The sequence below is a fragment of the Lapidilactobacillus gannanensis genome (assembly GCF_003946675.1).
GTDB lineage: Bacteria > Bacillota > Bacilli > Lactobacillales > Lactobacillaceae > Lapidilactobacillus > Lapidilactobacillus gannanensis.
Map to the genome: position 1 here is coordinate 1 of NZ_RHOT01000007.1, position 57,671 is coordinate 57,671.

The 57,671-nt window shown below is 40.8% G+C and carries 51 protein-coding genes, 3 pseudogenes and 1 other annotated feature; of the genes and pseudogenes, 38 read left to right on the forward strand and 16 right to left on the reverse strand.

The features are described from left to right. Positions 1 to 154 precede the first annotated feature (154 nt). Positions 155 to 200 (forward strand) — a sequence feature (sodium ion sensor (DUF1646 type); this cis-regulatory element may regulate processes involved in with the transportation of sodium ions). Between the two features lie 53 nt (positions 201 to 253). After that, positions 254 to 3,043, forward strand: a complete 2,790-nt coding sequence (locus tag EKM81_RS03110; RefSeq protein ID WP_379880054.1) for a cation-translocating P-type ATPase — start codon at positions 254 to 256, stop codon at positions 3,041 to 3,043. A 217-nt stretch (positions 3,044 to 3,260) separates the two neighbouring features. Here EKM81_RS03110 and EKM81_RS03115 read toward each other — a convergent pair whose 3' ends face one another. Both EKM81_RS03115 and hflX read right to left on the reverse strand, forming a co-directional pair. Next, positions 3,261 to 3,932, reverse strand: coding sequence for an EAL domain-containing protein (locus EKM81_RS03115; RefSeq protein WP_125648308.1), 672 nt, complete (start codon positions 3,930 to 3,932; stop codon positions 3,261 to 3,263). Positions 3,933 to 4,241: 309 nt separating this feature from the next. After that, the gene (gene hflX / locus EKM81_RS03120) at positions 4,242 to 5,543 is read right to left on the reverse strand and encodes a GTPase HflX (protein ID WP_125648311.1); all 1,302 of its coding nucleotides are present in this window, start codon (positions 5,541 to 5,543) and stop codon (positions 4,242 to 4,244) included. Between the two features lie 1,355 nt (positions 5,544 to 6,898). On the opposite strand from hflX, the gene EKM81_RS03125 reads away from it, so the two are divergent. Together EKM81_RS03125 and EKM81_RS03130 are read left to right on the forward strand one after the other, a co-directional pair. Further along, the gene (locus EKM81_RS03125; protein ID WP_125648313.1) at positions 6,899 to 7,654 is read left to right on the forward strand and encodes an ABC transporter ATP-binding protein; all 756 of its coding nucleotides are present in this window, start codon (positions 6,899 to 6,901) and stop codon (positions 7,652 to 7,654) included. Between the two features lie 11 nt (positions 7,655 to 7,665). After that, positions 7,666 to 9,507, forward strand: coding sequence for an FtsX-like permease family protein (locus EKM81_RS03130; protein ID WP_125648316.1), 1,842 nt, complete (start codon positions 7,666 to 7,668; stop codon positions 9,505 to 9,507). A gap of 234 nt (positions 9,508 to 9,741) precedes the next feature. On the opposite strand, the gene EKM81_RS03135 is transcribed toward EKM81_RS03130, so the two are convergent. The 5 genes from EKM81_RS03135 to EKM81_RS03155 form a co-directional block, all read right to left on the reverse strand. Beyond that, the gene (locus tag EKM81_RS03135) at positions 9,742 to 10,869 is read right to left on the reverse strand and encodes a low temperature requirement protein A (protein ID WP_125648318.1); all 1,128 of its coding nucleotides are present in this window, start codon (positions 10,867 to 10,869) and stop codon (positions 9,742 to 9,744) included. 21 nt (positions 10,870 to 10,890) lie between these two features. Beyond that, entirely contained in the window at positions 10,891 to 11,607 is a 717-nt protein-coding gene (locus EKM81_RS03140) for a TMEM175 family protein (RefSeq protein WP_125648320.1), read from the reverse strand. Positions 11,608 to 12,114: 507 nt separating this feature from the next. Then, positions 12,115 to 12,777, reverse strand: a complete 663-nt coding sequence (locus EKM81_RS03145; protein WP_125648322.1) for a histidine phosphatase family protein — start codon at positions 12,775 to 12,777, stop codon at positions 12,115 to 12,117. A gap of 11 nt (positions 12,778 to 12,788) precedes the next feature. Next, positions 12,789 to 13,694: a proline-specific peptidase family protein gene (locus EKM81_RS03150; RefSeq protein WP_125648324.1), complete on the reverse strand. Its 906-nt coding sequence runs from the start codon at positions 13,692 to 13,694 to the stop codon at positions 12,789 to 12,791. A gap of 352 nt (positions 13,695 to 14,046) precedes the next feature. Continuing rightward, positions 14,047 to 15,036 (reverse strand): aldo/keto reductase, encoded by a 990-nt coding sequence (locus tag EKM81_RS03155; protein WP_125648326.1) that lies wholly within the window; start codon positions 15,034 to 15,036, stop codon positions 14,047 to 14,049. Between the two features lie 499 nt (positions 15,037 to 15,535). Here EKM81_RS03155 and EKM81_RS03160 point away from each other — a divergent pair, with 499 nt between their 5' ends. The 7 genes from EKM81_RS03160 (at position 15,536) to EKM81_RS03185 (ending at position 22,356) form a co-directional block, all read left to right on the forward strand. Beyond that, the gene (locus EKM81_RS03160; RefSeq protein WP_125648328.1) at positions 15,536 to 15,913 is read left to right on the forward strand and encodes a fluoride efflux transporter FluC; all 378 of its coding nucleotides are present in this window, start codon (positions 15,536 to 15,538) and stop codon (positions 15,911 to 15,913) included. Beyond that, a complete protein-coding gene (locus tag EKM81_RS03165; protein ID WP_225420158.1) occupies positions 15,910 to 16,275 on the forward strand; it encodes a fluoride efflux transporter FluC in 366 nt (121 codons plus the stop codon). The genes EKM81_RS03160 and EKM81_RS03165 overlap by 4 nt, the downstream gene beginning before the upstream one ends. A gap of 51 nt (positions 16,276 to 16,326) precedes the next feature. Then, positions 16,327 to 16,500, forward strand: a complete 174-nt coding sequence (locus tag EKM81_RS11120; protein ID WP_164509189.1) for a hypothetical protein — start codon at positions 16,327 to 16,329, stop codon at positions 16,498 to 16,500. Positions 16,501 to 16,938: 438 nt separating this feature from the next. Beyond that, positions 16,939 to 17,310 carry an alpha/beta hydrolase gene (locus EKM81_RS03170; protein ID WP_191987258.1) on the forward strand — a complete coding sequence of 124 codons (372 nt, stop codon included), beginning with the start codon at positions 16,939 to 16,941 and terminating at the stop codon, positions 17,308 to 17,310. Positions 17,311 to 17,622: 312 nt separating this feature from the next. Beyond that, positions 17,623 to 19,932, forward strand: a complete 2,310-nt coding sequence (helD, locus tag EKM81_RS03175; protein WP_125648331.1) for an RNA polymerase recycling motor HelD — start codon at positions 17,623 to 17,625, stop codon at positions 19,930 to 19,932. Between the two features lie 844 nt (positions 19,933 to 20,776). Then, positions 20,777 to 21,703 (forward strand): type I pantothenate kinase, encoded by a 927-nt coding sequence (gene coaA / locus EKM81_RS03180; protein ID WP_125648335.1) that lies wholly within the window; start codon positions 20,777 to 20,779, stop codon positions 21,701 to 21,703. A gap of 206 nt (positions 21,704 to 21,909) precedes the next feature. After that, the gene (locus tag EKM81_RS03185) at positions 21,910 to 22,356 is read left to right on the forward strand and encodes a DUF4131 domain-containing protein (RefSeq protein WP_125648338.1); all 447 of its coding nucleotides are present in this window, start codon (positions 21,910 to 21,912) and stop codon (positions 22,354 to 22,356) included. Between the two features lie 43 nt (positions 22,357 to 22,399). On the opposite strand, the gene EKM81_RS03190 is transcribed toward EKM81_RS03185, so the two are convergent. Next, on the reverse strand, positions 22,400 to 23,533 hold the full coding sequence (locus EKM81_RS03190) for a YcjF family protein (protein ID WP_125648340.1): 1,134 nt from the start codon (positions 23,531 to 23,533) through the stop codon (positions 22,400 to 22,402). Between the two features lie 621 nt (positions 23,534 to 24,154). On the opposite strand from EKM81_RS03190, the gene guaA reads away from it, so the two are divergent. From guaA to EKM81_RS03245, 11 genes and pseudogenes are all read left to right on the forward strand, one after another. Next, on the forward strand, positions 24,155 to 25,708 hold the full coding sequence (gene guaA / locus EKM81_RS03195; RefSeq protein ID WP_125648343.1) for a glutamine-hydrolyzing GMP synthase: 1,554 nt from the start codon (positions 24,155 to 24,157) through the stop codon (positions 25,706 to 25,708). Between the two features lie 207 nt (positions 25,709 to 25,915). Further along, positions 25,916 to 29,506 carry a type IIG restriction enzyme/methyltransferase gene (locus EKM81_RS03200; protein WP_125648346.1) on the forward strand — a complete coding sequence of 1,197 codons (3,591 nt, stop codon included), beginning with the start codon at positions 25,916 to 25,918 and terminating at the stop codon, positions 29,504 to 29,506. A gap of 194 nt (positions 29,507 to 29,700) precedes the next feature. Further along, positions 29,701 to 30,877: pseudogene (locus EKM81_RS03205) on the forward strand (IS256 family transposase). Positions 30,878 to 30,996: 119 nt separating this feature from the next. Beyond that, positions 30,997 to 31,884, forward strand: a complete 888-nt coding sequence (locus EKM81_RS03210; RefSeq protein WP_125648349.1) for a GIY-YIG nuclease family protein — start codon at positions 30,997 to 30,999, stop codon at positions 31,882 to 31,884. A 165-nt stretch (positions 31,885 to 32,049) separates the two neighbouring features. Beyond that, positions 32,050 to 32,355, forward strand: a pseudogene (locus EKM81_RS03215) (transposase); the annotation flags it as partial. 151 nt (positions 32,356 to 32,506) lie between these two features. Further along, a complete protein-coding gene (gene amaP, locus EKM81_RS03220; protein ID WP_125648352.1) occupies positions 32,507 to 33,067 on the forward strand; it encodes an alkaline shock response membrane anchor protein AmaP in 561 nt (186 codons plus the stop codon). 11 nt (positions 33,068 to 33,078) lie between these two features. Continuing rightward, complete coding sequence (locus EKM81_RS03225; RefSeq protein ID WP_003596522.1) at positions 33,079 to 33,264, forward strand: DUF2273 domain-containing protein; 186 nt, start codon at positions 33,079 to 33,081, stop codon at positions 33,262 to 33,264. Between the two features lie 27 nt (positions 33,265 to 33,291). After that, the gene (locus EKM81_RS03230) at positions 33,292 to 33,834 is read left to right on the forward strand and encodes an Asp23/Gls24 family envelope stress response protein (protein WP_125648355.1); all 543 of its coding nucleotides are present in this window, start codon (positions 33,292 to 33,294) and stop codon (positions 33,832 to 33,834) included. Positions 33,835 to 33,848: 14 nt separating this feature from the next. Further along, positions 33,849 to 34,100, forward strand: coding sequence for a GlsB/YeaQ/YmgE family stress response membrane protein (locus EKM81_RS03235; protein WP_003680323.1), 252 nt, complete (start codon positions 33,849 to 33,851; stop codon positions 34,098 to 34,100). A 12-nt stretch (positions 34,101 to 34,112) separates the two neighbouring features. After that, positions 34,113 to 34,253, forward strand: a complete 141-nt coding sequence (locus EKM81_RS03240; RefSeq protein WP_081539454.1) for a hypothetical protein — start codon at positions 34,113 to 34,115, stop codon at positions 34,251 to 34,253. 187 nt (positions 34,254 to 34,440) lie between these two features. Then, positions 34,441 to 34,908 carry a Dps family protein gene (locus EKM81_RS03245; RefSeq protein WP_003587210.1) on the forward strand — a complete coding sequence of 156 codons (468 nt, stop codon included), beginning with the start codon at positions 34,441 to 34,443 and terminating at the stop codon, positions 34,906 to 34,908. A 41-nt stretch (positions 34,909 to 34,949) separates the two neighbouring features. Here the strand turns inward: EKM81_RS03245 and EKM81_RS03250 are convergent. After that, positions 34,950 to 35,039: pseudogene (locus EKM81_RS03250) on the reverse strand (IS30 family transposase); the annotation flags it as partial. A 117-nt stretch (positions 35,040 to 35,156) separates the two neighbouring features. Further along, positions 35,157 to 36,053, reverse strand: coding sequence for a diacylglycerol/lipid kinase family protein (locus EKM81_RS03255; protein ID WP_125648358.1), 897 nt, complete (start codon positions 36,051 to 36,053; stop codon positions 35,157 to 35,159). A gap of 245 nt (positions 36,054 to 36,298) precedes the next feature. Between EKM81_RS03255 and EKM81_RS03260 the strand changes: the two genes are divergently transcribed. Continuing rightward, positions 36,299 to 36,859 (forward strand): hypothetical protein, encoded by a 561-nt coding sequence (locus EKM81_RS03260; protein WP_057904514.1) that lies wholly within the window; start codon positions 36,299 to 36,301, stop codon positions 36,857 to 36,859. A 128-nt stretch (positions 36,860 to 36,987) separates the two neighbouring features. On the opposite strand, the gene EKM81_RS03265 is transcribed toward EKM81_RS03260, so the two are convergent. From EKM81_RS03265 to EKM81_RS03280, 4 genes are all read right to left on the reverse strand, one after another. Then, a complete protein-coding gene (locus EKM81_RS03265; protein ID WP_191987259.1) occupies positions 36,988 to 37,377 on the reverse strand; it encodes an SGNH/GDSL hydrolase family protein in 390 nt (129 codons plus the stop codon). A 190-nt stretch (positions 37,378 to 37,567) separates the two neighbouring features. Then, complete coding sequence (locus EKM81_RS03270; protein ID WP_318531226.1) at positions 37,568 to 38,386, reverse strand: IS3 family transposase; 819 nt, start codon at positions 38,384 to 38,386, stop codon at positions 37,568 to 37,570. Between the two features lie 5 nt (positions 38,387 to 38,391). Continuing rightward, positions 38,392 to 38,676 carry a transposase gene (locus tag EKM81_RS11445; RefSeq protein WP_379880482.1) on the reverse strand — a complete coding sequence of 95 codons (285 nt, stop codon included), beginning with the start codon at positions 38,674 to 38,676 and terminating at the stop codon, positions 38,392 to 38,394. A 110-nt stretch (positions 38,677 to 38,786) separates the two neighbouring features. Next, entirely contained in the window at positions 38,787 to 39,251 is a 465-nt protein-coding gene (locus EKM81_RS03280) for a hypothetical protein (RefSeq protein ID WP_225420159.1), read from the reverse strand. Positions 39,252 to 39,487: 236 nt separating this feature from the next. Between EKM81_RS03280 and EKM81_RS11125 the strand changes: the two genes are divergently transcribed. The 4 genes from EKM81_RS11125 to EKM81_RS03295 all read left to right on the forward strand — a co-directional run bounded on the left by EKM81_RS11125 (position 39,488) and on the right by EKM81_RS03295 (position 43,422). Then, a complete protein-coding gene (locus EKM81_RS11125) occupies positions 39,488 to 39,631 on the forward strand; it encodes a hypothetical protein (protein WP_164509190.1) in 144 nt (47 codons plus the stop codon). A gap of 85 nt (positions 39,632 to 39,716) precedes the next feature. Then, a complete protein-coding gene (locus EKM81_RS03285) occupies positions 39,717 to 40,676 on the forward strand; it encodes an alcohol dehydrogenase catalytic domain-containing protein (RefSeq protein WP_125648367.1) in 960 nt (319 codons plus the stop codon). Between the two features lie 290 nt (positions 40,677 to 40,966). Then, on the forward strand, positions 40,967 to 42,367 hold the full coding sequence (locus EKM81_RS03290; protein WP_125648370.1) for a DHA2 family efflux MFS transporter permease subunit: 1,401 nt from the start codon (positions 40,967 to 40,969) through the stop codon (positions 42,365 to 42,367). A 71-nt stretch (positions 42,368 to 42,438) separates the two neighbouring features. After that, the gene (locus EKM81_RS03295) at positions 42,439 to 43,422 is read left to right on the forward strand and encodes an aldo/keto reductase (RefSeq protein WP_125648373.1); all 984 of its coding nucleotides are present in this window, start codon (positions 42,439 to 42,441) and stop codon (positions 43,420 to 43,422) included. A 164-nt stretch (positions 43,423 to 43,586) separates the two neighbouring features. Here the strand turns inward: EKM81_RS03295 and EKM81_RS03300 are convergent, their stop codons facing one another. Continuing rightward, entirely contained in the window at positions 43,587 to 44,339 is a 753-nt protein-coding gene (locus EKM81_RS03300) for an NADPH-dependent oxidoreductase (RefSeq protein WP_125648376.1), read from the reverse strand. A 1,192-nt stretch (positions 44,340 to 45,531) separates the two neighbouring features. On the opposite strand from EKM81_RS03300, the gene EKM81_RS03305 reads away from it, so the two are divergent. The 12 genes from EKM81_RS03305 to EKM81_RS03355 all read left to right on the forward strand — a co-directional run bounded on the left by EKM81_RS03305 (position 45,532) and on the right by EKM81_RS03355 (position 56,804). After that, positions 45,532 to 48,087: a M1 family metallopeptidase gene (locus EKM81_RS03305; RefSeq protein ID WP_125648379.1), complete on the forward strand. Its 2,556-nt coding sequence runs from the start codon at positions 45,532 to 45,534 to the stop codon at positions 48,085 to 48,087. Positions 48,088 to 48,816: 729 nt separating this feature from the next. Next, the gene (locus tag EKM81_RS03310) at positions 48,817 to 49,683 is read left to right on the forward strand and encodes an NAD(P)H-binding protein (RefSeq protein WP_125648381.1); all 867 of its coding nucleotides are present in this window, start codon (positions 48,817 to 48,819) and stop codon (positions 49,681 to 49,683) included. 461 nt (positions 49,684 to 50,144) lie between these two features. Further along, on the forward strand, positions 50,145 to 50,729 hold the full coding sequence (locus EKM81_RS03315; RefSeq protein ID WP_125648384.1) for a DJ-1/PfpI family protein: 585 nt from the start codon (positions 50,145 to 50,147) through the stop codon (positions 50,727 to 50,729). Positions 50,730 to 50,752: 23 nt separating this feature from the next. Further along, positions 50,753 to 51,469, forward strand: coding sequence for a hypothetical protein (locus tag EKM81_RS03320; protein ID WP_125648387.1), 717 nt, complete (start codon positions 50,753 to 50,755; stop codon positions 51,467 to 51,469). 118 nt (positions 51,470 to 51,587) lie between these two features. After that, positions 51,588 to 51,917 (forward strand): hypothetical protein, encoded by a 330-nt coding sequence (locus EKM81_RS03325; RefSeq protein WP_125648390.1) that lies wholly within the window; start codon positions 51,588 to 51,590, stop codon positions 51,915 to 51,917. An 87-nt stretch (positions 51,918 to 52,004) separates the two neighbouring features. Further along, positions 52,005 to 52,328: a hypothetical protein gene (locus tag EKM81_RS03330; RefSeq protein WP_125648393.1), complete on the forward strand. Its 324-nt coding sequence runs from the start codon at positions 52,005 to 52,007 to the stop codon at positions 52,326 to 52,328. Positions 52,329 to 52,489: 161 nt separating this feature from the next. Next, on the forward strand, positions 52,490 to 53,104 hold the full coding sequence (locus EKM81_RS03335) for a CPBP family glutamic-type intramembrane protease (RefSeq protein ID WP_125648396.1): 615 nt from the start codon (positions 52,490 to 52,492) through the stop codon (positions 53,102 to 53,104). A 292-nt stretch (positions 53,105 to 53,396) separates the two neighbouring features. After that, entirely contained in the window at positions 53,397 to 54,137 is a 741-nt protein-coding gene (locus tag EKM81_RS03340; RefSeq protein ID WP_125648399.1) for a metal ABC transporter ATP-binding protein, read from the forward strand. Then, positions 54,137 to 54,997: a metal ABC transporter permease gene (locus EKM81_RS03345; protein ID WP_125648403.1), complete on the forward strand. Its 861-nt coding sequence runs from the start codon at positions 54,137 to 54,139 to the stop codon at positions 54,995 to 54,997. The genes EKM81_RS03340 and EKM81_RS03345 overlap by 1 nt, the downstream gene beginning before the upstream one ends. Beyond that, positions 54,997 to 55,950 (forward strand): metal ABC transporter solute-binding protein, Zn/Mn family, encoded by a 954-nt coding sequence (locus EKM81_RS03350; RefSeq protein WP_125648406.1) that lies wholly within the window; start codon positions 54,997 to 54,999, stop codon positions 55,948 to 55,950. The genes EKM81_RS03345 and EKM81_RS03350 overlap by 1 nt, the downstream gene beginning before the upstream one ends. A gap of 146 nt (positions 55,951 to 56,096) precedes the next feature. After that, positions 56,097 to 56,258, forward strand: coding sequence for a hypothetical protein (locus EKM81_RS11130; protein ID WP_164509191.1), 162 nt, complete (start codon positions 56,097 to 56,099; stop codon positions 56,256 to 56,258). Positions 56,259 to 56,288: 30 nt separating this feature from the next. Continuing rightward, positions 56,289 to 56,804 carry a GNAT family N-acetyltransferase gene (locus EKM81_RS03355; RefSeq protein WP_125648409.1) on the forward strand — a complete coding sequence of 172 codons (516 nt, stop codon included), beginning with the start codon at positions 56,289 to 56,291 and terminating at the stop codon, positions 56,802 to 56,804. Positions 56,805 to 57,026: 222 nt separating this feature from the next. Here the strand turns inward: EKM81_RS03355 and EKM81_RS03360 are convergent, their stop codons facing one another. Then, positions 57,027 to 57,587 (reverse strand): GNAT family N-acetyltransferase, encoded by a 561-nt coding sequence (locus EKM81_RS03360; protein ID WP_125648412.1) that lies wholly within the window; start codon positions 57,585 to 57,587, stop codon positions 57,027 to 57,029. Positions 57,588 to 57,671: the final 84 nt, after the last annotated feature.

The following is a 57,671-nucleotide window of genomic DNA, read 5'->3' on the forward strand; positions in this document are numbered from 1 at the left end:
GCTATGGCTAATTTAAATAATCACTCGATCTGCTGGCGCAGCTCAAGCAATTATTTGAAATTATCCTACGCCAAAAGTCCGGCACCCCTCACACTCTATTCTTGACAAGTTGTTTTCTTCTGTGGAATAATAAAGATAATTTAATGCATGAAACGGTTGGAGCTTTGCTTTCAAGGGTTACCTTTCTGGGGTGAGAAAGGGACTTTTGAGCAGGGCTCTTTTTTAATGGTCTAATATAATTGAGGAGTGAATTATGTTTTATAATGAACATCGAGAAGATATTTTAAAGAAGTTACAGACTTCGCGGCATCAAGGTTTAAGTAGTGCCGAAGCAGAGCAACGTTTAATTGACCAAGGACCCAATGAATTGGCTCAGGAAAAAGCTGATCCCGGTTGGCGGATTTTTCTGCGGACTTTTAAAGAGCCAATTGTGGTGGTACTTTGGATTGCAGTTGCGTTAGCTTTAGTGAGTGCTGGTTATGATTTCTTCGTCAATCATGATGCCAATCACGGCAAAGCTTCAATCTATGAAGCAATTGTTATTTTCATTTTGATTATGGTCAACGCTATTTTAGCTTATGTTCAGGAAACAAAGGCGCAAAAGTCGTTGGCAGCATTGAAACAAATGGCCAATCATCATGCTGCGGTTCTGCGTGATGGTGATTGGCAACAGATTCCGGCATCAGAATTAGTCACTGGGGATATTGTCAGTGTAAAAATGGGTGATTTTCTTGATGCGGATTTACGCTGGGTGACAGCAAATGAACTTCAAGTTAATGAGTCGCATTTAACCGGTGAAGTTGAGCCAGTGCAAAAAACACAGTTTGCGTTAACTGGCGATGTTCCTTTAGCCGAACGGACCAACATGGGCTATTCTGGTTCAACGGTTGTTCAGGGTAGTGGCCTTGGAGTGGTTGTGGCAACAGGAATGGCTACTGAATTAGGTCACATTGCGCAGCTTTTAAATGAAACTGAAAATCAGAAAACACCAATTGAAAAAACAGTTGCGCAATTAACGAAAAAGTTAATGTATGTTGCTGCTGGTATTGTTGTGTTGGTTTTAGGTTTTGGGATGGGCAAGGAATTAGTCAATACTGGCCAACTGACTTTTACAGGTATTGCCGAGAACTTGTCAACTGCAATTGCTTTAGCAGTCGCTGCCATTCCTGATGCGTTACCAGTGGTGCTGTCGATTGTTTTAACTATCGGCGCAACTAGCTTAGCGCGAAATAAAGGGTTGGTGAAATCCTTAAATAGTGTGGAAACATTGGGCGCAACGACATTCATTGCCTCCGATAAAACTGGTACTTTAACCAAAAACGAAATGACCGTGACTCATTTTTGGAGTAATGGCGTACAGTTTCAGGTGGATCAAAATGGTTACGAACCGTGCGGTGAAATTGAAACTATGGACAATAAAGTCGCTGATCCGGAAATTTATCAGCGGTTCATGTTAGCCGCAGTTTTGAATAATGAAGCCAGTATTAGTCAGGATAGTACTGGCCAGTATCGACCTTTTGGCAATCCAACTGACGTTTCTTTGATTGTTTTAGGGCGTAAGGCTGATTACCAGCGCGAGCAATTATTAAACCAAACTGGGGCTAATAATATTGAAATTGTCCGCGTTTTTCCATTTGATAGTACGCGTAAGATGATGAGTGTGATTATTAAGTGTGGGGCAGATTACAAGATCTTGACTAAGGGTGCACCTGATGTCATCCTGACAAAAACGGATCAAGTTTGGCAACAGCAGCAGATGGTGCCAGTGGCTGAAGTTAAGGAACAACTGCAACAACAAATTAATGCCTATGCGCAACAAGCACTACGGACGTTAGCGGTTTGCGAACGTACGATTACAGCTGACCAAGCTAAAAATGCGCCGCAAGCTGAATTGGAACAACAGCTCCAATTACTGGGGATTGCGGGCATTATTGATCCACCACGACCAGAAGTTAGACGTTCTATTGCGACCCTGCATCAAGCAGGAGTCAATGTGGTCATGATTACTGGTGATTACGCTGCGACTGCAAGCGCGATTGCACTCAAGCTGGGTATTATTACTGATGCTGACGCAAAAGTAATGACTGGTCCTGAGATTGACCAGTTAGATGATGCTGAGTTAGCTGCATTAGTACCTGATATTCGGGTTTATGCCCGGGTATCACCAGAGCATAAACAGCGAATTGTCCGGCTATTGCAAGATCATCGTGAAATTGTAGCGATGACTGGTGATGGGGTCAATGATGCGCCAGCACTGCGGGCAGCAGATATTGGCATTGCCATGGGCATTAATGGTACGGAAGTGACTAAAGATTCTGCAGATTTGATTTTGTTAGATGATAAGTTTACGACGATTGAACATTCAGTCGCTGCAGGTCGACGTATCTTTGCGAATATTAAGAATTTCATTCGGCATGAATTAACCACCAATGTGGCCGAAGTATTGTCATTGTTATTAGGCGTCTTCTTTATGACTGCGTCAATTGGCCGTGTTTCAGAATTGACACCAGTTTTATCAGCATTGATGGTTCTGTGGGTCAACATGGTTAGTGATGCCTTGCCGTCATTTGCGTTAGGCTATGATGAGGCAGAACGGGATATTATGAAAGAACGCCCGCGTGATACGCAGCAGTCGATTTTTGCGGAAGGCTTGTTGTCACGAGTGTTAGTTCGAGGAATTGTGATGGGAGCGGTTGTGTTTGTGGCCTTTATTTGGGCCGCCAATGCTGGTTTTGCCCCAGAAAAATGTCAGACAATCGCATTCCTGACTTTAGTATTCGGTCAATTGTGGCATGTTTTTGACGCTCGCAGTACAACGACACTTTTCCATCGTAATCCGTTCAGTAATGGGCGGTTAGTATTGGCAGTATCGTTTGCTGGTGTGGCTTCATTATTGCTCACTGTCATTCCATTTTTCAATGAAGTTTTCGGGACAACCGCATTAACCGCACCACTTTACTTGGCGGTGATTATTGTTCCTGTACTACCAACACTGTTGTTATCAGGAGCTAAAGAAATCTGGCCAGCAATTAAATGGTGGTAAGTAGCAATTACCATCAACAGTTCACAAAAAGCGTCTGGGATATAAGTCTATCTCTAAAAAAATAATAGGAGCTTTCGTTGCTGCAACGTGTTCTCAAAAGGCAACCGGTTCCGCTTAACGCAAAAATGCCGAGTAATTCTAACGAATTGCTCGGCATTTTACGTTAATGCTCAGCGGCTGACCGCCTTTTATCACACTCTTTTTTATCTAGTCGATATTATTTTTTGGAGCAGGGTGTTCGTTCAACTAACGATGGCTTTCCATAAAAGTAGCCTTGATGAATATTGATGCCATAGAGTTCAGCTAAAGCTTGGTCGGACTTATCTTCAATCCCTTCAAGAACGACACTTAAATGATATTCCTGTGCTTGTTTAGACCAAAAAGCTAAATAGTCGGGAATTTCAGTACTATGACCTGCTTCACGTAAATTTTGCATCGCTAATTTAATTTCATCCACATAAGGAAGCAAGAGTTCAACATTCTCGAAAGTATTCGAACCTGTACCAACATCATCAATGCCCAAACTGATTTGGTATTGATGTAGAAATAAACTAAATTCTTTTACTTCGGCTAAGGTTGGGGCCTCTGTCAGCTCGACCATCAATCCTGCTGGATCAATGCGCTTTTTTAGTTTAATGATTGCCCCCAGCGTAATTGGATTACGAAATTGTTCAAGATTCAAATTAAAGGCAACAATTTTATTTTTGACGCGTGTTTCCAAAGTGTCAATTAAGTCTTCAACTAATTTTGTTTGTTCATTAATGTTAACTTCATTAAAACTTTTCGGGAGGTGCCAGGTATTATCGCTTTTTTGGCGTAGGAGAACCTCATATCCATAAATTGAGTTACCTTTATAATCGACCTGTGGCTGGGCAAAAAAACGATACATCGTCCACACTCCTTACTCAGAATAATGCTGATTTCAATTCAACCAGTGAAATTAAATGTTAGTTTTTTTCTAAAAATTATTCTCTATACTGAAAAATAATTCTAACATAATTAGAGTAATATGCAATGACTAACCAGTAGTTTTGTATGACTATTCGCAATTAGTTGGCTATCTGGAAACTATCCATATCATAGTGGACTTTTCCTATCAGGTCAACAAATTAGCTTGATCAATAAAAAGTTTTACAAGTGTCAAACAATAAGCTGCTGATTATCTTTAATTTGCAGATAAATTGGCTTGCTCATTAATTTAGTTTTGGTCACTAACTTGTTGATACTTTTGGTAAGTTTGTAATTGCCGTGGGGAAAGCTGCACTTCAATTAAAGTACCTGTTTCTGTGTAATCTTGGCTTAAAATTTTAGTATTTGCGGTTAATTGGGCTAAGTCACGCGCTTCGCTGAAAGGAATCAGTAATGTAACTGTTTGATAGTTAGCATAGATTTGATCAGTGATCATTTTTGCCAGTAGTTTAATTGAAGCTGAATCTTTAGCAGAATAAGTGAGATCATGGCCTTCAATTTCGGGATAGCTGACATTCTCGCAACGGTCAGCTTTATTAAAGGCATAAATCATCGGAATATCCTTGATCCCAATTTCTTTCAGTGTTTCAGCTGTTGTTTGCATCATTTCGCGATAGTTAGGATCAGAGAAATCAATTACTTGAATTAATAGATCCGCTTGAGCCGCTTCAGCTAAGGTCGAGTTGAAAGAGGCAATTAAATTGTGTGGTAGATGACTGACGAAACCAACCGTATCACTTAATAGGAAACGTTGATTTTGAGGTAAGACGATTTTGCGAACGCTAGTGTCCAACGTCGCAAATAACATGTCCTTCTCAAAAACTTGTTTGTCAGTTCCTTGTTCGCCAGCAAAAGTCCGTAGTAATTCATTCATTGTTGTTGACTTACCAGCATTAGTATAACCAACCAAAGCAACGCGAGGAATATCACTTTCATTACGGCGTTGCTGCTGTGTATCAGCAACTTGATCTGAGCCAGTTAACTTTTGCTGTAAATCACTGATTCGCTTACGAATGGTCCGCCGATTTAATTCTGTTTTAGTTTCACCACTACCACGGTTTTTGAAACCGCCACCGCCACGTTGCTGGTCAAGATTATTAGCGGAGGGATGGATGCGTGGCAAAGCATATTGTAAACGAGCAATTTCGACTTGAATCTTGGCTTGAGCAGTATGGGCGCGGTCGGCAAAGATTTCTAAAATTAATTCGGTGCGATCAAGTACATGCAAACCGGTTTGCTTTTCAAGATTAGCAATTTGTGATGGTGACAGTTCATCATCAATTACGATGGTTGTTGCGTTGAGCTCTTGTGCTAATCCTTTGATTTCTTCCACTTTTCCGGAACCAAAATAAGTTGCGCGATCAACCCGATCTAGATTTTGCCGAACTTCACCAACAACAGCCAATTCGTCAGCAATTGCTAGCTGTTGCAGTTCAGTCATCGTATAGTCAAAGTCGGCCCGCCCATTATAGTTTAAACCACCTAACAAGACGCGTTCCTGTGGTGCTTGGACTTCAATAGTATTGGTCATAGAAAAACCTCCTAAAATAGTGTGTGCGGTGTAATGACAACTCCGAACACGTTTAAAATTATAAATAGCTAACTCTTAACGAAGGGGTCAATCAGTTTTTGGGCGCAAAAAAAGAGTCGACTGGACGCCGACTCTTGCTCTCTTAAGTAAATTAAAATCTGTTAAGCGTACAAGAACTGTCATCAATCGTTAAGCGTGCTTATTTAGTTGTAGATGATAAAGCGGCACTCTTTAAACGAATCATTGATAACATTCCCTTCTCGATTGAATACTGGTTCATAGTAACACAAAACTGGCTTTCAGGACAAGTCTTTTACTCCTAACTGGGCGTTAAGTTCTCTTCAATTTGAGAAGGCAGTTGCTGGGCGATTTTATCTAAAGTTGGTTTTGGGCAAAACAGTGGACAACTCCGTTGCGGCCGGCGGGGTGCGGAACGCTGTGGGCATTGATTGAAGCTTATTGCTCCGCAACAATCTTCAATACAAGCCTTATCCTAAGCGCTAAAGCGCCAAGGATAATTTCACTGCTACTCGCAGGCTCGGGCGCAAATTAAAACCATTGGCTGGCACCCCGGCGGCCTCCACTCCGTTTTGAGCTAGTCTGTTCCACTTTAGATTTAATCGATCTCAAGGCAGTACTGACAGAACTAATTGTTGATTGCCAGCAACCACCAGATAGAACTAACGGAATTCAGCACCACTATAAGCAAATCAGAGTACACTGAACTACAAAACCTGTGTGACAATCTTTCGAGAGAGATAAAATTGAAAGATATCACACAGGCTATTTTTGTCTTGCTATTCAACTATTATTGCCGAATGAACTAAGTTGCTTAGTCTCGCTATAACTGCCTTAACTACAAGCAACAGTGAAAGTCATCAACTTAATTCCAGACGGAATGGAGGGACCGGGTTGTCAGCCGCGAAATTATTGTTAGTGCTTTAGCACTTACAATAAGCCTCGAATTTGAGATTTTTCGCAGAAAAAGCTCAAATCGACGGCCGCCACGTTCCACGACAAGCAGCCCGCAATGCAGTCAGAACCAATTCCGTTTTAATAACTTTACCAGGGTTTAGTGCTTTTGAACTTTGATTTGTAATTGGCTTCAATCGATGGCCGCACCGTTCCACGACAAGCAGCCCGCAATGGAGTCAGAACCAATTCCGTTTTGACAGATTCATCGGCTTTAGTGCTTTCAAACCTAGCTGGCAAGTAATTCAAACCAAAATCGGTCGCTGGTCTGAACTACATCTAACAAGGCTGTAAGGTTAAAGTGAGTTTTGTTAGATAAAGCCCACTAAAAGCAAAATTTAATTTGCTATACTTAATTTTGTTAAGAAAACGGAGGGATTAAATTGACAGAAAATGTCGTAGCAGTTCAACACTTAGTTAAAACATATGGTAAAGGTAACGAGAAAAAATTTACCGCATTAAAAGATGTTAATTTTACCGTGCAAAATGGTGAGTTTGTTGGGATCATGGGGGCTTCTGGTTCTGGAAAGACGACCTTATTGAATATTTTATCAACATTAGATAAACCAACTAGTGGTAATGTCCTGATCAATAATCAAGATATTACCCAATTAAAAAATAATCAGATGGCTGATTTCCGTGGTCGGGAGATTGGGTTTATCTTTCAGGATTTCAATTTACTAGAAAATTTAACTGCCGCTGAAAATATTGCCTTGCCATTATCTTTACAAAATGTGGCACCGAAAGAAATTCAACCAAAAGTTGCTGCAATTGCTAAACGCTTGTCGATTGAAAACGTCTTGGATCACTATCCAACTGAATTATCTGGTGGTCAAAAGCAACGAGTAGCTGCAGCGCGTGCGTTAGTTCATCAACCAGCAATTTTATTTGGTGACGAACCAACTGGGGCCTTGGATTCTAATAGTGCGCGCGAATTATTGGAAACCATGGATTCATTAAATCGTGAAGATCAAGTTTCAATTTTGTTAGTCACTCATGATCCTTTCTCAGCTAGTTATTGCCAACGGATCCTCTTTATCAAAGATGGTGAAATTGGGCAGGAATTACGTCGTGGTGATCGAAATCGGGCTGACTTTTATCAAGAAATTCTTGATAATTTGGGTACATTTGCGGAATAGGGGGATTTTTGATGTTATCGAAATTAGCTTTATCAGGCATTAAAAGTCGTCTGAAAGATTATTTGGTGCTGTTCTCAGGCTTGATTGTGGCGGCGGCAACATTTTATATGTTTATGGCCTTGGCAACTAATCAGGATTTCTTAGGTAAGAATTCGATGATTGGCGCGGCTAATACTAGTATTGTCTTTATTTTTGGTGCGATTTTATTAGCAATCATTACACTGGTCTACTTAGTTTACGCTAATTCATTTCTACTGAATATGCGGCAGCGTGACTATGGGATGTTCATGATGCTGGGTGCCAAAACCAGTAAAATTGCTCAGTTGATTTTTATGGAAACATTTGTTTTAGGTACTGTGGCAACCTTAGTTGGGTCGCTCATTGGAACAGGTTTGGCACAAATAGTGGCGCAGCTATTAGTTCAACAACTAGGTCTGAAGTTACAGCATTTCAATGCTTTTTATTTACCAGCCTTTTTAATTACGATTGCTTTCTTCATTGTCTTGTTTATCTTGGCAGCTATTTGGAATAGTCGTAAGTTGATCAAGGCGCCGGTATTGAAGCTCTTGCATAGCGCTGACCAGCCAGCACGGATGGCTGTTAAAACTGGGCGCTTAGCTGTTCAAGCTATTTTAGGCGTGATTCTGTTAGCGGTTGGCTATTGGGCGATGGCGGCAATTAAGCAATTGCAATTATTGGCAATTCCAGTTGCATTGGTGACGATTGTCCTAGGCAGTTATTTCACGTTTAATGCGACCTTCATTTGGATCATTCAGTTTCTCAAGAAAAATAAGAATTTCGCACTAAAAGGTTTACGTAACTTTACTTTGTCACAGTTAAGTTTCCGAATTCATGATTATACACGGATGTTAGCGATGATTTCGATTTTATTCGCTTTGGCTTTAGGGGCAATTACTGTTGGCTTAGGTTTTCGTAATGATATGAGTGCGGTGACTTCAGCAAGCACACCTTACGATTTGAAGTTGTATACGACTAATCAGGCAATTGATCAACAGGTTGCAAAATTAAATACGACTAGCAAAACGGCTTATAGTTTCAAAAAAGTAGGCAAGAAATATTATTATAATATTGCCGAATTTGAAAAAACACCAATGTATTACATGCATTATAGTGGCTCAACTGGTGAAATCACGTTACCAACTTTGCAACGTTATCAAGCCAAGGATTATCAAAACGTTAAGCAAGATAGCCCGGCTTTTGATAGTGCTTATCGTGAGTTGAGAGTGGACGATAACTATGAAGACCTGCCTAATTATGCTTTTGTTGATCAGACTAAGTTTGACCAAGTAACGGCACCAACCAAGCAAGTTGTTCTGATTCGAGTTAAAGACTTTGGCAAAGATCGTCAACGAATCGGTAAAATTGAGTCATTACAGGCCCAAGCCTTGCCAGCATACAAAGAAATTTTAAGTAATTCGAAGTATGCCAGTGCAATGATGGCAACGGCTTTGTATTCTGGAATGATCTTCATGGGCTTCTTCTTAGGAATTTCGTTCTTAGCTATGTTAGCAAGTTGCTTAATGTTCAAAATTTTATCCGGTGCGTATAGCGATGTTCGTCGTTATGACATGCTAAATAAAATGGGCACCCGTAGCCAAGTATTACGGCGCTCAGTTGCCAAGGAAATCGGTATTTTATATGCCTTACCTGGCGCATTAGGCGTGATCCACGTGTTATTCGGACTGCAACTCTTTAAAATACTAATGGTCAATCCGTACCATGGCATTTGGTTACCATTCCTGATTTTCATTGTGCTTTATGGCTTATATTATTGGATCACTGTGTTACTTTATCGCGGCATTGTGATTCCTAAAGTTGAAATTGATAAATAAGTTGCTCATTAGGAGTGTGTGACAGCAGGCGGTCAGCTGGTGAGCATTAACGTAAAGTGCCGAACAATTCGTTAGAATTGCTCGGCACTTTTGCGTTAAGCGGAACCGGTTGCCTTTTGAGAACATGTTTCAGCAGTTAAAATGCGTTTTGTTTTTGATAAAATGACTGACGTCTAGATTCTCTTGGCGATTGAGCTAATTTTTGATTATCGCTTAGGTTATTTATCGTTCAGCTTATTTCTTATTCATGAAGCTTTGCCGTTGGCGCAGAAAACAAATCGCAAGGCTGACATTTATCAGAACAACGACCATTGTCACACTCACAATTATGGTGAACTGTGGTTGACTGATACAAATCAAGCAACCCATTAAAGTAGTTCCAACAATTGTGAAGTTTAACCAGTGTGGGGTCTTAAAACTGGTACGATTATAACTTTGGGCTAAATAATTACCTAAATAAAGCAAGCCAATGCCACTATATAAACAGAAAACGGCAAAGCTATTGTTGATTATTGTGCTGCGCAGAAAATCCCAAGAAACGGTAATCAGACTAAGGCCAAATAAAATTGGGTAGTGCAAGTAAATTAATTTCACGCCTGTTTCTGGGGCTCGTTTAGAATCAATCAGATGGTCAAATTCCACCAAATAACTCATGAACAAGCTACCCACAATTATCAGAACAAAGACTGAAGTTAGCGTCAAGTTTTTCAAAGTAAAATAATCAGCAATGTTAATGATCATTTCACCAAAAGTAATGATTACCAATAAGGTGAGACGCTCCAGCAAGTGTGAAAAAATAATCGGATGTTGCTTCATATCAGTCGTAAAAAAGCTAGGTAAGAGCCAACTGCTTAACACGCCGACTGCAGCCAAAATTAGGCCCGCTGGTTGTGGTAGCCAAGCACTAATTAGTAAACTGCCAGCTCGCAAACCGAGAATGAACAGAAAATCGCGGGCAATTTTTCGATCAGCCGCTTGTGCTGGCCGCCAGTAAACTAGGGTATATTGTGCTGCCAAAGTCAGTGACATTACGCCAGTAGACAGGACAAACGGTCGAAACCAAGTCTGCAGATTGCCGGAAAATGTATTCGACATGAACAGGAGCACACCCATATCAATCATGAAAAAAATGACATCAGTTAATGAATTTTGACCATAGCGGTTAGTGTAAACTGTTTCGATCATCCAACTATTTAGGAAAATAATTAAAACAATTGCGAAAAACAGAAAAGTTAAGGCAGGATTAGTATGTTGATTCAAATCAGCTAGAATTTTAGTCGTATTGGAAATAGCATAGGCAAAAACTAAATCGAAAAAAGCCTCAGTTAATTCCACACGTTTCCCCATAATCTTAGTTGCCATTTTATTATGCCCCGCAAACAATTATTTAGATTTAGTGAGATGCTTTTTGCCGCGGCGTAATTCTTGGCGGCGTTTTAAACTTTCGGGATAGAGCAGCGAAATAATTGGTGAAGCAATATAGGCCACAATTGAGAAGTTAGGCGACAAAATGGCTAAAATGATTAAAAGTAAATTAACGCCTAGCGTAGAAATCAGCCGTAACACAATAATTCGGTCGAAGAAAAGTCGGTAGCTTTGTTGGTCGCGGAAAGTTTGCTTCTGGCCGCTGTAGAATAGCCAGTAATTGAACAGCTGGACTAGTAGTTGCACCACGCCATAAGTGACTGCCGCTAAGCGATTGGGTGTTTGCATCAGCCATTTAGTTAGGATCGGAATCATTGACAAAGTAGCTAGAAACAGAAAATTCAGAACGACGATTTGCTTGGTCGCTTTTTGAACAAGCATGAGAAATTGACGATTCTCATACCAGAACTCAGCTACAATAAAGAAACTCACTAAAAAAACGGCAATATTGCGGATAAAATAAAAATAGCCACCATAGCCAGCCTTGGGCATCGGAATTTCCAATAATATAATCGTCATAATGATAGCAATCACGCCATCGTTCAGATTTTCAAGCCCCGGCTTCATTTGGCGCGGCATTTCGTCAACGACCAAATGCTGAACGCGTTTAAAATCGGGTGAATCTTCTAGTTGGTCTTCTTGGGTTTGTTTTTGCTGTTGTTCTTGATTAGTCATGATTTACTCCCCAGTCATTTAGTCGCCAAAATTGTACCATTTTTTCGGAGTTGACTCCAGATAGAATGGTAATTGCGCTAAGTCTTCCCCATGAATAGTGGTGGTGGCTACGCGATTTTGCGGTCGTGGAATGTAGCGGGCATCGATCTGAGCCCATTCTGCGAACGGTCTCAGATACGAGCCTTAGTCTAACCGCTGAAGCGGCAAGAATAATTTCACTACTGAGACAATCGCCCAGCCACCACCTGCTGTAATTGTCAAAATTAACCACCACTCAAGAAAAATCAAACAGTAGTGAACACAAATAGCGTATTGACAACCCTTTTTAGAAGAAGTGTCAATACGCTATTTTTATTACTGCCAAATTATTCTTAGTGGCTCGGCTACTTAGAATAAGGCTTGTATCTAAGACAATTGATTTTTAATTGGCTTGGAGCAACGCCGGCAGCGTTCCACGACAAGCAGTCCAGAATGCAGTCGCCACCGCTCTGTTTTGAAACCAGTACTTTAGTCAATCTTATCCAAGCGATTGTAATAAAGTACAGTGATACCTTCGGCAGTTAATTGCAGCTTGGTGACACTGGCATTGCGCGGTGCCACAGTTGTATCAAATTGACCTTGACCAAATTTTTCAACGATACTACGAATGGTGGTGCCATGGCTAACCAACAAAACATTGTCGCCATTGACATTTTCTTGGCGTAGCATTTTGAAACCTTTACCAATCCGAGTCCAATATTGCGGGGCAGTTTCTGCATCGTGGAAAGGATCAATGTCATGCATAAATTGCTTGGATGCATCAATACCATATTGGGCAACAATCTTGCTAAAGGTTGGGGCACCATGAGGAGCACCAACTTGATACCAAGTCTGCGCAGAATCAGCCCCTTCAAAATAGCCATAAAAAACTTCACGAAACAATGGCGTTGGGTGATAAGGCACAGTGGTATTCATATTCTTGCCTAAAATAATTTCGCAAGTCCGCATTGCCCGTGTGGTGTCAGACGAATAAGCATGGGTGAAAGTGATGTGACGCAAACGCTGAGCTGCATCCTCAGCGCCTTGAATACCTGCTTCAGTTAACGGCGAGTCAGACCAGCCTTGCATCCGATTATATTTATTGAAAAAAGTTTGGCCATGCCGCACTAAGTAAACTGTAATTGTTTTCATAGTAAAAGTCCTTAAGGCACGAAATGGCCACTTTCAACATCCTTGATGAAGTTTTCCAAATGTTCAAAGTAAACATCAGGATTATCCATCATATGATGGTGACCGCCATTTGGGGTTGTTTCCAAGCGTGCATTGGGAATTTGTTCAGACATCCGTAGGGCAGATGACAATGGCATGGTTTCGTGTTGGCCAAAAGTCAATAAAGTTGGTACCGTGATATTTTGAATTTGTTTGCGTAAATCAAATTCTTTTAATTTACCAGTTACGACGAACTCATTATCGCCTTGGAAAGCATTATAAACTGGCGTTGCCATGGTTGAAATCAAATGACGAATCGCGGTTGGTTGGCGCCGATCAACGTAACCGGCATTTAAGATATCAACGTATTTTTGATACTTAGGATTAGCCCAGTCGCCATCAGCTTCGCAACGTTTCATAAAAGCAACGGCCTCAACTGGCAAGGCTTCTTCACGGACTTTATTGATGTGAACAACATATTCATCAATGTTGTCGATCATGCTGGAGATGATGGCACCTTTTAAGTGTTGACCATACTTTAACGCATAAAGCATGGTTAAAGCGCCACCCCAAGATTGACCAATTAAGTAGAAATGGTCGATGCCGAGTTTTTGCCGGACTTCTTCAACTTCATCTAGGAAGTAATCAGTTGTTAAATATTTTTTAGCAATTTCTGGATCAGAATAATCAGGTTGATCAGAGTAAAATGAGCCTAATTGGTCATACATATGCACTTGAACACCTAAATCGGCTAATTTCTCACCAAAATTTTCCCAGTATTCATGCGTACCACCAGGGCCACCGTGCAAGCAAAGCAAATGAATATCGCCTTGACCTTGAGTATTGGTCCATAAATGATAGCCGTTGTCTAATGTTAAAATAGTTGTGCCTTGTTTCATCTACGCCACCTAGTTTCTTTAATTTACTGTACATTGTTATTGTATCATTACTTGTTGGCTTTGCGGGCTGAAAATCAGAAAACAATTGACTTTGGTCTAGGTGAAGGCTGGGATTAGAAAATAAAATTAATTTTAGGCAAAATACCGGATAAACGTTGTTGCGACTAGTTGTTTGTGGCATGTCTGGGAAATTGCCTTAAACAATAAAACCTAGTCAACAATTTTAGAAGTAAAACTAAAAATTGCTAACTAGGCTAATTTTTTTTGATTCAATTTTGCTGCTAACGATGATCAGTTGTTCCGACCAATTAATACCATTGCTACTTTCAGGTCGTTGGTTCAAAGACTTGGTTTACTTAAGAATTCGTTTGATTTCACGTTCTTCATCAGCTGTGAATGTCAAGTGATCAGCGGCATGAATATTCGCCAATAAGTTTTCCTCACTAGTAGTGCCAATAATGACACTAGCAACTGACTGGTCTTTTAATAACCAAGCTAAGGCCATTTGGGCTAAAGTTTGGTCCCGTCCCTTGGCAAGGTCGTTTAGCTGATTCAACTTGGTAACGACTGCATCTTTGCCATTAGCGAAAATTTCTTGATTGGACCAGTGAATTGGGAAGTCATCAGGGATGCCGCCAAGATAGCGGTCAGTCAATAATCCTTCCGCCAATGGCCCGTAAGCGACTAAACTCCGGTTATTTTTCTTCAGAACATCCATTAAACCACTAGTGTAAGCGTCAGGTCGAAACATATTGTATGAAAATTGATTGACTACAAAAGGAACTTTCAAATCAGTCAGCAACTGAATCATCGTGTCGCTTTGTTCGGCATCGTAATTACTAATACCAATATAGAGCGCCTTGCCAGAATCGACAATTTGCTTCAAAGCTAATGCTGTTTCTTCAGGATTTGTTGCTGGATCAGGCCGATGACTGTAGAAAATATCAACATAATCCAGTTGTAGACGTTCCAGACTATGATCGATACTTTGTAACAAATTTTTCCGTGAATTGAAGTGCTGATAAGGGCTAGGGCCCATTTCAAAACCGGCCTTGGTAGTGATGACTAATTCATCACGATAAGGTTTGAGATTATGCTGGTAAATTTCACCAAAAAGTTTCTCAGCCGAGCCAACTTCAGGCCGGCCATAATTATTAGCCAAATCAAAGCTAAAAATGCCATTATCAAAAGCCTTCAAAATAACTTTCTCACGGTCTTCTAAGGGATCAGCACTGCCGTAATGTCGCCAAAGTCCTAAAGTAATCAGTGGTAATTGTAACCCAGTATCACCGACGCGGCGGAAGGGTAATTTTTCGTAACGATCACTTGCTGCTGTATACATGCAAATTCCTCCTTAATAATTAAGTTCTACTTCTATATTGTAGAGGTTCAGTTAGGTGGGGTCAAAAGATGGGACTATAGTTGCTGGGGGACATTTAGCAAGTTAAATCTAAAGTTGGTTTTAGGCGGAATAGCAGACAACTCCGCTGCGGCCGGCGTGTTGTGGAACGTAAAATAGTGCCAAGTCTTCCCTAATTTGGAGAGGTGGTTGCTGGGCGATTTTTAGGGCGTGGAACGGCGTGGCCGTCGATTTGAGCTTATTGCGTTAGCAATAAGCTCAAATCAATCCCGACACCGTTCCACAACCCGCAGCCCGGAATGCAGTCAGAACCAATTCCGTTTTGACAAATTCACTAGGTTTTTGTGCCTTTTAACTTTGCTTGGTAATTGATTCAAGTTAATCTCAGATGTATTCCGCAATCTGATGCCCACTGTTTTTGACTAGACTTTCTGTTTTTAAAACGTGATAATATAATTATATTTTTGGAGGAGGTTTGGTCATGACTAGTCTAGCAATTGCCGTTTGTGCATTTGGCGGTGGCGTTTTGCGATTAGCAATCAGCCAATGGCTACCCACTCCTTGGGCAACATTGATGATCAACTTGTTAGGGGCTTTTTTATTGCCGCTGTGGAATGGCTTTTTTGGTCCTAAAATTTTACGGGACCGGCGCTGGGCTATTTTAGGGTTAGGTACGGGTTTTTTTGGAGCATTGACAACTTTTTCAAGTTTCTGTTTGGATATTATTAAATTATTGAATCAACAACGGGTTAGTCTCGCCATTATTTATTTAGTTATTTCAATGTTTGGTGGCTTAATTTTGGCTTGGCTAGGAATTACGCTTAGTCAATATTTGGCCGATCGAGAGTTGGTGGCATGATGGCGAATTGGTTATTAGTTGGGCTGGGGGCTAGCTTAGGGGCTCTGGGCCGTTATCATTTCACTAATTTATATAAAAAATTCCGTCCTGAGGCTGGCTATCAGGCGACTTTGCTGATTAATTTAAGTGGGGCGCTGTTGTTGGGGATGTTTGGTGCAGCAACCTTGACGGCACGTTGGTACGCTTTCTTAGGCGTTGGTCTTTGTGGCGGTTGGACGACTTTCTCAACTTTAAATAGTGAGCTTGGTGGGCAAGTGGCTTCACAGAAATTTCGCCAATTTGGCAGTTATTTTGTGTTGACCTATGCGTTGGGCTTACCACTGTGCGCTTTGGGGTGGTGGCTAGGTCATCGCTTTTTCTAAAATGACATGTTAAAATGACGCTATGAGCAGTTGGGTACGGGAGGTAGTCACATGGCCACAAAATCAATTATTACAGGACTAACAGCTTTAATTGGCTTTATAATCGGTTTTTACTTGCACAAAATTTTTCTTTATACCATGCTAGGTTTAGCAATTGGTTATTTAATTGTATTCTGGATTCCTTATGGCATTAACTGGTACCGCAAGCGTAAACAGTCGAAATAACAGTTGGGCTAAATGACTTGTTTGGCGAATAGGGCCATCTTAATGTGGTGGTTCAGATGCTTGAATAAAACTGAAAACTTAAATAAAATAGCAAAAAGCGTCTGGGACATAAGTCTATTTTCCAAAAAATAATACGAACTTTCGTTGCTGAAACGTGTTCTCAAAGGCAACCGGTCCCGCTTAACGTAAAAATGTCGAGCAATTCTAACGAATTGCTCGACATTTTACGTTAATGCTCACTGGCTGACCGCCTGGTGTCACACGCTCTTCTTGGGTAGTGGTAGTCCATGTACTTAGAAATTATAGCGCGTCATCTGCTTGAATGGCTGCTTGGAGTCGTTCGATAAACAATTGGGCTACTTTAGATTGCACGGTATTCTTTTTCCAGATGACTGTAATTGGTTCCGTTAATTTTGGTGCTAAGGGCCGGAAGGTTAATTGGCTTTGTTCTTTGGTGAGGCACTATCGACTGACGCCGACCCCGTTACGACTGAATTCTTTAATTATTATCGCGGTCGGGTGTTTCATCCACGGTCAATTAATTCTAACGCGGCTTGGACTGCCACCACACCACTGGGCTACTTTAACTTTCCCTTGCAAGCTCATATCGATGAAATCTCACCACGACTAACTTTAATTGTTACTGGTGAAAAAGCCCATTCACGTTATCTGGCCGAAGAATCGTATGAACGTTTGCAGGATCCTAAGGAATTAGTCATTGTTCCTGGCACTACTCATACTGATTTATATGATCAAATGGATTTGATTCCCTTTGCCAAGTTTGCTAGTTTCTCTAAAGAAAACTTGTAACATCGGCTGATTTGCAATCAAGGGATACTAAGTCTTCATTAATTGCAGTTGACTGCTAGATGAAATGAGTCAGCTGTCGTAAAAAAATAAAGCTTGAGTGATAACTTCGAATTTAATTAGAAGTTGTGCACCCAAGCTTTTTATTTACGACTTCAATGACCACAGTTGCGTAAACTGGGTTGGGCAAGCTTACACGGATAGCTTTTACTACTAAAAGACAGATAACTAGACCAGTAACTTAATTTGTGATAAACTTATTCAATGCTTTTTTTATTAATCGGTTTATTTTGCTAGTAAAGGTTGTGGGGAGTCATGGCAGAAACAGAAAAATTTGCCCGTCAAACACAGGCGGCCGAGCAACAGTATCTTGATCACGTCCAACAGGAAATTACGCTGGCAGAAGCAAAAGCCCAGCGCTCAATTGATCAAGCCCAAACGGATGCAGCTTCACTGAATAAACAATTCAATGAAGAAGTGCATTTAAGTTACGGTAGTGATACCACTAATCTGGAAACGGCTTTGTCGATTCGGCAACAGCAACAAATGCTGGCGGAACGTGATAATAGTCGCCAACAGTCAACTAAACAGCTGAATATTTTACAACGTCTGGCCAAGACGCCTTATTTTGCGCGGCTTGATTTTCACGAACATGGTGAGCCTAAGCGCGAAACAATTTACATTGGCCTCAGTTCGTTCACTGATCAAAAGGACCATTTTCTGATTTATGATTGGCGAGCACCAATTTCCTCGATTTATTACGATGGGAAATTAGGTGACGTTACTTACCAAACACCTGATGGTGAGCAGAACGTCAATGTTTTACTGAAGCGTCAGTTTTTAATTAAAGATCAGGAAATTCAGTCAATGTTTGATACGACGGAGACAATTGGCGATCAAATGTTGCTGGAGGTTTTGGGCGAAAAGTCCAGTACGCAAATGCGGGCCATCGTTACGACGATTCAACAAGAACAAAATAAAATCATCCGGAATACCAGTGCTGATTTGCTATTTGTGCAAGGGGCGGCTGGTTCTGGGAAAACGTCCGCAATTTTACAACGAGTGGCGTTTTTACTGTATCGTTATCGCGGTAAATTAAATTCCAGCCAAGTGATTATGTTCTCGCCAAACCAATTATTTAATGATTACATTGAGAATGTCTTGCCCGAATTAGGCGAGCAAAATATGGTCCAAATGACCTATCGCCAGTTTGTCGGGCGGCGCTTGCCACAATTGGAGATTTTTAATCCGGCAGCCCAATTTGATGTCGTTCAATCTGATTTAGCTAAGAAAATTAATCAGATTAAGACAAGTTTGCCATTTTTCAAAGCGGTGCAACGTTATGCGAAATTACTGGAAAAAAGTGGCATGATTTTCCGTGATTTGAAGTTCCGCGGCAAGCCTTATTTTGCCAAAGATAAAATTGCGGAAATTTATTACAGCTTTAATGAAAATTACCATTTAGCAAATCGCATGGATGCGACTCAAGAAAAATTAGTTCAGTTATTAAATCGTAAAATTGAACCAGAAACGCGAAAGAAGTGGGTGGCTCGCACAGTCGAAAGCTTGACTGACGAGCAATTACAAGCAATGTATCGTCAAGTTGATCAAGAATTTGAATCCAGTGATGCTGAATTCAAATTCTTGGCGCGGAAAATTGTTACTAAAGAATTGCAACAAGTTAATAAAGGCATCCGGCGTTTCCGTTTCGTAAATAGTCGGGCCCAATATTTGCATTTCTTACGGCAAATACCACAGCTAATTAATTTGACTGAATATGGCGTGACTGCTGAGGAATGGCTGGCTGATGTTGACCAGGTCCAGGCTGATTTTAAGGATAAGCAAGTAAACTTAGCCGACGTGAGTCCTTACCTCTATTTAATTGATTTGGTTTGTGGTCGCCGACCTGATTGCAAAATCAAATTTGTTTTCATTGACGAAATTCAAGATTACACGCCATTTCAGCTGGCTTATTTACAGGAATCGTTCCCGAAGGCGCGCTACACGATGTTAGGCGATTTGAATCAAGCTATTTTTACTGGCAGCAGTAGTCATACTTTGTTAAATCAAGTGCAAAAATTATTTGCGGCTGATAAAACAGAAGTTGTACAATTAACTCGTTCTTACCGTTCAACAAAACCAATTACTGAATTCACGCGTGCCTTATTGCGCAATGGTCAAACAATTGATACTTTCGAACGCCCCGGCGATTTGCCAAATGTGGCAGTGCGGCCGAAATTAGCAGACTTAGACGGCTTGTTGTTGCAACAATTGCGGTCTAACGACCAACGCAATTTCACTACAGCCATCATCGCCAAAACCAAGAAGGAAAGTGAGGCAATTGCGGCTTACTTGAAGTCTCAGGATTATGCGGCCACGTTAATTCGTTCCGAAAATCAGCGCTTGGCAGCCGGGACTTTGATTGTACCAGCCTACTTAGCTAAGGGTTTGGAATTCGATGCGGTGATCATGTGGGATGCTTCAGCCAGCAACTATCACGACGAAGACGAGCGACAATTGGTTTACACGATTGCCTCTCGCGCAATGCACCGCTTGACCATTCTCGCAGTCGGTGAATTGTCACCACTGCTTACCGTCGATGAAAAATTGTTTAAAGTCGAATAACTAATGCTGAATTACTAGGCTTAAATTTAGTTACGCCGATTCTTAGTTGGGTCTTGCAATTTGATGATTTGAAACACTGCCAAGACTTCCCCAATTAGGGTAGGTGGTGGCTGGGCGATTTAGAGGGCGTGGAACGCTGTGGCCGTCGATTTGAGCTTATTGCTTTCAGCAACAATCTCAAATACGAGGCTTATTCTAAGCGATAAATCGCTAAGAATAATTTCACAGCTGACGCCAATCGCCCAACCACCACCGGCGTAAACTAACAGAACTGATTACCACTGTTTAGAAAAACAGATTGTGGTGAACTAATAGTCTGATTGACAAGCTTTGTGGAGTTGACAAAATTAGCGTGCTGTAAAGTTGGAAGTTCTCAACTAGACTATTGTGGTTTAATTGTTTAAGATGTAGCCACTGTCGAACAGAGTTGAGCTACTCCACAATAATTGCCTTAATCACTAACAACAGTGAAGTGCACCACCTCAATTCCAGACGGAATGGAGGGCGTGGTTGTCAGCCAATGGCTTTTATTTGCGCCCGAGCTTGCGAGTAGCAGCCAAATTCTCGTTGGTGCTTTAGCACTTACGAGAAGACTTGTATTTGAGACTTTGTGGAGCAAAGGCTCAAATCAATGTCGGCCGCGTTCCACAACCAGCAAGCCCGCAATGGAGTCAGACGCAAGTCTGTTTCAAAACTACACCAGTGGTTTTGAACTCGTAATTATCTTAATTTACTACTAGTTGAAGTGGTAATTTTAAACGCATTCAACTAAAAATATTTTCAGTAACAACGCTTCAATCCTGACCGTGATGGCCAGAAATTTGCTAGTGGGAGTTAACGCGAAATGGCCTTACCGGAGAACTATAATTATTACACCCGTGACGAGTGGTGTAATTTTCACGGGAAGAATCAATTAAATACCGTTACTCAAGAAGAACTACACTCAATTGCGGCCTTGAACGACCGGATTTCTTTGAAGGATGTTCAGGAGATTTATGTGCCGCTGCGGCATTTGTTGCATATTTATTTGCATCATTATCAGCATCTGGTTGAAGATCGGGCTGATTTTCGCGGCGTGGCAGCAACGCACACGCCATTTCTAATTGGCATTTCCGGCAGTGTGGCCGTTGGTAAAAGTACGACGGCGCGTTTGCTGCAATTGTTGCTCAGTCGTTCGTTGCCTAATCAAAAAGTGCAGTTGATTACCACCGATGGTTTTTTGTACCCTAATGCAGAATTGAAACGTCAGGGGATTTTGAATCGCAAGGGGTTCCCTGAAAGTTACGACATGGAAAAATTGCTGACTTTCTTAGACCAAGTTAAATCAAATCAACCGCAGATTGAGGTGCCCCGTTATTCTCATCAGGTTTATGATGTGTTGAATGATCATCCCGACATCATTGATCAGCCGGATGTTTTGATTGTTGAGGGGATCAACATCTTGCAATTGCCTAGCAATCAGCAGATTTATGTTAGTGATTATTTTGATTTTTCAATTTATGTGGATGCTAAGCCAGATTTAATTGAGGAGTGGTATTTGGATCGCTTCAAGGTTTTGTTGGACACGGCCTTGCAGGACCCAGAGAATTATTACTACCAATATGCCATTGGTGACCGTGACGAGGCCTTAAAAATGGCTCATCGCGTCTGGCGGGATGTTAACTTGAAGAATTTACGGGAATATATTTTGCCAACCCGCAATCGTGCTGATTTGATTCTGCATAAGACCCAGCATCACGTGATCGATAAAATTGGGTTGCGACGATATTAAAATAAAAAATTAAAACTCAATCCTGATTGGATTGAGTTTTTTTGTATGGTTAAAAGTATTTTAGGAATAGCAAAAGTTCAAACTGCTGCCAATAGGGGGTACTTTTTTGAATCCGCAAGTTTTACACAGACCATAGTGAGAGTGGAGATGAATTTTCTAGAACAAAAAAAGCCAAATTTTCAAATGGCAAAAAAGGGAAGATAGTCATGAAGAAAAAACGTGTTTGGATTATTGCAATAATTGTATTGTTTGTAGTTGGTGGCGTAGTGAGCCTCAACTATTGGAATTCACATCGAATGGATATTCCTTATTATGAATTGGAACAACGCCAAGTAATTTTATCAGATAAAATTAATAAGACTTCCAATGATCAGGAAAATGGTTTGTTTTATTTGGCAAGACAGTCAGCTAAAAAAGCTGCAACTATGGCGGACGGGAGCGAATCGGAATGGAACAACTTGAAGGATAGTAGTTTGTATGTAGAAAAGACAAAAGAAAAACATGTTTATCTATTTTACTATGTCGTTCAGTCTAGTAAACCAATGAAATTAAAAATCCGGTACAGAATCAAGTTGCGCCTAAACAACCCATCGTTGTATACAAATAAATTAAATTACGATATCGTTGAGTTTAATTTAGCGGGTATCGAGTAGAAAAATAAAAATGCCATTCAAATTGAATGACATTTTTTTGCAGTTAATTCTTGTTGATATTATCAAGATCAGTTAGATTTTGTGGCATTTTTTGTTTAATGAGTGAAATTAATAAATTGGTGAGTTCTTCAGGGGCTACTTCACTCAAATTAATTTTTCCTTGAGCAACCATTTCCATTAGTTCAATATAAGCATAGCCAAGTGCACCGGTTATTATCGCACCAACAGTTCCTGAAATAGTACCGCCGATCACCCATCCACCGGGGATTAATTTGATCAACGAGGTAGCCACAGACTTTCCCGCAGAGATGGCAGTAAAAACGCCTAATGCCCCAGCCAGCGCAGTTTCAACTTTGTTTTTTTGAAAATTGATGCCATAAACCGTGGTTATCTTCACCAGCATTGTGCTTTGAATACTCATCATGATCGGAGCGTCGGCGACCGGGATTGGCACAAACCCGGTCCCAAAATTTGCAACAATTGCGGAATTAATCAGTTTTGTAGCAGCCTGCCGTTTGTTACGCAGTGAAGCTTTCTGAGCACTAGCAAAAGAGTTTTGCAATCCATCTGGTAGAAGGGTAGCTGTTAATTCAATTAATTGATCAACACCAAATGCTGTTGTGTTTTCAGAATCATTTGCTAGGATACTAACGGAGTGCAATTGAGGCAGTTTCTGTTGTGCATATTGTTTTTGTTCATTGGCACTCTTTAAAGAATAGGCTTGGGTAAGGACTAAAATGACGGGAATATTTCGGTCTAAGAACAGTTTCATAAAATTTAATTCTTCGTCTTCAAGACTTGTGCCGGTTGCAGACACACAATACCAAAGACAGTGGATGTCATCATCAGGCGTTTCTGTTTTATTAGTACGACGCAAAATTTGTAGGATTGAATGTTTGGTTTTCCACTGATTAATTTGTTTAAGTTCAAAACCAACGGTATCATAAATTCTGATCGGGAAGTCTTTGTTTTCAATCAAACTAATTTTATCAGTGACTGGCGCACCACCACCGGTTTTGGTCAGTTCTTCGCCAAAGGCAGCGTTAATCAATGTAGATTTACCTGCGCCACTTTTGCCTGCAATAATGATATTGATTTTTGATAAATCTTGAATTTCTTCTTTAGCTTTATCAATTGCTGCATCAAGGGTTTCTTGATAATTATCTGGATTTGCCATGATATCCTCCAACAGACTTAATTAATACGCACTTGGTATTATTATGATTATTTACATAGATGAATGCAAGTTGGAGGTAAATATACTATCTTAATCGAAAGATAAGTCGATTTTTGGAATCACGATTAGAGTTATATTGCTATATGTATAGCGATGAAACGTGTTCGAGGCGACAAATGGCTATGCCTAATTTGATAAATTGTTCGGTCGATTGGCATCGCCCAATCAATTTATCGAAATTATGCTACGCCAAAAGTACGTCGCTCCTCACAACTTACTGAAACGTGTTCGAGGCGACAAATGGCTATGCCTAACTTAATTAATTGCTCGGCCGACTTCATCGTCCAAGTAATTAATTGAAGTTAGGCTACGCCAAAAGACCGTTGCCTCTCACAACTTGCTGAAACGTGTTCGAGGTGCCAGACTGCTATGCCTAACTTAAGTAATTGCCAGATCGGTTGGCAGCGCTCAGTCAATTATTTGAAGTTATGCTACGCAGTCTAACCGGCACCTCTCACACTCTGAAAAAACAGATTGAGTTTTTCTTCAAAAATCGTTATGATAGTAACAGTTATCTTAGTTTTAATGCACGATTAAATTCATAAATGGAGTGTGACAAAAATGGCGGCAGCCGACTTACAAAATGTCGACAAAATCATTGTTTTAGATTATGGCAGTCAATATAATCAGCTCATCACTCGGCGGATTCGCGATTTTGGCGTCTATTCCGAATTACTTCCCAACACCATTACGGCGGCAGAAGTGAAAAAAATGAACCCTCAGGGAATTATTTTCTCTGGTGGGCCAATGAGCGTTTACGACGAAAATGCTTTCAGTGTTGATCCGGAAATTTTCAAATTGGGAATTCCAATTTTGGGCATTTGTTACGGAATGCAATTGATGGCTTACAAGTTAGGCGGTCGGGTTGAATCAGCTGATAATCGCGAATACGGCAAGGCGCAGATCGAAGTAACTGACGCCAAGAGTCCATTATTCAAGGATTTGCCTGCTTCGCAATCTGTTTGGATGAGTCATGGTGACTTGGTCCGCGAAGTGCCAACTGGTTTCCATGTAGTTGCTACAAGTAAAAATGCACCAATTTCATCTTTTGCTAATGACGAGAAGAAAATGTACGGGATTCAGTTCCATGCTGAGGTACGTAACACTGAGTATGGTAATGAAATTCTGCGTCATTTCACTTTCGACATCGCAGGCGCGCGGTCTAACTGGTCAATGAATGATTTCATCGACCAACAAATTGCTAAGATTCGCGAAACTGTTGGCGATAAAAAAGTCTTGCTCGGTTTATCCGGCGGCGTTGACTCTAGTGTCGTTGGCGTGTTGTTGCACAAAGCGATTGGTGACCAATTGACTAGTATTTTCGTGGACCATGGTTTGTTGCGGAAGAACGAAGCTGACCAAGTCATGGCCAGTCTTGAAGGCAAATTCGGCTTGAACATTATCAAGGTTGATGCCAGCAAGCGCTTCTTAGACAAGTTGTCTGGTGTGACTGACCCTGAACAAAAGCGGAAAATTATCGGTAAAGAATTTATCGAAGTTTTCAATGATGAAGCTATCAAATTAGACGGCATCGATTTCTTGGCTCAAGGCACGTTGTACACCGACGTCATCGAAAGTGGTACTAGTACGGCTCAGACCATCAAATCGCATCATAACGTTGGTGGTTTGCCAAAAGAAATGCACTTCAAGCTGATCGAGCCTTTGCGGACTCTGTTCAAGGATGAAGTGCGTGAATTAGGCGAACGTTTGGGCATGCCAAGCGAATTAGTTTGGCGTCAGCCATTCCCAGGTCCTGGCTTGGGCATTCGTGTGATTGGTGCGATTACTGAAGATAAGCTTCAGATAGTTCGAGATAGTGACTTGATTCTCCGTGAAGAAATCAAAAACGCTGGCCTTGAACGCGAAGTTTGGCAATACTTCACCGTCTTGCCAGGCATCCGCAGCGTCGGCGTCATGGGCGATGGCCGAACTTACGACTACACCGTCGGCATCCGCGCCGTCACCTCAATCGACGGCATGACCGCCGACTTCGCTAAAATCCCATGGGATGTTCTGCAAAAGATTTCCGTGCGGATTGTTGATGAAGTCGGGCATGTTAACCGTGTTGTGTATGATATCACATCCAAGCCACCAGCTACGATCGAATGGGAATGAAAGGTAGGAATCAATTGAAGTTACAAAGCCGATAATACCGGTATTTAAAAATTGTAAACTGGCACAAATTAATAAAAATTCATTTGGTTCCCCGCCAAAAATTCCGCCAAAATAATTTGAATGCTCCCATCTATTGATGGTGGGCATTTTTTGTTTACCCCTTATTTGCTATAATTGTAAACAAAATGGTTCAAAATCGAGGACATTATGACAGTTAAGGGATTAACATTAAAAGAAAGTATGAATAAGAATATTCAAGCTATCATGCCGCTTGAAGAAGAGAAATCAGAGTTTGAAATAAGGTTATCAAATTTTATTAAGAACCTTTTGGCAAACAAAAACGAATCTGAAGAATTTCAAAAAAATCTCCTGTCGGATTTTTTAAAAGGTTGTCTACCGAAAAACTTTATTAATACACATAGCCGAATAGATCTGACCATTTACAATGGTCAAGATGCTTCCAGCTCTCTTGGTGTTTTAATTGAAACTAAAAGTCTGACCAATGTAAATGAAATGATGACAACTAAAAATTTCAATGTAAAATCGTTTCAAGAGGCGATTGCATACTATCTGGAAGAAAGAATAGTTAGTGACGCAATTGAAATTAAGAAGATTATTATCTCGAATGGATTATCTTGGTTTGTCATTGAAGCAAAGGAATTTGAGAAATATTTCTATAATAATAAAACTCTTGTTGATAACTACAAGAAATGGTCTCTTAGACAGCTATCAAGTGATACGACTGATTTCTTATACACATCAGTGATTGCACCACAAATTGAAAAAGCAATCGAAAAGGGTATCAGAATTGCACATTTTGATTTGGGTAATGCTGTTCAGTCGAAGAAGGATATTAAGTTAAAGAAAAATAATGTTACCCAATTGTATAGGTTCTTTTCTGCGGAAAATCTATTGAATAAGGAAATTTTTACTGATTCAAATAAACTCAACAAGAAATTTTACGATGAGCTATTGTATATTATGGGTTTGGAGGAAGCTAAAGAGGGCACAACTAAGATTATTAAGAGGCTTAGTCCTGAAAAAAGACAAAGCTTCTCAATGATTGAATCAATAATTACTAGATTGGATCAAAAAGACGTACCGGTAGAAAAACAGTATGATACTGCTATTCAATTGTCAGTTATATGGATTAACCGTATTCTATTTTTAAAGCTCTTAGAATCGCAATTAGTTGCATTCCATAATGGTGACCGTAAATATAAATTCCTCTCTTTTAACAAGATCAAGTCATATGCAGATTTATTTGATTTATTTTTTGGAATTCTAGCCAAGAGACATGATCAGAGGAATTCGGAATTAGAAGCAAAGTATAGTTTTATTCCGTACTTAAATAGTTCTCTATTTGAGGAAAGCCCTGTTGAAACAAGTAGTTATGGAATTACCATTGACCAACTCCGCGAAGGGGATATCAAGGTATATGGAAAGACGGTTTTAAAGGACGAAAAGGGTAAAAAGAAGAGTGGATTATTAGATTTTCATCAATATTTATTCGAGTTTCTGGAGTCCTATGACTTTTCAACTACATCATCAGGTAAAGAAAAGTCTAAAAATGATTTGATTAATGCTTCGGTACTAGGACTTATTTTTGAAAAAATCAATGGTTATGCTGACGGATCATTCTTTACCCCGGGCAATATTACCATGTATATGTCTCGTCGCGCTTTACGATCTGCTGCTATTGATAAGATAAATTCTGATTTAAACTGGCAAGCCAAGACAGTTGAAGATCTTAAGTTTAAAATTAGCAATATTGAAACAGCAAAGAAGGTCAGTGATAGTATTGATGATCTTAAAATTTGTGATCCGGCAGTAGGCTCTGGCCATTTCCTTGTCTCTATTCTGAATGAAATCATTGCTTTAAAAAATGATTTGGGATGTATTTTCGATTCTGAAGGGAAAATACTGAGAAATATTCATTGCTATGTCGCAAATGATGAGCTTATAGTTCAAGACTTTAATGGGGATAATTTTAATTATACAGTTGGTAATTTTGAGGCTACAAGAGTTCAGAAAGCTCTGTTTCAGCAGAAGCAATCTATCATTGAAAACTGTCTATTTGGTGTAGATATAAATCCAAACTCGGCAAACATCTGCCGTTTAAGATTGTGGATTGAATTGTTGAAGAACTCTTATTATGATGACAATGGTGAACTAGTAACTCTTCCGAATATTGATATAAATATCAAAATCGGTGATAGTCTACTTCATAAATTTGATCTCGATTTCTCTTTTGATTTGAGACGTAATGATTTCAAGGAATATCTTCAACTAGTCAAAGATTACAAGCAAACAAGCAACAAAAAGTTGAAGGCAGAACTTTCAATAAATATTGAAAAGATCAAGCGATCCTTTACAGATACCGCCTCTACCCCTGAAATGAAGAGGCTTAATAACCTCCTAACAGAGATGGGGAAAGCTGGAATTATGGATATGTTTGCCGATTCAAGAGAGGAACAAAAAAGATTCGATGAAATAACCGCTCAGGTTCAAAAAGCAAAAAAAGAGCTTGATGAAGTACTGAAAAACCCAATGTTTGCATCTGGATTAGAGTGGAGAATGGAATTTCCTGAGGTTCTAGATGATGAAGGAAATTACGTTGGATTTGATTTGGTAATTGGTAATCCCCCATATATTTTTGCTCGCAATCAATCATTTACGGATGACATGAAAAAGTATTACGTGAAGACATATACAATTAGTGAATACCAAGCAAATACTTACACTCTCTTTATTGAATTAGCATATGGGTTACTTAGAAAGGGCGGAACCTTTGGATACATTATCCCTAACAACATTTTGACCATTCAGACTAATGCAAAAATTCGGAAATTCATTACTGAAAAAACGGGAAATATCGTGATTATCAATTCGTTAGATAAAATTTTCTCAGATGCTTCTGTGGATAATTGTATTTTGTTTTTCAAAAAGAAGAAACCTAATTTTATTTCACTTGAAGAATTGTCCGACGGAGAGTTTATACCTGTAGGGAAAGTTGATTCAACTTTCTTTAAAAACAACTCAAATTTCAGTTTTTCAAAAGTTAAGTATCAAAAAGTATTTGATGCATACGAAAAGATTAATCAGCCAGATATGCGACCGCTTAGTGAAATTTCGACTTTGAAGGCGGGGGTAAAGATCTATGAAACTGGTAAAGGAAATCCACCTCAGACAAAAGAAGACAAACGTAATGACGTTTTTGTTTCAACCTCAGCGGTCGATGCGAATTGGAGAAGATGGCTGGAGGGTAGCAATATTAAAAGATATGCGGTGTCTTGGAGTGGTAAATATGTTAAATATGGGAATAATTTGGCGGCAAAAAGAAATCCCCAGATTTTTAGCAAAAGGCGAATTCTAGTGAGACAGATTCCTTCTAGGAAAGAGTATGCAATTAATGCGATGATAATAGATGATGATTCCATTAATGGTGAGTCAAATTTAATTGTTAGTGAAATAAAACAAAGTTTATTCTACGTCTTGGGAGTCCTGAATTCAAAAGCAATATCCCTTTGGTTTATCATTAAGTTTGATAAATTTTCTAGAAATTTGTATCCACGGTTAGTCTTAAACGAACTTGGACAGTTTCCAATTCCGGATGTTAATGATGTACAAGAAAGAGAAATAGCTAATAACGTTAAGCTATTGATGAATGAGATGGCAAAAGAAGAGAGTAACCATAAATTAGTAGATGAATTGAATATTGCTATTGACGAACAAGTTATGAATGCATTTAAACTTACCGAGGAAGAGAAACAAACTGTTAGGGATTTTGAAATATAGTGGTAGACAAGAACGCTGATTCTTCAAATATTTCGTAATTCGAAGGGACTCTCACAAGAAGATTTTTCTGCAGTTAAGGGTAGTATGCCGACAATTAAGGGAGTGTACAATATTTTGTGTAAATAGTAATTGAAAAGGGAAGACCTTCCCCGTATGATTAAATCGCCAAACATAATCAACGGAGGTCTTCCCCCATGGATCAGTTTAACAAAGAAATCGCTCAAGCACTACTATCTCAAGGAAATTTAAAAGAGGTTTTTCGTGCTCAGTTAGAGAGAACAGTCAACAGCCTACTTCAAGCTGAATTAACCGCAATTTTAGGCTACGATCCATATGATCGCAGTGGTTTTAACAGCGGAAATTCCAGGAACGGACAGTACTTTCGTCAAATAGCTTCCGAGTATGGAAAACTAAATATTTGCGTACCACGTGACCGTAATGGTGAATTCAAAGCAGCACTCATTCCGCCGTACACGCGTCGTGTTGATGCCTTAGAAGAGATGGTTATCAAGCTCTACGAAAAAGGAATCACAACACGTGAAATTGCCGATTTAATCGAGAAAATGTACGGATCGCACTACTGCGCAACAACGATCTCAAACATGACTAAGGTCGTCGAGGGACAAGTTGAAACTTTTCATGAACGTCATTTTACTGAGGCAAACTTCGTTTGTCTCTTCATCGATGCGACTTATCTTCCACTCAGACGAAATACGGTTGAACGTGAGGCGGTCTATATCGCGATTGGCATCACGGCAAACGGAGAGAAACAGATTCTTGATTACCAGATCGCTCCAACTGAAAATGGCGAAGTTTGGTCAGAATTATTAGGTGGGCTTGTAAAAAGAGGTATCATCAACGTTCAACTGGTCGTCGCTGATGGAATGGTGGGACTTGAATCGGCGTTGGAGAGGAGCTACCCACAGGCAAAATTCCAGCGTTGCCTCGTCACATATGAGTCGTAATATTTTTAAAAAAGTACGTGTTAGCGACCGGCAGGCCGTTATGTCTGAATTCAAACAGATTCACCAAGCAACGACAAAATCTGAGGCACAAAAAGTCCTGGACACCTTTATTACGCACTGGGAACCTAGCTATTCTAAAATGACGAAACGCTTAGCAGAGACCCAAAATCTGCTTACTTTCTTTGATTTCCCAACGAGTATTAGAGCCTCGATCTACTCGACCAATCTTATTGAATCTTTCAATAAATCGATCAAGCGAAAAACCAAAGCAAAGGAACAATTTCCAAATGAAGACGCGTTAGATCGTTTCTTAGTCACACAGGTGTTGGCCTACAACGAAAAGAACTTTGGCAAGTCTCATCGTGGATTTAAACAGTGCCAGGATACATTAGAATCGATGTTTTGAAATTGGTCATTTAATCATGCAAATAAGAGTTACTCATTTACACAAAATTCTTGACACTCTCTACTGCATAATTGGTGATATAATTATCATTAACGAATTTGTGATGAGGGTGCATAAACATGGCTACAGCTAAAATCATTGAATTATTACTCGAAGATGGCACATTAGACGGATTGTTGACTGTCCAAGATAGTAGTTGGAATGGAACGATGCTTGTTTCACCACGCGATAGTATCAGTCAGCTATTTCAAAAGGAAGAAACAAAATTCTGGGGAGTTTATCTGTTACTGTCCGATGAAGGCGTCTATATCGGGCAAGCTTCTGAGCTACAAACTCGTCTGAAACAGCATGATAAGTCGAAAGATTTTTGGGAAAAATGTGTTCTCATTACTACCAAAGATGATTCGCTTAATCGTGGTGCGATTGATTATATTGAAGCTGACCTGATTGAAAGAGCCAAACGGGTGGGCAGATTGCACATCGAGAACAAGCAGAATGGAAATAAGACTAATGTATCTGCATTTGAAAAGGTAAGGTTTGATAATTATATAGAGAACGCGCTCTTACTCTTAGAGTTAATCGGTATCGCAGTGTTTAAACAAGATGAAAAAAAGCGTAGAAAGCGAAAAATGATTACTCAATCAATCAATTCAACCCAGTCGATACCCGATTCGCCTTTAGAAATGGATCACGCTGTTGCTTACTATGTTGAATTAAGTGATGGATTCAAGTATCAGGGCACGAGTAACAGAGACTATTTTTTGCGTACAATTGAACATCTTGCCAAAACTTATCCTAATGTTTATCAAGATTTGAAAATAGGCTTTATAAGCAAAAAAGGCCGTCACTATATCGCCAATGAACAACGGTGGTCATCAAAAACTAATAGTCCACTTTATTCTCGAATTAATAATGGTGATTATATCTATTCAAATCAATCAGCAAATTCTTTGCGGGATAACTTAGAACAGTATCTAAAAGCGTTTAATATACAGCGAATTGTATAGTAAATGTAGTGTGAGAAATAACGACACCTAAAAAGTTATTTTTTGTTTGAGAGCGTAAAATATCTTGTGTAAATGCATAAAAGACTTCTGAATTGTATAGAAATAGGGGATGCCTTCCCTTATGATATTTAGTAACCACAGAAAACATCACAGGAGGCGTTCCCCATGAATGAACTTACCACAGAAATTATCGCTGCACTAGCCCAAAAGCAAGATTTGGACGAAGTTTTTCGTCACCACCTCGAAATTGCGATTAACCAGCTGCTTCAAACCGAATTGGCAGAGTTTTTGGGTTACGAACGCTACTCATACGCTGGGATCAACACTGGTAATAACCGCAACGGCAGTTATGAGCGCTCGTTTGATACGAAGTACGGCCAACTTAACTTAACCATTCCTCGAGATCGCAATGGCCGGTTTGAAAATCATACCTTGCCAGCCTACGGTCGGCACAGTGATAATTTAGAAAGCCATTGATAATGAATCAAGAAAGGCCAATAGGGTATACCCTATTGGCTAGATTGGTTTAGTCAAACAAAAATCTTAATTGGTTCCTTATAAGAGCATATAATTCCATCATCACTACCTGTCCTGTTATAATTATGGTAAAGGTGGTGATGATTTGCGATTTATATTTAAGGTATTAATAGTAGTTGTTATTATCCTTGCATTTCCTTTATCCATAGTTCTTGTCTTTAAAAATTGGTCAACGGCTATTGGTACTAGTACACCCATGTTATTAAAGCTTGGTTGGTTGGAGCAGTACGAACCGATATACCTCTTTTGGAGTGGAGTAATTCTGGCGGTACTGTTAATTATTTTTTTGCTTATCACACTTTTTTGGCCACGGTCACAATCATTATATCTTCATCAAAAGTCTGATGGTCAAGTGACCGTCAGTAAGAAAGCTATTGAACATTTTGCGCTTTCAGCACTTCAACATGAACCCTTTATTGGCAACCCCAAGGTATCAGCTAAGTTATCACGAAAAGGGATCACACTTAAAATATCGGGTGATCTACTAAATTCAGTCAATGCTAAGAAACAGACTGCAAATTTTCTCAATCAATTAAAAAAAGATTTGCGTATTTGTCTTGGAATTTCTGAACAGAAAAAAATAAAAATCCGACTCGTTGATTTCAATGAGTCGGACGCTAATGTGCAACAATCTCGAGTTGTCTAGGAGGTGATAACGTGACCGAACTCATTAAAGCCTATTTTTGGCCACTAATTGGTGGAATTATGGGATTGCTCTTAGCGGTCCTTATCATCACTTTTGGATTTTTCAAGACGCTTTTTGTTTTGATTTTTATGGCAATCGGGATTACCGCGGGTTATTATATTCAAAAAACTGGTATCTTAACAAATGTTTTTAAATAACTGTTTGAATTATAAGGAGGAAAAATTATGCAGAATGGAACGCCAAGTGAGAAAACAACAACTAACGAAAAGTCTGGTGTTAAAGGCAATTTAACATTTGATGATAAGGTTATTCAAAAGATCATTGGTATCGCACTTTCTGAGGTAGATGGCTTATTAACCGTAGATGGCGGCTTTTTCGCAAATGTTGCTGAAAAACTAGTTAATACTTCAGATGTCACATCAGGAATTGATGTAGAGGTTGGAAAAAAGCAGGTTGCAGTGGATCTCGACATTGTTGCTGAATACGGCATTGATATTTCTAAACTGTATGACAAGATCAAAAATGTTATCGTTCGGGAAGTAAAGAATATGACCGACTTAGAAGTAATTGAGGTAAATGTGAATGTTGTTGATGTCAAGACAAAGGAGCAACATGAAAAAGATTCGACTTCTCTGCAAGATCGCGTGAGCGATGCCACAGACAAAACGAAGGAAGCCATCAGTAAGGGCGCAAAGAAATCGAAGGAAACATTAGGTGACAGCGTTGATAAAGTAACGTCTGACAATAAATCTAGTCGTGTTAACTAAGGGAGTGAGTAAATATGGGACTTATTTGGTCATTAATCGTCGGGGCAATCATTGGTGCCATTGCTGGCGCAATCACTAACCGTGGTGCTGCTATGGGCTGGATTGCAAACATCGTAGCTGGTTTAATCGGTGCGTGGATTGGTCAAGGGCTCCTTGGCACTTGGGGCCCTTCGTTAGCTGGCATGGCATTGATACCATCGATCATTGGTGCAATTATTTTAGTTCTGATTGTTTCATTAGTTGTTGGTCGAACCAGTAAAAAGTAAGGAGGGAATTTTATGGACGTCTTGAAAAATGTATTTAAGTTTATGATCGCTTCTACACTCATTGTAGGTGGTGTCCTCATCGGTGGCACCGTCTTGGCCGCTAAGAAAGTAGATGGCATTGGTGATACATTGCAACAAAAATTACATGGATAATTAGCCAAATTTATCTGTATTAGGCTTCTTAGAACGTAAATAATTTTACAATCTACCATATAACGTCTCCATCTTTTCAAAACGACTTAATTCTACGGGCTATAAATAACTTAATTTGCCAGTGTATAACGTTTCAGATTAAGCTACCACTATGTTATAATAACCATATCGAAAGGAGATCAATCTAATGAAATATACGAAAACCAAAGCAGTATTAAATCAACTCGTTGCCGATTTGAGCCAGATGTCAATGATTATCCATCAGACGCATTGGTACATGCGTGGACCTAACTTTTTGAAGTTGCACCCCTTGATGGATGAGTTCATGGAAGAAATTGACAGCCAACTCGATGTCATTTCTGAACGGCTGATTGCGCTTGATGGCAGTCCTTACTCGACCTTAAAAGAAATGGCCGAAAACACTAAGATTCAAGACTGGCCTGGTGAATGGGACAAAACAACCCCAGAACGCCTCGCACACTTAGTTGATGGCTATCGTTACTTGGAAGACCTTTACCAACACGGCATTGAAGTATCCGATGTTGAAAAAGACTTCAGTACCCAAGATATTTTCATTGGTCTCAAAACCGCAATTGAGAAGAAAATCTGGATGATTCAGGCAGAGCTTGGGTCGGCGCCGGAAATTGATGAATAAAATAATATTAAAAAATCGGTAGGCTTATAGTAGATTGTAAAATTAATCCGAACGCCCATTTGGATATTGGACAGCCCTAGTTCACAAAAGGTTTCGATTTTAATTCGTTCGGAATAGGTTATACTAGACAAAAGATCAGCTCCTAAAAGATGGGTTTGTGGTAAACACCATTTTAAAGGCAGCTGATTTTTTTGTCCGAACAGCGTTCGGATTAATTTTACAATCTGCCATTAATAAAAAATACGTCGTTATTCGATGACTGTTGGTACGATCAATTCGAAGCGGTCTGTCAAATAGGTCAATTCAATTGGCAGTTTAACCGCTGGGTCGCCGTCAATACGTGTCGTCACGGCTTGACCAGTTGCACTCGTAATTCGTGCACTGTTTGCCGTTAGCTGTGTAATGGCCTTGGAGTTTTGCAAGTTCCCCGTTAGTGCGAACCAAATATATGGAATTACTTGCCGCCAGCCAATGTTGTTAAGTAGACTAATATGCATTTTTCCTGGAGCAGACGCGCTATAGACGTGCCCACCGACTGATTTGGTCGTTGTAATCAAACAGAACCATGTTTTTAAGGTATGGCTTCCTTCGTGTTTGAATTGATATCGAATTGGCAGTGACTTATTGTGACCAATATGGCGAATAGCACGGTAAAGATAGCTTAATTTACCGAATCGCTGCTTCTCAGATTGTCGAACTTCATTGGAAATGTCAGCCAAATTACCGAATGTCAGTGAACTCACGACTGCCCGGCGTTGATTACAAACTAGCATGCCGACTGCTTGGGTCGCCGGCTGAGTACAAATTAGTTCGATGGCCGCTTGGGGGTCAGTTGGTAACTGGTAGCGGGTTGCAAAATTATTAACCGTTCCCATGGGAATAACGCCGATACGAATATGTGCTTCAGCTTGGATTAGGGCTGTCATTGCAACGTTCAGTGTGCCATCTCCACCAATAACAATTAGTGCTGACAGTTGAGGAAGTGTTTGCTTAATTAACGCAATTGCCCGGGGGATTCCTGGTGTTGTCAGTAATTGAGACTCAATGCCGTGGTTCGATAGCGCTTGCGCGGTTTGATGGGCGACGGTTGCCGCTTGCCCATTACCCGCTTGTCCGTTATAGAAAATGCCGTAAGTTGTTGCCATGACAATCGCCTCTTGATTAAAAAATTAAGTTTATTCATCGCTTATTTAGTAAGCTTTTGATAGTCTCAGTATAGCTTGAACACTAGTTTGACTGGAAATAATATGCATCATTACTGAATTAGTCGGGTCAATGTGATACAATCCATTTTTGAGTGCATAAATTTTCCTTTCTTGACATATATCAATTTTAATAAGTTTAGAATAGCATATAATGGACTTATAATGAAGAATTGGAGGAATCATTCATGACTAAAAAATACGTTGCTAACATCGTACCACTAAACGTAGAAGGCATTGGAACGGCACCCCATGGAACTGCCACCTTTGTTGAAGACGGTGACCAATTACACGTGGCGATTGAAATGTTTGATACACCTGCAAATACGCAACACTGGGAACATTTCCACGGTTTTCCAGATGGTAAGGCGGCCCAAATTGCCACGATGGCGCAGGATGCCAATCATGACGGATTTGTCGACTTGCCAGAAACTGAACCAGTCTCAGGGACAACGATGGTGCCATTTGACAACGCCCCACATCACATGGACGTGCCAAATGATAACTACCCAGTCGCTGACGCCCAAGGCCACTTTGCCTACGAAATCGATGTGCCATTAGCTGATTTGCAAGCGAAGTTCAAAGAAGTCTTTGGTACCGATGACTTGGAACTCGACAAACGGGTCATCTACATTCACGGCGTACCACAAGACTTGGCTTTACCAGCCACCGTTGCTGGTGAAGTTGGCGCCTACGATGCACACGTCACCTTACCAATTGCGGTTGGGAAGATTGAAGTCGCAGACTAACCTAAAATTTGAAGTAAGCTAAAACATAACGACCGGATGAGCCTATCATATGACAGGTTCATCCGGTCGTTATGTTTATTTCTTTAGACTATCGACGGAAGCCTTGAAAACGCGAAATCGATTGACGATTATGGTTCCGACTGGCGAAGCACGTCCGTTAATTGTTGCCGAAAAATTGGCGTCCAGATATTCCGATAACCTAATCGGGTTGGATGAGCGTCGTCGACCATTGCTAGTGGTTGGGCGCGATTTTCAGCTTTGACCACTGGATCTTGCCAGAGGTCAATAATCGTGAAGTGCCACTTTTTTTGTAAGACTTTCAATTGCTGCACTAATTTACCATAATTCGCATCGTGTTTTCGCACACAAGTGAAGAACACGATTGGCACCGCCCAATGCTGTTGAACATAGGCCACGATTGTTTCAATCGCTCCGAGCGTCGTCGTTTCGTCAAAGCCGTGGCGCTGTTGTGCACCTGTAACTTGCCCCATAGCCTTGTCATGCTGGATTGAAGTCAATATTTGAGACAGATTTTAAGAGACATTCAGAACCGCGTTTACCTTCCACAGCTCAAATAAATCATTAATCGCGATTAATAACTTATTTGAACCCTGGAAAGCATTAAATCAGGCGGCCATTTGGCTCGTAAGTGTTGCAATTTCAACTTGTAAGGGGGTCTGGTAGCCCAGTGAACTATGAATTCTCTTCCTATTTCTTCCTATTGTAGAAAGCATGCACATATTCAAAAAGGACGGCAGCGGCAGTTTCATAATCTTCAAAGACCGGCACTGGGTAAACACATTCCTTTTTGAGGGAAGCGTGAAAGGATTCCATTGGCGCATTATCATACGGACAACCCTTACGGCTGTATGAGTGGCGGATATGTAGCTCAGTTAAACGTTGATTGTAATCATCGCTGGTATACTGTGATCCTAAATCCGTATGGATAATCAGGTCACCAGTAATGGTTCGATTTTTAACCGCGCTTTCAAGGGTCTTTAAGACTAAATCAGTAGCCATCTTTTTTGAGAACGAATAGCCGATAATCCGTCGTGAGTGCAGGTCCATGATGGTTGATAAGTAACACCAGCCATGACGCTTCGTTTGAATATAGGTCATATCAGCGGTCCATTTTTGATTTAAACCAGTGGTCGAGAAATCCTGCTTAAGCAAGTTGGGACGCTGTTCAACCTTGGTTTTGGAAGCCGAAGCCGCTTCCCACTTATTGACGGTAACGGAGTGGATATCCAGTTCCTTCATGAGCCGGGAAATCCGTCGTGGACTGCACCGAAGCTGCAGTGGTTGAAGTTCCAGATTCAATTCATGGTGGATCTTCATAACACCGTATCGCTGCTTAAATTCCGCAAAGATCCGCAGAATCCGTTGTTTCAAGTCCGCATCTTCGGCCCGGCGTTTTGAAGGTTTGGGGGATCGATAACGATAATACTGAGCTCTGGAAACACCGAGGATTCGGCACATCTTGGTTACCTGGTGGTGATGGCTTTCTTGGTGAATGTAATCAAAGATATTGGTTACTTCTGCGCAAGGAAGCCCAGGGCTTTTTTTAGGATTTCGTTCTCCTCAGACAGCGAAGCCAGTCGCTTTTCCATCGCTTTGATTTCGTCTGGCGATTTACCGGATTGAGTTTTGGCCTGGCCCTGGATCCACTTATGAACTGTTGAATAGCTAATGCCATATTCTCTGGCCAGTTGGGCAGCTGATTCGCCTTGCTTATATAGGTTGATCATGTTTTGTTTGAATTCTTTGTCGTAACGAGTTGGCATGTAAAAATTCCTTCCTTTTGAGAGATGATTTATTCATTATACCCTCTCTTAAAAGTTGTCTCAGGAATCAGCTTACATCTAGATTAAACTATCCATAAATCTGGGACCACCTTTGTTGAATTTTAATAAACACTGAAGTTGTTTTAAGCTTGGTGCAATTCAGTGGTTGGTTCTTGAAAGGGAATAACATACGCCACACCCTTGATCACATTGACGACTACCACACGTGCACCTTTAGGCAAGGCTGCCAGTTCAGGCTCTTGGTCGGGTTGGTAGAGCCGGGCTGCATAAGTTTGTCGGGCCCGGCCACCACCACTGATCATCACTTCGCCAGTGACTAGGTCAGACACACCTAAGGTCAATGTACCAGTAAGTAAATCTTGTTGGGGCATAATCGTTGAGTTATCAGCGTGAGTCAACAAGTGATTTAGTAAATGAAAAATAGGGATGAAGATTAAAGAAAGTAAGAGCCACAATACTAGTAACGTGGCCACAACCAGCAGACCAATGAAGGTCCATTTTTGCCATGTGTTCGGCGCATGGAAAAGACTTGTCAGTGAGGTACTGACACGAAGGCTGGTTGCAAATAATAAAAAGTTGCCTATCATAAATTCACCTGACTTAACTATAAAGTTTAAAGAAGTCGCTAGCGCATTTGACCAGCGTTTCTTGAAAACGATTGCTAATCGCGGAATAGTGCCATTATAGCATAATTAGTTCATAGAAATACATAGCTGTTGATGCCAATTGGTCGCATTATCTCGCCAATTATTTTAGAATTTAGTTAGTTGATACTTAGCTAAGCCAGATATCAGACTAAAATTAATCATAGGAAGGGCAACAAATGAAAATTGGAGAATTTCTGTTGGCTTTATTTCAGTTAGTAACTTCACTGATGGTCATTGGATTGATTCTTTGGTTTTTTGCAGAAATTTGGCCGTTAATCCTGATAGCACTTGGTTTACTGCGGGCGCTGTTTTTCCACTGATGTGAATTAGAATATCAGGTTAGATTTATGATTTGAATACAATAATGGTTATAACATTGGCGTTTTTATTAATGAGGTGGATAAAATGAAAGCAGTTATTGTGCGACAACCGGGTTCACCGGCTGTCTTAGAGTATACCGAAGTACCAACACCCCAGGTTAAGCCGGGCTGGACTTTGGTGAAAGTGCATGGTTTTGGCATCAATCATTCAGAGATTTTTACTCGTGAAGGTAAGTCACCAGCAGTTAAATTTCCACGGATCTTGGGTATTGAAGCGGTTGGCACGATTGCGGCAACTTCGGCACCAGAGCAGTTTCAAGTTGGACAAAAAGTGGTCTCGTTAATGGGCGAAATGGGTCGCGCTTTTGATGGTGGCTATGCAGAATATGTGTTGCTGCCGAATCAACAAGTGTATCCCGTGACCACGACGTTAAACTGGGATGATTTGGCGGCTGTCCCCGAAACTTATTACACCGCCTACGGGATCGTTCGCAGTTTGCAAATTAAAAATGATGACCGGATTTTGATTCGGGCGGCTACCAGTGGGGTTGGTTTAGCAGCTTCAAAGTTGATCAAGGCGATGAACCGTCATAATCAATTGGTGGGGACAACGCGTTCGGCTAAAAAGGTGCCTTTGTTAGAATCATTAGGTTTTGATCAAGTGCTAGTAACACCTGATCCAATTAATTTACCTGCGGGCAGTGGCACTTTTGATAAAATTATCGATTTGATTGGTGGTTTGGCAATTCGTGATTCGTTGTTGCGACTAAATGAGTTCGGAATTTCTAGCTCCACAGGTGAATTAGGGGGTCAGTGGACAATTGATCAGTTTGATCCCATTATGGATATTCCTAATGACCGCTATTTGACGGGATTTAGTTCAGGTGAAGTGACCGGCGCTGCTGTTCAACAATTAATTGATTTTATTGAAAAGTACCAAGTCAATGTCACACCGACAAAAATTTTCGATTTGGCCCATGTCCGCGAAGCCCATGAATATCTTGAAAGTAGCCATAGTCTGGGGAAAGTCATTGTGCGGATTTAGAGCGGTCTTACTTTTTGAAAAATAAATTTTCAGTTTTATAATTCTGGTACCATCTAGCAGCTGATGGTACGTAAATCAGTAAAAAAATATTTTTCAGGTTTTTATGATTATGCTATACTAAATTAGCGAATCACTTAAGTACCTTTCATAGAAAGTTGACCAAGTTTAATTGGTCAACGTGTTCATCGGAGGGTTCTGTAAATTAATTAATTACAAGCTGGATAAGATGCCGGGACAATGCCGGAAATCTTGTCCGGCTTTTTTATTTAACGAATTTTGGAGGCATTATTATGGCGACAACACAACGACGGCAACAAATGATTATGATGACGGTTTTACTATTAGGCAGTTTCATTACTACTCTAGCAGAGACGTTAATGAATACGGCGCTTCCCACAATTATGCGGGAATTGCATGTTAGTCAAATGACTGCACAGTGGTTGAGCACCGGTTATATGTTGGCCGCCGGCATCATGATGCCGACTGCGGCTTACTTTACTAATCGCGTTAAACTGCGGCCGTTGTTCATCACGATTATGACCACTTTTTTAACTGGCCTGATTATTTCAGCTAGCGCCAGTTCTTTTACATTTTTGTTAATTGGCCGGTTGATTCAGGCTTTGGCGGTAGGTATCAGTATGCCCTTGGTCCAAAATGTCATTACGCTTATTTCGCCGATTAATAAACGTGGCTTGATGCTAGGTGTTACTGGCGTGGTCATTAATTTAGGCCCGGCAGTTGGTCCGACCTTATCTGGCTATATTGTTGACCATTATTCTTGGCGGATGCTGTTTCTTTGCTTGATTCCCTTGGCCGCGCTGGCGCTAATACTAGGAATTTTCTTAATTAAAAATATTACACCGACGCGACCAGATCGGTTAGATGTACCCTCATTACTGTTATCAACTGTTGGCTTTGGTGCGTTGCTGTATGGCTTCTCCAATATTGGTGTCACTGGCCGCTTAGACCGAGCCTCATTAATCTGGATTATTGTTGGCACCGTTATTATTGCCGCTTTTATTTATCGGCAACTACATTTGGCACAACCACTATTGGAACTTCGCGTTTTCTTGGCCCCGTCGTTTCGAAAAGTCGCCGTCTTAGCCTTACTTTCGGCGATTGCCTTAATGGGACCGGAATTAATTATCCCATTATTTAATCAGAACATTCTTGGGCTAATGGCCTTAGTTTCGGGGCTGACTTTATTACCGGGTGCTTTATTAATGGCTATTTTATCGTTGGTCTCGGGGCGGATTTATGACCAAATTGGCATTAAAAAACTAGCCTATCTTGGTTTCGGCTTGGCCATTTTAGCGACGGTGCCATTTATTTATTTTGGCAACACCACTACGCCGATCATGATTTGTCTGACCTACGCCTTACGAATTTCCGGGCTGACACTAGTTTATATGCCGATTATTGTTTATGGGTTAAATGCTTTGCCAGCAGCCTACGTGGTTCACGGCAGTACTTTAATCGTGACGATTCGCCAATTAGCTAGTTCACTGGGCACAGCCTTAATGGTGGCGACGATTACTTTAGGCCGTAATGCTGGTTTGCAACAGGGATTATCTAGTCAATTAGCTAATGCTCAAGGCTATCGCTGGACCTTTATTTTAACTTTAATAATCACGGGATTATGTTTATTGTGGTCGCTCCGACTGAAAAATAAAACTAGTGTTGAATTATAATCAGGTCAAGCTAGCTTAATCAAACTGTGCGTGCTACTATCAGATTGGATTAAGAAAGTAGGGATTATTAGATGAAGTATCGGCGTTTTGGTAAAACCAATTTTAAGGTAAGTGAAGTATCACTCGGTACTTGGCAATTAGGCTCAAAATGGGGTGATCCATTCAATGAGCAGGATGCTCAGGAAACATTGGCGGCAGCTTATGATGCTGGGGTTAACTTTTTTGATACCGCAGATGTTTATCAAGATGGCGCTAGCCAACGCGCGTTAGCCAAATTTATCAAGGATAAAGGCGACAAGGTTTTTGTCTCGACAAAAGTAGGTCGGCGGTTAGAACCACATGTGGCCAGTGGCTATACGCCCAAGAACATTACTAAATTCGTTGAAGATTGCTTAACGAATTTACAAGTGGATGCGCTGGATAACGTACTGCTGCACTGCCCACCAACTGAAGTTTATTACAATCCGGAAGCTTTCTTTACACTCGACCAACTGAAAAAGGCTGGTAAAATTAAGAATTATGGCGTTAGTGTAGAAAAGGTCGAAGAAGCAATGAAGGCTTTAGATTACGATATTTCGTCAGTTGAAATTATTTATAATATGTTTCGGCTACGACCAGCAGATAATTTCTTCAAAATGGCCCAAGCTAAAGATGTGGGGATTATTGCGCGGGTGCCACTGGCGAGTGGTTTACTTAGTGGCAAGTACACGCTGCAAACAACTTTTGGCAAAAATGATCAACGGACGACGAATCGTCATGGTGAACAATTTGACCAAGGGGAGACCTTCTCTGGCGTGGATTTTGCGACTGGTGTCAAAGCCGCTGCTGAGTTGAAAGCACGCTTAGGTGCTGGGGACCAATTAGCACAAATGGCTTTGCGTTACATTCTGATGGCGGATGCCGTGAGCACGGTCATCCCTGGTGCCTCCAAGCCGGAACAAATTACCCGTAATGTCGCCGCTGCTGATTTGCCAGCCTTCACTACAGAACAAATGGCCATTGTCCGCGATGTTTATGATCAGTACATTAAGGATCCGGTTCAATATAAGTGGTAGTAATGCGACACGATTTAATAAATAAATCGACAAAATCAAAACAGCCTGTGCGACAATCTCAGCTTTAGCTGGCGATTATCACACAGGCTTTGTTATTAACTAGAAACTATTTAATTACCAGAGTAATTGTTTATGCATGGGCACCATCAAGATTGTTGGCAGAACTAGTCACAAAAGAATCCTTGTTGCTGCAAGGCGCTATCAAGATCAATTCGGTGAGCCGGCAGGTCATTAGCGGCCTTCGTCAATAAACTAGTAAAAGTTTCGACACGATTATTACGACTGCGGTGACCGTAATAGTCTTTAATGGTCGCATCGTATTCGGCCACTAATTCCGTCGTATTAGCTGGCAAATGATAGGTGTTTTCAAAATGTACCAGTTCTTGTTGCAGTCGTGGCTTAGGCTGAGTTTCCTGGTCAGGCTGCCCGACAATCAACCCTAGCATTGGAAAGGTTAGTGGCGGTAGTTTTAATAAATTGATCAAGCGAAGTGGATCATTGAGAATGCTCCCTAAAATTACCGTTCCCAGTCCTAGTGATTCGGCAGCATTGACTACATTTTGGACTGCTAAAGCAGTGTCCGAAGCGGCTTGGAAGAATTTATCTGTGGAACCAAGAAAACTGTTTTGTTGGTTGCGCCCAGTAATTGTTGCGGCTCGATTTAAATCAATAATGAAAATAAATAAGTGGCCATGACCATTGACGTATTTTTGCCGACTGATTTCAGCGATTTGTTGACGAATTTTAGCATCAGTAATGCTGAGTACGCTGAAGGACTGGAGAAAGTGTGAAGTAGCCGTATGCTGAGCCACCATCACTAATTCGTTAATGGTCGCGTCGGCAATTGGTTGGTCAGTAAATTGCCGGACAGTGCGGTGGTGTAATTGCGTATCTAAAGTAGGGTCAGTCTTTAACATCAGTAAACTCCTTTAAGTAGTCATTAATAAATTAATTGTAGCACGATTGAAATCGGTTACGAATGTTTTTGTGATTAAGTAAATTCAATGGATTAATTTTAAAACAGAATTAGTTCTGACGCCGTTGCGAGTCTTCTGCGGAGAATTAGTTTGGGGCAGAATAGCGAACAACTCCGTTGCGGCCGGCGGGTTGTGGAACGGTGCTTAGACTGGGTGCCAAGTCTTTCCCAATTTGAAGAGGTGGTTGCTGGGCGATTTTTAGGGCGTGGAACGGCGTGGCCATCGATTTGAGCTTATTGCTAACGCAACAATCTCAAATACGAGGCTTTGACTAACTGCTAAAGCAGCAAGTCAAATTTCACTGCTTCTCGCAAAATCGCTCGTACGCAAAGCAAGCCCCTTCCCTGACGCCAATCGCCCAGCAACCACCAGATGAAACTAACAGAATTGAGCACCACTGTGAGAAAACCAGCTTATAGTAACCAACAAAGCCTGTGTGACAATCTTTCGAGATGGAATTGAAAGATATCATACAGGCTATTTTTGTCTTGCTGTTTAACTATTACTGGTGAGTGAATTGAGATGATCATTCTTACTAGCGTTGTCTTAACTACTAACAACAGTGAAGATCACCAACTCAACTCCAGACGGAATGGAGGGATCTTGTCGTCAGCCGCGAAATTATTGTTAGTGCTTTAGCACTTACAATAAGCCTCGAATTTGAGATTTTTGTAGAAAAGCTCAAATCGACGGCCGCCGCGTTCCACAACCAGCAGCCCGCAATGCAGTCAAAACCAATTCCGTTTCAAAAGCTTCACCAGGTTTTGGTGCTTTTGAACTTGGGTCTGTAGTTAACTAAAATCAATGCCAGCCGCATTCCACGACAAGCAACCCGCAATGGAGTCAGAACCAATTCTGTTTTGACAGATTCACTAGTTTTAGTACTTTGCACTTTGGTCTGTAATTGGCATCAATCGATGTCGGCCGCGTTCCACAACCCGCAGCCCGCAATGCATTCAAAACCAATTCTGTTTTTTCGCAAATTTACTATAAGATAACCCTAGGAACTTTGCTAAAGTTACCGACTCTAAGAACAAACTGAGAAAATTACGACAATAAATCTAATAAACTCGCAATTATTAATTTGAAAGTCGTATAATAAACTTATTCTAATTAATTTGAGGAGGCACTCATGGCTGAATTTACGCATTTTTATGAAACTTTTCAACCAGAACATTACAATGTTTATATCGACGTTAATCGAGAAACAAAGCTAATTTCTGGGCAAACCACAATTACTGGTGATGCGAAGAAATCAACAATTTCCATTCATCAGAAAGATTTAGACGTCTCATCAATTTTAGCTGCTGATGAAGATGTGCCCTTTACCGTTGAGCCAGCAACCGATGAAATTCGCATCGATCTAGGCAAAACAGGGGCAACAACTTTAACGATTACTTATACAGCACCCTTAACAGACTCAATGATGGGGATTTATCCGTCATATTACGAAGTTGATGGTGTTAAGAAACAAATTATTGGTACGCAATTTGAAACTAATTTTGCCCGTCAAGCTTTTCCGTGTGTGGATGAACCAGAAGCCAAAGCGACATTTGATTTGGCCATTAAATATGACGAAAAACCTGGCGAAACGACTTTAAGCAACATGCCAGAAATCAAAGTTGAAAACGGTGTTCATTATTTTGACACCACGGTCCGGATGTCGACTTATTTGATTGCCTTTGCCTTTGGCGATTTGCAAAGTAAAATGACTGAAACTAAGAGTGGCGTCAAAATTGGCGTTTTTGCCACGAAAGCTCATCAAGCTAAGGAACTTGATTTTGCGTTAGATATTGCTAAGCGCTCAATCGAATTTTACGAAGATTTCTATCAAACACCATATCCATTACCACATTCATGGCAATTAGCTTTACCAGACTTCTCCGCTGGTGCCATGGAAAACTGGGGTTTGGTGACTTATCGGGAAGCTTATTTAGTGCTTGATCCTGATAATACTTCACTAGAAATGAAACAATTAGTTGCCACAGTAATTGCCCACGAGTTAGCTCACCAATGGTTTGGTGATTTGGTAACGATGAAGTGGTGGGATGATCTCTGGTTAAATGAAAGTTTCGCTAATATGATGGAATATGTGGCCATTGATGCTTTGCAACCTGATTGGCACATTTGGGAAATGTTCCAGACTTCCGAAGCTGCTGCAGCTTTACAACGTGATGCAACTGACGGTGTACAATCTGTCCATGTGAACGTGGAAAACCCAGCCGAAATTGATGCTTTATTTGATGGTGCGATTGTTTATGCCAAGGGAGCACGTTTATTAGTGATGGTGCGGGCTTTGTTGGGCGACGATGCGCTTCGTGAAGGCTTGAAAAATTATTTTGCTGCTCATCATTATGGCAATGCCACTGGTGCTGATTTATGGTCAGCCTTAGGTGCAGCTTCGCATTTAGATGTGGGTGCAATTATGAATTCTTGGTTGGAGCAACCTGGTTATCCAGTGGTTTCAGCCAGTGTTGTGAACGGTCAATTAACCCTGAAACAACAACAATTTTTCGTCGGCGAAGGTGAAGAAGTTGGTCGTAAGTGGCAGATTCCGTTAAACGGCAACTACAAAGCAGTACCTGCGTTAATGACTGATAAAGAAGTCCAACTAGGCGACTATGCGAAACTTCGTCAAGAAAATGGCCAACCATTCCGCTTGAATATCGGTAATAATTCACACTTTATCGTTAAATACGACGAAACATTGCAAGCAGACATCTTAGCTCACGTTGCTGAGCTTGATCCAATTTCACAGCTACAATTGTTACAAGACCTGCGGCTATTAGCTGAGGGTCGCCAGATTTCTTTCGCCGCCATCGTTCCCTTACTTGAGAAATTTGCTGATAGCGAATCAAATGTGGTTGCAACATTATTATATCGGGTCACTAACGACTTGAAGAAATTTGTAACTCCTGATTCTGCTGCAGAAAAGAATTTACAGGCTTTGATTGATCGTTTAAGTGTTAGCCAAATTGCGCGTTTAGGCTTGAAGCCAACTGCTGGCGAATCTAACGATGATCAATTGACTCGACCAGTTGTTTTAGGAGCGTCATTATATGCCAAGAATCCTGAAACAATTGCGGCTGTTCATGAATTGTTTGTGGCCAATCACGATAATTTAGTTAATTTATCAGCTGACATTCGGGTCTATGTGTTAATGAATGAAGTTAAAAATTACGGTACGCCAGAATTAATTGACGAATTATTGAACGATTATCGTCAATCTTCTGATGCTAGCTACAAACAGAGTATCTGTGCTGCAGTAACTACTACGCCAGATCCAAAGATGATTGCTAAAATCGTGGCTGAATTTGAAAATGCCGCCACAGTTAAACCACAAGATTTACGTGCTTGGTTCCGAGGTATCTTGAATAATAATCATGGTCAACAGGCTGCTTGGGACTGGATCCGTAATGATTGGCAATGGTTGGAAGACACTGTTGGCGGTGATATGGAATTCACGACCTTCATCACAGTTATTGCTGGTATCTTCCGGACCCCAGAACGCTTGGCTGAATTTAAAGCTTTCTTTGAGCCAAAAATCAATACACCTGGTTTAACACGGGAAATCAAGATGGACACCAAGGTGATTGAAACTCGAGTTAACTTGATTGAGGCTGAAAAGACTGCTGTTAATGGTGCAATTGCTTTAGCCGTTGAAAAGGGTATTATCGGGTTCAACTAATCCCTGAGGGGAATGCTTACGAAAACGCTCTAATCAGCTCAGTAAAGTTTAGTGGAATCGTGCTAGGTCCTCCCCAATTTGTGGAGGTGGTTGCTGGGCAATTTTGCGGACGCAAGCAGCGGATTAAATCTAAAGTTGGTTTGGGGCAAAATAGCGGATAACTCCGTTGCGGCCGGCGGGTTCCAAAACCCGCAGCCCGCAATGCAGTCAGAACCAATTCCGTTTTAATAACTTTACCAGATTTTAGTGCTTTTGAACTTTGGTTTTTAATTGGCATCAATCAGTGTCGGCCGCGTTCCACGACAAGCAGCCCGGAATGCAGTCAGAACCAATTCCGTTTCAAAAACTTCACAGGTTTTAGCGCTTTTGAACTTTGATTTGTAATTGGCATCAATCGATGTCGGCCGCGTTCCACAACCCGCAGCCCGGAATGCAGTCAGGACCAATTCTGTTTCGAAAGCTTCACTAGGTTTTAGTGTCTTTGAATTTTGGTCTTTAATCGCAACCCGTAATCTAAAACAGCAACTTGTCGAGACAAGTAATTTATTGGAAACTAAATAGCTATAGCCCACAAATCGCGATTTAATCAGGTTTATGGGCTTTTTTGACTAAGCATTCTTTTTTGACACGCCCTCAGATAGTGTTACAATGATGCCAATTAATGAGAGGTTTGGTGGTCATTAACAGACAGCAAACTAATCTACAGGTACTGAAGGGGGAAGTTGTCTGATGACAAAATATGCTTTGACTGGCGTAACTGGCCATTTTGGTGGTGTTGCTGTTCGAGTTTTGGCTCAATTGGTGGCACCAACTGATATTATTGCAATTGCCCGTAATGTGGAGAAAGCCAAGGCCATCGTCCCAGCTGGTGTTGAGGTGCGCGCGGGTGACTATGAAAATCCTGCTACATTACGGCAGGCGCTAACTGGTGTTGATCGGTTATTATTAGTTTCGTCACATCCTAGTCCGACAATGACTCGTGAGCGTCAACAATTGAACGTCGTGATTGCTGCTCATGACGTTGGTGTGAAGTTTATTGCTTATACTAGTTTTCCACATACGGAAAGTGCTGTTCGTCCTGCAAAAATTCAATTTGTTGCTGATCACCGAGCAACCGAGGATGCAATTTTGGCTACGGGAATGGCCCATAGTTTCCTCAGAAATAATTGGTATCTGGAAAATGAAGCGCGCTTGATTAAGGGAGCGCTGGCTGGTGATCCTTATATTTATGCTGCTGGTGAAGGTCGAATTGGTTGGGCGTTGGAGCGCGAGTATGCAGAAGCTGCTGCTCGGGTGCTAGCCATGGAAGAACCACGTGAAGTTTACGAGTTAACTGGACAACCGCGTACTTATCAGGATTTAGCCGCAGTTATTCCTGAGGACTTTGAAATTGATAGTGTTGACGTTGATACTTATCAACAAACTTTGCAAGAGTCAGGCATGTTACCAGCTGTTGCAACCCAATTAGCTCTTTTCCAACAGTTAATGCGTGATGGTGACTTAAGTGAAGAGAACGATGACTTCCAAGCTGCTTTGGGCCATCCCTTAACAGATTTTGGTGCAGCAGTGCAAGAAGTAATTGCTAGTGATCGTTAAATTAAATAAAAATAAAATTGAATCGGGTGACCGCCGATGCCATTAGTTAATTGAACCACGCAGAGTGAGATAATCTCCGGATAGGATGGCGAGGAAAGCATGACTTTAGCATGTATCGCTGGTTGGCTGAATTAATCGATTAATTAGCTTAATTTAGTCAAGCTTACGGCGAATAAAATCGTCCAAATTCATTTGTAAAAGTATCATTGTTATTAGCTTAATGGCTAATCATGATGATACTTTTTTGTTGCTAAGAATAACGCTTTAAGACGAGTCTTTTTAAAAGCAGTGTTAGGTGGCTCGTTGCGACTTAGTTGCTGGTAGTAAGAAATGAAGTTGCGCCCGTCAAGGGGAGGGCTCAGGGATGATTTTGAAAGCGCCGATTTTACCACTATCCTAAGTCTGATAACGTGTATACTAAAAAAGTATGTTTAATCTACGGATATATAGGGAATATTAAAATGAAATTAGCGGTTTTTGTAATATTAGCGCAATTTTCTGATTGGGAAGGTGCTTACTTAGCCAGTCAATTAAATCAAAGTGATCAATGGCAAGTTAGGTATGCGGCTAATCAGCGTCAAGCCACTTCGATTCGTGGCATGACGCTTGTTCCTGATTATCAGCTTGATCATTTACCCAGTAAAATTGATTTATTAGTTTTGATTGGTGGTAAGGCTTGGCAATTGAATAATTTAGAATTAGTAACTTTAATTCAGCAACGTTTACAAACAAATCAGCCTGTGGCAGCTATTTGCGGTGCTGTTGATTTCTTAGCAGCTCAAGGCTTACTTAATAACTACCAGCATACTGGCAATAGTTTAGCCTCGTGGGCAAACTTCACAAAATATCGAAATTCAGCTGATTTTAAAGAACAACAAGTTGTTTGTGATCGTAATTTAGTGACGGCTAACGGGACTGCTAGTTTGGACTTTACTGAAACGGTATTAAACTTAATTCATTTTTCAAATCAGAATCAGCAACTTGTTGATTTATATCGACTTGGCTTTTATCGCTATGTGGCTAAATACGGGAATCCTTTCGCCTAATAAAATTTGGAGTAGATGTAATCATGACAAAGACAACTCGCGGCTATTTACCAGAAACGGCCAGCTTACCCTTGGCTAGTAATCAAGCTGAGTTATTGAAAATGATTTCAGCTGCTGATGCTGTAACGCGAACTGCAGCCGCACGAATTATTCGACAAAAGCAAAGTTTAGATGTACCACTGACCTTGGCGCTATTAGCACAGTTACAACTTGAAGATAAGCTTTATCCTAAAATTGAGATTTGCCAAACTTTGCAAACTGGTGATGCAGCTGTGATCAAATTAATGTTGCCATTAGTTGGTAAAATTGGTCATAATCAATTAATTAGTTGGCGTCAATGTACTACTTCAAAAAAGATATCTTATCCTTTACCGCGTGATATTATTGCTCGAACGTTGGCCCGAGTGTCGGCTGATTATTTTTCAGATATTTTAGTCTTTTTTGAGAATAATGCTACTGAAGCTGAACAAATGGAATTATTGGATACACTTGGTTTTAAATGTTTCTACAGTCCAACCTTAGCATCTGCAGAGAATCTAAGGCGTATTTACCTAAGTCTAAAAAAGCCGTTAGGTGACAATCTGCTGACGTGGAAATTTGTGACGCTGTTATCGGCTTTCGATAATGCTTTAAGCCAACAAATCATGGCAACTTTAAGCGAACAAACTAGGCCGCTGATTCAAACGGAGCTGCAACGTTCAGCGCGGTTAGCTGCCAACAAGCATGATGACATTGGTTAGCCCTGCGCTGACCAGTCAAGAAATCTTTGCTATTTAGGCAATTATCTTTACAGAATTCGGATCACAGCCTAATCTAAGTGGTGATTAGAGTTGCTTACGTTTAGCTGAGGTGATTGATATGAGAAATTATCGGCGGTTTCGTACGTTACATGGTTTGGTGAAAGAAAATGAACAATCAGGTAGTTATCAAGCTTCCCAAGCGGAATATCAGCAATGGCAGCAAGATTACCAGGCTGCGAAAACCATTCGGTCTGATTCACGGGATGATTACCAAATTGGCTATGATCAAGCGGTCAATGATTTTAGAAGTCAACATTTATTTCAACACTATCCGACTAAGTTAATTGCCTGGGAAGCACAAGTTTCTGACGAGCGGACTGCGGAGATTGTTGACTATATCAAGGGTTACCACGCGGCCGAACAGCAGTTGACTGTCACTAAATTTTAAAATGACAAAATTGTTCGTGCAATCTATGGTTAGGCGCCAGCTTATTTCGTTAAACTTTAGTTATCGAAATATGAATGGAGTGATAGCATGCCATTGTTTGCAATTGTTATTGATTTGATTACTTTAGGCGTTTATTGGCTGCAGGCTGATTATTTAGCGACGGGGTTAACGTTAGTTGGTTTTATTTTACAGGCGGCTTTAGTATTAGTATTGCTGTTGTTAACAATTGATTATCAGGGACCGCGGTTAACGCGCTATCGGCCAGTGGGCTATGCTTATTTGACGATTCGTTATGGCATAATTGTGCTGTCCTTGGTGATCAATGCGCTAGTTTTATTCTTAGAAGCTTTGGCTTACTTTGGGATTAACGATGTGCTATTTCAGCAAGGTGCGGCACTGATTCTCAACTAACCGTGCGGCCAAAGACAGTTAGTCATTGAACAAAATTGCGCGCTTTTCCTTCCGCACTTGGTGGTTTAAAGTAAGTCCAAACAAATTTTCGGCAAAACCAAGTCCAATTATGGATAGTGACGTTACCGAAGCATTTGGATGCTACTGAGGAGGTCATCACAATGAAATCAGCAACAACATTTCACACGTCGGCTGGTCGATTATCGTTAGCGGCGTTACTTTTGCTAATTGGTTATGGTTGCTTAATGTTATTCCCTTGGGCTTGGTGGGCGTTATTGGTTAGTGGTGCTTTAGCTTGGTTGGTGGCTTTCAATTCAAGTGGCCGCGTGGCTTTTGGCCGACCACGACGCCTGTGGTTAGTACCGCTTGGGGTACTTCTTTATTTTGGTGTTAGTATCTTGGTCGGAATCGGGGCGCGCACCGTCGGGTTGAAGTGGACTGAAAATCCAGCAGCGGCAGCAGCGTGGTGGCCATTAATAGCGCAATTACCGCTTATGCTGATGGGAGAGGAATTGCTAGGAATTGGAGTGCTTGAAGGTGCACGCGCTCAAGGCTGTCCCTGGTGGGTAAGTACGTTACTAAGTGGGCTAGTTTTTGGGCTAATGCATTTCTTTGACTATTGGGATGGTTCGCTAGGCTCAACCTTGTTGCATGTTTTATTATTACAAGGTGTTGCTCGGCTAATTCTTAATCGTATTTATATAGCTGGCGGTCAGAGTATTTGGCGTTCTTGGCTGACCCATCTTTTAATTGATCTCGTTGCCCTTGCTATTTAAAAATCGCGCGGATAAAATAACAAGAATTGAGCATCACTAATTCTAAAAAATTGCAATAAATAGTTGAGCCAGTGTGATAATTTCTCTAGATGAAATTATCACACTGGCTATTTTAATCTGATGGGTCCTTCTGATAGTGGTCACTTTTTTAATTTAGCAGACTGATGTATGACGCTAAAATTAAGGTGTTTAAACAATAAGTTAATCAAGACTAATTTTTTTGTTGTGATTAATAAATTTATGTGATAGGCTGAAATTAGAGTTTGTTTTTAAAAAAGAATGGAGGATCTTGATGTTAACTATTAAGAACCTCACTGTGGCATATGATGACACACCAGTATTTACCGATGTTGCCGTTACTTTCGACGCAGGTAAAATTACTGGGATCATTGGGCCGAACGGTGCAGGCAAATCGACCATGATCAAAGCGATTCTTGGTCTGATCAAATCACAAACAGGTGTGGTCGAGTATAATGATCACTCAATTAAGTCAGTTCAAAAGCAAATTGCTTATGTTGAACAACGGAAGGATTTGGATTTAAGTTTTCCCATTAACGTGTTCGACTTAGTTTTGACGGGGACGTATGGCAAGTTAGGCTTATTCAAAAGCCCTGGCAAAACAGAACGGGCAGCCAGTCAAGCAGCTTTGGCTAAGGTTTCGCTAACTGACTTCAGCAAGCGCCAGATTGGTAATTTATCTGGTGGTCAATTACAACGAGTTTTCGTTGCCCGTGCAATTGTTCAGGAAGCAGAAATCATTATCTTAGATGAACCATTCGTGGGAATTGATCTGCAAAGTGAAACAGCGATTATGAAAATTCTCAAGCAATGGCGAGATGCTGGAAAAACAATTATTGTGGTGCATCACGATTTAAATAAAGTTTCCCGTTATTTTGACGATTTAGTGATCATGAATCATGGCATCATTGACTTTGGACCAGTAGCTGAAGTTTATAATGCTCAGAATATTGAACAAGCTTTTAGTGCGGACCTGTCTTCTGTCTTGTTTACAGTAAAGGAAGATGCGCAGTGATGGCCTCAATAATTGAATTTTTTAATGCATTGGGACGTTATGATTTCTTGCAAAGTGCCTTGATCACGGCAATTATGGTGGGAATGATGTCTGGCATCATTGGTAGTTTTATTATTCTCAGGGGAATGTCTTTAATGGGGGATGCAATTTCTCACGCTGTTTTACCTGGGGTTGCGGTGGCTTATATGTTTGGTTTCAATATCTTAATTGGTGCCTCGCTTTTTGGCATTCTTGCGGCGCTATTGATCGGTTTCGTCGCCGCCCATAGCAAAATTAAAACGGATACTTCGATCGGTGTTGTTTTTAGTGCTTTTTACGCGCTAGGTTTTATCCTAATTTCCATGGCTGAAAGCGCGACGAATTTACATCATATTTTGTTTGGTAATATTTTAGCTGTGAATGATGCGGATATTATGACCACAGCCGTTGTATTAGGAATTGTTATTTTATTCGTCACCTTCTTTTACAAAGAATTATTAGTCACATCTTTCGATGAAACTTATGCGAAAACGTATGGCCTGAAAGTTCAATTACTGCATTATACGTTGATGTTAGTCCTCACGTTGGTTACTGTTTCAGCCTTACAAACGGTAGGCATCATTTTAGTGGTAGCAATGTTGATCACACCGGCAGCAACTGCTTTTCTTTGGACTGATAAACTAGCAACAATGTTGGTTTTAGCGGCGACTTTTGGCGTTATTTCTGCAATGAGCGGGTTGTATTTTAGCTACACATTTAATTGGGCTTCAGGACCGGCCATTGTACTTGTCGCAGCCTTATTATTTGCAATCTCCTTTATTTTCTCACCGAAGCAAGCTGTTTTTCATTTTGGCAAAAAGCCAGCCAAGGAGGTTGACTAATGAAGAAGAACTTGGTGGCTATTGTGGCAGTGGTTTTAATGATTAGTGGCGTTTATTGGTTCTTGAATCAGCGTCATCATCAAGCGACCAGTCAAATCAATACTGCACAGAAATTACGCGTTGTTACGACTAATTCGATTTTGGAAGACATGGCCCACAATGTTGGTCAAGACCGGATTGAATTGTACAGCATTGTCAAACGCGGAACAGATCCGCATGAGTATGAACCCAAGCCGGCTGATGTTTCAGCGGCTGCTGATGCAGATATTATTTTCCATAATGGTTTGAATCTGGAAACTGGTGGCAATGGCTGGTTTACAAAATTAGTCGCGACTTCGCATAAAGAATTTGACGTCGATGCCTTTGCGGTTAGTGATAAAGTGCTACCGCAACATTTAACAACAAACGTCAATGAAGTGGATCCTCATGCCTGGCTCGACTTGGCTAATGGCATTAAATATGTCCAGCGCATGACCCAGATCATGCAGGAAAAAGATCATAAAAATGCTGATTTCTATCAAAAGAACGCGGCCGCATATATTGCTAAATTAGCACGTCTGCACAAGTCCGCACAATCTAAATTTGCTGACATTCCTGAACGGCAGCGATTATTAGTAACTTCTGAAGGTGCGTTTAAATATTTTGCCCAGGCCTATCAGTTAAAAGCGGCCTATATTTGGGAAATTAATACTGAAGCTCAAGGCACCCCAGAGCAGATGCAACAAGTTTTAGCTAAAATTAGTCAATCTGAAGTGAAGAGCCTTTTTGTTGAGTCGTCAGTTTCACCTAAGTCGATGGAGAAAGTAGCTAAAGAAAGTGGTTTAAGTATTTATGCCAAGATTTTTACTGATTCTTTAGCTAGCAAGGGTAAAACTGGGGATACGTATTACTCAATGATGAAGTGGAATTTAGATCAGATTCATGCTGGACTGGCCGCAGTTAATAGTCGCTAAGTAACGACCGATGTTAAGAAAATGACATGACACCAAAAAAGCGCCAGCTGACGGGACTCGTGCGCTCTTAATTCCTGCCAAGCTTGACGGAATCTGTTTGTTTAGCTATCATTTTATATTGAGATGACTAACGCGGAGGTGGATTTATGTCATTAATTCTCGGTGTAGTCACGTTATTTACCCTTATTATTCTATTTATCGCTATTCGGCAACGTCGTAAGTTTTTAGTTTTTGGTTCAAGTGTGATGTTACTGTTTGAAGCAGCCTTACTATGTTTTCTATTCGTGATGTTTTCGGCGCCGTTATAACTTTACATGGGCCGAGAAAGAGATAGTATTATGGAAATGACACTTAAAGTGTTAACCGCAGCTGATATTGTGCCACTTTGGCAACTAGCATATGGGCAGAGTGATCATGAGTGGCAACGTTGGAATGGCCCTTATTTTAATGATCCCATTTTAACTTTAGATGAATTTCAGCACAAAATAAACCCTGGCGATTGGATGCGTCAGGGTATTTGGGTTGATCAGAAATTAGTTGGGGAAGTATCTGCTTACTATGAGGATGGTCAGTTGCAACGTTGGCTTGATGTGGGTCTAGTTATTTATCAACAACAGGTTTGGGGACAGGGGCTGGGTAGTCAGGCCTTACGTCTGTGGATCAATCAAGTTTTTGAACGGAGTGCGTTACCTCATGTTGGGTTGACGACTTGGTCAGGCAATGTTCGAATGATGAAGGTCGCGGAAAACGTTGGCCTTAATTTAGAAGCACGCGTGCCTCAGGTTCGTTACTGGCAAGGGCAGTATTGGGACTCGGTAAAGTATGGCATTCTGCGTAAAGATTGGCAGTGTTAAAGCGTCTAGGACATCAGTTGTTTTGAAAAATCAGGCCGAACTTTGGTTGCTGAAACGTGTTCTCAAAGGGCAATCGGTTCTGCTTAACGTTAAAATACCGAGCAATTCATCAATAGAATTGCTCGGTATTTTATATTGCTGTTCGTCGGCCTTTGTCACGTACTGATTTGTGGGCAGTAATTGTGAGGGCCGAGTCAAGCGTAACCGGTCTTTTGTTGAAGATTAGTTAGCCTCATAGGTGTAGACATCCACTTGAACAATGTCCTGTCCGGCCCAATTTTTTTCTTGAGCTGGTTGAGTTGCTTTGACAAAACCATTATTTAGTAAAGCTTTAGCTGAGTAGATGTTGGCTGGCATTACCATGGCCTTAATTTGCTTGATGCCAATTTTATTCTGTAAATAATCAACTAATAAGCGAATGGTGTCACTAGCAATACCTTGGTGCCAATACTGTTGGTTTAAGCGGTAGCCAATGGTGACGATTCCACGCTTGGGTTGATAATTGAACAGTTCAGCGAGGCCCACCAATTTTGTAGGTTGCTGTTGCAAATAAATACCAGCAATAATCATTTTTCGTTTATCAAAATCCCGGCCGTTAAGGTTTTTGATGGCTGTTTTCAGGAAGGCCTTACTTTTATTTGCCAAAAAGGGACCAATATACTGGTAAACACTGGGATTGTGGCTAATTTCCAGTAAGGCGTCCACATCACTGAGCTGTTGTAGGCGCTTAATCAGAATTTTTTGGTCAGATAGATTGGGAAAATTATCAAATAAGTCAGTCATGAAAACACCCTACTTTGTCAGATTTAACAGCGATTGAGAACGCGATTTATCAGCTAAAGTTACTTTTGCAACAGGTCGGATACT

What these genes read in the sequence shown, in the direction of transcription:
- coaA (WP_125648335.1), top strand. Translation starts at nt 20,777, where the DNA reads ATGGCCTTACCGGAGAACTATAATTATTACACCCGTGACGAGTGGTGT.
- EKM81_RS03360 (WP_125648412.1), bottom strand. Translation starts at nt 57,587, where the DNA reads ATGACTGACTTATTTGATAATTTTCCCAATCTATCTGACCAAAAAATT.
- helD (WP_125648331.1), top strand. Translation starts at nt 17,623, where the DNA reads ATGGCAGAAACAGAAAAATTTGCCCGTCAAACACAGGCGGCCGAGCAA.
- EKM81_RS03300 (WP_125648376.1), bottom strand. Translation starts at nt 44,339, where the DNA reads ATGTTAAAGACTGACCCTACTTTAGATACGCAATTACACCACCGCACT.
- EKM81_RS03240 (WP_081539454.1), top strand. Translation starts at nt 34,113, where the DNA reads ATGGACGTCTTGAAAAATGTATTTAAGTTTATGATCGCTTCTACACTC.
- hflX (WP_125648311.1), bottom strand. Translation starts at nt 5,543, where the DNA reads ATGACCAATACTATTGAAGTCCAAGCACCACAGGAACGCGTCTTGTTA.
- EKM81_RS03255 (WP_125648358.1), bottom strand. Translation starts at nt 36,053, where the DNA reads ATGGCAACAACTTACGGCATTTTCTATAACGGACAAGCGGGTAATGGG.
- EKM81_RS11125 (WP_164509190.1), top strand. Translation starts at nt 39,488, where the DNA reads ATGAAAATTGGAGAATTTCTGTTGGCTTTATTTCAGTTAGTAACTTCA.
- EKM81_RS03320 (WP_125648387.1), top strand. Translation starts at nt 50,753, where the DNA reads ATGACAAAGACAACTCGCGGCTATTTACCAGAAACGGCCAGCTTACCC.
- EKM81_RS03285 (WP_125648367.1), top strand. Translation starts at nt 39,717, where the DNA reads ATGAAAGCAGTTATTGTGCGACAACCGGGTTCACCGGCTGTCTTAGAG.
- EKM81_RS03140 (WP_125648320.1), bottom strand. Translation starts at nt 11,607, where the DNA reads ATGACTAATCAAGAACAACAGCAAAAACAAACCCAAGAAGACCAACTA.
- EKM81_RS03150 (WP_125648324.1), bottom strand. Translation starts at nt 13,694, where the DNA reads ATGAAACAAGGCACAACTATTTTAACATTAGACAACGGCTATCATTTA.
- EKM81_RS03340 (WP_125648399.1), top strand. Translation starts at nt 53,397, where the DNA reads ATGTTAACTATTAAGAACCTCACTGTGGCATATGATGACACACCAGTA.
- EKM81_RS03305 (WP_125648379.1), top strand. Translation starts at nt 45,532, where the DNA reads ATGGCTGAATTTACGCATTTTTATGAAACTTTTCAACCAGAACATTAC.
- EKM81_RS03155 (WP_125648326.1), bottom strand. Translation starts at nt 15,036, where the DNA reads ATGTATACAGCAGCAAGTGATCGTTACGAAAAATTACCCTTCCGCCGC.
- EKM81_RS03335 (WP_125648396.1), top strand. Translation starts at nt 52,490, where the DNA reads ATGAAATCAGCAACAACATTTCACACGTCGGCTGGTCGATTATCGTTA.
- EKM81_RS11120 (WP_164509189.1), top strand. Translation starts at nt 16,327, where the DNA reads ATGGCCACAAAATCAATTATTACAGGACTAACAGCTTTAATTGGCTTT.
- EKM81_RS03245 (WP_003587210.1), top strand. Translation starts at nt 34,441, where the DNA reads ATGAAATATACGAAAACCAAAGCAGTATTAAATCAACTCGTTGCCGAT.
- EKM81_RS03280 (WP_225420159.1), bottom strand. Translation starts at nt 39,251, where the DNA reads ATGATAGGCAACTTTTTATTATTTGCAACCAGCCTTCGTGTCAGTACC.
- EKM81_RS03325 (WP_125648390.1), top strand. Translation starts at nt 51,588, where the DNA reads ATGAGAAATTATCGGCGGTTTCGTACGTTACATGGTTTGGTGAAAGAA.
- EKM81_RS03345 (WP_125648403.1), top strand. Translation starts at nt 54,137, where the DNA reads ATGGCCTCAATAATTGAATTTTTTAATGCATTGGGACGTTATGATTTC.
- EKM81_RS03190 (WP_125648340.1), bottom strand. Translation starts at nt 23,533, where the DNA reads ATGGCAAATCCAGATAATTATCAAGAAACCCTTGATGCAGCAATTGAT.
- EKM81_RS11130 (WP_164509191.1), top strand. Translation starts at nt 56,097, where the DNA reads ATGTCATTAATTCTCGGTGTAGTCACGTTATTTACCCTTATTATTCTA.
- EKM81_RS03295 (WP_125648373.1), top strand. Translation starts at nt 42,439, where the DNA reads ATGAAGTATCGGCGTTTTGGTAAAACCAATTTTAAGGTAAGTGAAGTA.
- EKM81_RS03290 (WP_125648370.1), top strand. Translation starts at nt 40,967, where the DNA reads ATGGCGACAACACAACGACGGCAACAAATGATTATGATGACGGTTTTA.
- EKM81_RS03315 (WP_125648384.1), top strand. Translation starts at nt 50,145, where the DNA reads ATGAAATTAGCGGTTTTTGTAATATTAGCGCAATTTTCTGATTGGGAA.
- EKM81_RS03330 (WP_125648393.1), top strand. Translation starts at nt 52,005, where the DNA reads ATGCCATTGTTTGCAATTGTTATTGATTTGATTACTTTAGGCGTTTAT.
- EKM81_RS03310 (WP_125648381.1), top strand. Translation starts at nt 48,817, where the DNA reads ATGACAAAATATGCTTTGACTGGCGTAACTGGCCATTTTGGTGGTGTT.
- EKM81_RS03130 (WP_125648316.1), top strand. Translation starts at nt 7,666, where the DNA reads ATGTTATCGAAATTAGCTTTATCAGGCATTAAAAGTCGTCTGAAAGAT.
- EKM81_RS03210 (WP_125648349.1), top strand. Translation starts at nt 30,997, where the DNA reads ATGGCTACAGCTAAAATCATTGAATTATTACTCGAAGATGGCACATTA.
- EKM81_RS03115 (WP_125648308.1), bottom strand. Translation starts at nt 3,932, where the DNA reads ATGTATCGTTTTTTTGCCCAGCCACAGGTCGATTATAAAGGTAACTCA.
- EKM81_RS03230 (WP_125648355.1), top strand. Translation starts at nt 33,292, where the DNA reads ATGCAGAATGGAACGCCAAGTGAGAAAACAACAACTAACGAAAAGTCT.
- EKM81_RS03145 (WP_125648322.1), bottom strand. Translation starts at nt 12,777, where the DNA reads ATGAAAACAATTACAGTTTACTTAGTGCGGCATGGCCAAACTTTTTTC.
- EKM81_RS03235 (WP_003680323.1), top strand. Translation starts at nt 33,849, where the DNA reads ATGGGACTTATTTGGTCATTAATCGTCGGGGCAATCATTGGTGCCATT.
- EKM81_RS03200 (WP_125648346.1), top strand. Translation starts at nt 25,916, where the DNA reads ATGACAGTTAAGGGATTAACATTAAAAGAAAGTATGAATAAGAATATT.
- EKM81_RS03185 (WP_125648338.1), top strand. Translation starts at nt 21,910, where the DNA reads ATGAAGAAAAAACGTGTTTGGATTATTGCAATAATTGTATTGTTTGTA.
- EKM81_RS03160 (WP_125648328.1), top strand. Translation starts at nt 15,536, where the DNA reads ATGACTAGTCTAGCAATTGCCGTTTGTGCATTTGGCGGTGGCGTTTTG.
- EKM81_RS03260 (WP_057904514.1), top strand. Translation starts at nt 36,299, where the DNA reads ATGACTAAAAAATACGTTGCTAACATCGTACCACTAAACGTAGAAGGC.
- EKM81_RS03355 (WP_125648409.1), top strand. Translation starts at nt 56,289, where the DNA reads ATGGAAATGACACTTAAAGTGTTAACCGCAGCTGATATTGTGCCACTT.
- EKM81_RS03110 (WP_379880054.1), top strand. Translation starts at nt 254, where the DNA reads ATGTTTTATAATGAACATCGAGAAGATATTTTAAAGAAGTTACAGACT.
- EKM81_RS03135 (WP_125648318.1), bottom strand. Translation starts at nt 10,869, where the DNA reads ATGGCAACTAAGATTATGGGGAAACGTGTGGAATTAACTGAGGCTTTT.
- EKM81_RS03165 (WP_225420158.1), top strand. Translation starts at nt 15,910, where the DNA reads ATGATGGCGAATTGGTTATTAGTTGGGCTGGGGGCTAGCTTAGGGGCT.
- guaA (WP_125648343.1), top strand. Translation starts at nt 24,155, where the DNA reads ATGGCGGCAGCCGACTTACAAAATGTCGACAAAATCATTGTTTTAGAT.
- EKM81_RS03350 (WP_125648406.1), top strand. Translation starts at nt 54,997, where the DNA reads ATGAAGAAGAACTTGGTGGCTATTGTGGCAGTGGTTTTAATGATTAGT.